We start from the raw sequence: 57,671 nt of genomic DNA on the forward strand, positions 1-57,671 counted from the left end.
GTATACAATGCCCCTTCAAATGCTACGGCTATTGGTGCAAATGCATTCGCATTGTTTACGAAGAATCAACGCCAATGGCTGTCTAAGCCGTTAGATGCTGATGCTATTATGGCGTTTAAGACGCGATGTCAGCAGTTAAATTTTGATGCGACCGCGATTTTACCGCATGATTCTTACTTGATTAATTTAGGATCACCGGATGCCGAAAAGTTACAAAAATCACGTTTGGCCTTCGTTGATGAAATGCAACGTTGTCAGCAGTTAGGGTTACATTTGTTAAATTTTCACCCAGGCAGTCATTTAAAAAAAATATCAGAAACGGCCTGTTTAGCTCTGATTGCTGAATCGATTAATTTAGCTCATCAACAAGTGGATGATGTGATCGCCGTGATTGAGAATACGGCAGGTCAAGGATCTAACTTAGGTTGGCGTTTTGAACATTTGGCTGAAATTATTGCTCAAGTTGACGATAAAGATCGAGTGGGTATTTGTATTGATACTTGCCATACCTTTGCCGCTGGATATGATTTACGGACTATGGAAGCGACTGCAGCGACGTTTGCTGAATTTGATCAAGTGGTTGGTATGCAATATTTGCGAGCAATGCATTTAAATGATTCTAAAGGGGATTTAGGTAGTCATTTGGATCGTCATCATAGTCTAGGTGAAGGGATGATTGGATGGGATTGCTTTCGATTCTTAATGCAAGATAATCGATTTAATAATATGCCGTTGATATTGGAAACTATTAATCCTGATATCTGGCATCATGAAATTACGACTTTACGTAGTTTTGAACAAGAGGGTTAACCGATGACGGCAAGCTGGCAAACATTTATCGAGCAGCAACAACAATTACCGTACTTTAATGATATTGAACAAGCAGTTGCTACGGCTCGTGCCGAGGGTAAAACTGTTTTTCCTCCCCAAGATGATGTGTTTAATGCTTTTTTCAGTACGCCATTAATGGCGACAAAAGTCGTGATTTTAGGCCAAGATCCTTATCATGGCCCTAATCAAGCTCATGGTCTTAGTTTTTCGGTATTACCCGGTGTAAAAACGCCGCCATCATTGGCTAATATGTATAAGGAATTAGCTACTGATATCAAAGGCTTTACTATTCCTGAACATGGCTATTTACAATCATGGGCACAACAAGGGGTACTATTGCTTAATACGGTATTAACAGTTGAACAAGGCAATGCCCATTCTCACGCTAAAATTGGCTGGGAAACGTTTACCGATCGCGCTATTGAATATATTAATGACAATACTGAAGGGGTGATTTTTTTATTGTGGGGCGCGCATGCACAGAAGAAATGCAAAAAAATAGATCTTGAGCGGCACCATGTATTAACATCTGCACATCCATCGCCATTATCAGCTTATCGTGGCTTTTTTGGTTGTAAGCATTTTTCAGAGACCAATGCTTTATTGACTATGATGAATAAATCATCAGTTGATTGGCAATTATAAGCCATCTTGAAAAGTATTGTTTTTAGGAATAAAACGGCCAGCATTTATGCTGGCCGTTTTAATAATATATTTAAAAATCAAAATCATCACTTTTGAAACTACCGCACATATCCATATCTTGTAGTTCTCGACGTAGTCTTTGACGGTCTTTCAACGCTTCAATTTCGCGCCACTTTCGTTTTTCTGGTTTAGCACGAGAGCGACGAGAAATTGTATCCGTTATCATCATATCATCGAATGCAAAGCTATCCATAAAGCACCTATTTCTACTTTTCGCTTGGTGTAAGCGATGTGAGTATTTATTACCATAGAATGACTAACAATAAAATTGAACTGTTTCTCACTTGTTACTGAGAGATGAATTTTTTGTGTGCTTGATATCACAGTTGTTGAGTGAAAGATTAAAAAACAAACCATTATTAGTGTTAAATAGGGCTTTTATAGTTTTAGTTATCGATATTGCGTTAATACGGTTAATTGTATAAATAAAATCAATTTTTAACGGGTGATAATCCGTAAATATATAAGGTTGTAAGTTTTGTAACACACTGTAAAAATGCTGATAATTGGATGATTATTATTTTTATAACAACTTTGTACCTTGTGACTGAGCTTATAGTTTGAATTTTATAAGATTATAAAAAATACCTGTAACGTATTATTGCCAATGTTGGCGCTATTTTTTTTTGCTAATTATCGATTTGTAAAGGTGTGAATATGGCCAGTCAAATTAACTTTATCAATGATTTGTTGTGGGGGTCGATATTGATATATTTGCTGATTGGTATTGGCATTTATTTTACTTATCGTCTTAATTTTATTCAGTTTCGTCATTTTAAACATATGTTTGCAGTGATGAAAAATAGCCGTAAGTCAGACTCGTCGGGTATTTCATCTTTTCAAGCATTGTGTACCAGTCTTGCTGCAAGAGTTGGCACTGGTAATATGGCAGGAGTCGCTGTTGCGTTAACATTAGGTGGCCCTGGTGCTATTTTTTGGATGTGGCTAATTGCGATGCTAGGTATGGCGACGGCTTTTGCCGAAAGTACATTAGCACAGTTGTATAAAACTCGAGATGGTGATGGTAATTATCGTGGCGGCCCCGCTTATTATATGGAGCGCGGCCTCGATATGCGGTGGATGGGGGTGATGTTTTCTATCTGTCTGATCATTGCTTTTGGTTTAGTCTTTAATGCCGTGCAGGCTAACTCTATTACTCAAGCAACGCATGTCGCTTTTGGATGGCAACCGCAATATGTTGGCCTTGGTTTAGTGGTATTAACGGGCATTATTATTTTTGGTGGCATGCGCACAATTGCACGAACAGCTGAAATTTTAGTACCAGCTATGGCGTTATGTTATTTGGCGTTGGCACTGTTTATTATGCTCAGTAATATTGAACAGTTACCGCATATTTTAATGCTTATTTTCCGGAGTGCGTTTGGGTTTGAAGAAGCTGCATCTGGTGCGTTGGGATATACCATTGCTCAAGGAATGATTAATGGTCTCAAACGAGGGTTGTTTTCTAATGAAGCAGGTATGGGATCGGCACCTAATGCTGCGGCATCAGCAACACCTTATCCTCCACATCCTGCGTCACAAGGTTATGTGCAGATGCTGGGGGTATTTATAGACACCATTGTTATTTGTTCTGCAACGGTTGCGATTATTTTAATGTCTGGCGAATATGAGCCACATAGCAGTATTACGGGTATTGAATTAACTCAAAAAGCCATTAGCTCACAAGTGGGTGATTGGGGTGGGATTTTTATTGCGATTGCTATCTTTTTCTTTTCTTTTACATCATTGGTTGCAAACTATTCTTATGCTGAAACTAATCTTATTTTTTTAAAGCAGCACCATAAATTGGGTTTGAATATATTCCGAATCGTAGTGTTATGCATGGTGATGTTTGGTGCATTGGCTGATTTACCTACCGTATGGGCTATGGCTGATATTTCAATGGCAATGATGGTGATGATCAACTTAGTTGCAATAGTGCTTCTTTCCGGTACGGTTGTTAAGTTGGCACAAGATTATAATAAGCAGTTAGCATTAGGTAAAACGCCGACGTTTAATAGTCAAGATTATCCTGAATTACACGCTCAACTTGAAGCGGGTATTTGGGATCAATTACCATTATTATCAACACAAGATCGAGTGCGTTAACCGTTGTTATATCTATTAATGAAATAGCCATAATCATGGCAGTTATGCGTGGTTTTTGTTATTGATGGTGTTAGTCTAAATAGGTCAGACTTTAAAGGAAAAAGCCTTATGTTAATCGTGGTATCACCAGCAAAAACGTTAGATTATACCTCCCCGTTAGCGACAACAACTTACACGTTACCTGAATTAACCGTTGATTCAGCTGAATTGATAGATGTTTGTCGAGAGCTCACACCAGTGGGTATTGCGAGCTTAATGAAGGTTAGTGATAAAATTGCAGGATTAAATGCGGCTCGTTTTGCTGAATGGCAGCCAACATTTACCGTTGATAATGCTCGCCAAGCGATTTTGGCATTTAAAGGTGATGTTTATACAGGCTTAGCAGCTGAAACCATGACCGAATCGCAGTTTGCCTATACACAGCAGCATTTGCGAATGTTATCTGGACTTTATGGCGTGTTACGGCCGCTGGATTTGATGCAGCCATACCGTTTAGAGATGGGCACCCGTTTAGCGAACTCTCGTGGCAGTAATTTGTATCAATTCTGGGGTGATATTATTACCGAGAAGCTTAATTTAGCCGTCGTTGAACAAGGCGATGATATTGTGGTTAATTTGGCATCCAATGAATACTTTAAAGCAGTTAAACCCAAAAAACTCAACGCTCAATTAATTACTCCTATTTTTAAAGATTGTAAAAATGGGACGTATAAAGTCATCAGTTTCTATGCCAAAAGAGCCCGTGGAATGATGGCACGTTATATTTTGGATAATCAATTAACGTCTATTGCTCAATTACAACAGTTTGATTGTGCGGGCTATTATTTTGTTGCTGCAGAATCAACATCGACAGAGTTAGTGTTTAAGCGTGAACAGCAATAATTAATATAAGAATGTCTATTTAAGACTAAAAAGAAGGCCAACGCATTAGCGTTGGCCTTGTTATTTGTCTGTTTTGTAAAAGAGAAAACTATGACTTAGCTTGGCTTTTTTTAGCTGCTTGTTTGATTTTCTTTTTCGCTTTCGCTTCTTTTACTTTTTTATCGACTTTTTTCTTCTTTTTAGCCGTATTTGATTTTTTCGTTTTTGGACGTAGGCCATGAATAAAGCGCTCTTGCACTTCTTCTTGCATGTAGCGACTAATACGTTCCATCATGCTTTGGTCATGTGCTTCAACCAACGCAATTGCTGTACCTTTTTTTCCAGCACGAGCGGTACGACCAATTCGGTGTAAATACACTTCAGCTGTACGCGGCATATCAAAGTTAATAACATGGCTAATATCGGGTAAATCAATACCACGTGCCGCAATATCTGTGGCAATTAATACGTTTACTACACCATCACGAAAACGGGTGATCATGTTAGTACGCGCAGCCTGTGCCATTTCACCTTGAATCCAGTTACAAGGGATGCCCATTGCGTCTAATTGACCGCGAAGGATACCTAGGCGCTCACGTGTTTTTACGAAAATGATGGTACGTTCAGCTTGCTCGGTAATGATTTTTGCAAGTAGAGCAAGTTTATGATCCATATCATCACAGCGAAGGTACATCTGTTGAATCTTTTTACGTTCGCGACGAGAAGGATCAGCATTAACTTCAAGTGGTTCATTCAGAATTGTTTCTGAGAACTCACGTACGCCTTTACCTTCTAAGGTTGCTGAGAATAATAAGCTCTGACGACGCCAGCGACATTCATGATTGATGCGCTCAACGATTTTACCAAAGCCCATATCCAACATACGGTCAGCTTCATCAAGAATAAGACATTCAATCGCACGGCAATCAAATTTCTCAGACTCAATGTATTCCATTAAACGGCCTGGTGTTGCTACGACGATATCTTGCGTTTTGCCAAGTAGCTCAGCATGCTCATCGTAAGAAATACCACCAGTAATGGTAAATACTTTTAAGTTGGTGTACTTAGAAAGTGCTTTTGCGTGCTCAGCAACTTGAATCGCTAACTCACGGGTTGGCGTTAAGATTAATACACGTGCAGGGCCCGATTTTTTGCGCGGAAAATCCTGCAAGTGCTGAATCATTGGAAGCAGAAACGCAGCTGTTTTTCCGGTCCCTGTTGGTGCAGAAGCCATGACATCTTTACCGTCAAGGGCATGAGGGATAGCCTGCGCTTGAACTACGGTTGGGCGGCTATAGCCGATCTCGTCAATCGCTCGTAATAGCTCGCTATCTAACTCTAATTCGGAAAAGTCTTTCACCAGTTATCTCTCCCAAGACAAATGCTAAATATGTTCTCGTTACTGTGTTTGTACAGTGTAACCAGAACATGGGTATTTATATTAAGGGGCGGTATTATAGCCACTCTTGGCGTAAGTAACACCGATTAAAACATAAAAACTTCAGTTAATGCTTAATCTTCGTGATTGCTTGATTATATTTTATACTGTGACAGATTACATTTTTAAATAAAAATCTTTCGTAAGTGTAATAAAATCAGGTGAGTAAGTGTTATCAGTATGAATGCAAAGCTGTTGTTGTTTAGTAATAGAACAATTTTTAGTTAATTCGATTAATGTCCGCATTACTGGTTTTTGATCGGTGGTGCGAACATCACAGCGACGTTGGCAGTATAACCCGTAAGTGTGTGCTTGAGTGATTAACTGTTGACCTTCATAGGTGGGGAGAATAATGCTAGCACTACCGTCTAAGGTTAATAAATAGCTAATAGTTGCGAGTAATTGTTGATGACTCAAGCTATCGGTATGACGAGCAGTCGCACGATGTTGCTGTTGTGCATGTTGACCTGCATTAAAGTAGGGTGGATTACAGATAATACTATCAATTGTGGCTGGTGGTATATTTTGACACCAATGAGTAATGTCATTCTTAATACATTGCAGTCGTGATGCCCATGGTGATAATGAAAAATTAGCTGTTGCCGCTGCTGCTGCGACTGAATCTAATTCAATGGCAGTGATCGTCGTGCTTTGTGTACGTTGGGCTGCCATTAATGCTAATAATCCACTACCTGTACCAATATCAACAATATGTCCTTGTTGCGGAAGATTAGCCCATGCCCCTAATAATACGCCATCGGTACTGATTGGCATGCCGCAGCCATGATCATTGATTATAAATTGTTTAAAATTAAAGCTGCGACTCATTATTGTTTTCCTTGATTTTAGGAACGGCTATTAGGCTAATAAAATATACAGAAGCATATAAAATGCATGTTATATAATCAAACGACAATTAATGATGATCATTTTATTAATATTCTGTTTTCATCTGGGGGTGTAGTGTTATGTGTTTTTTTGTAAGTATGGTGTTTTTACTTTAGATCGGTTTTTTGTTTTGTTTTGATCTTTTTATACGGTCATTAACTCTGGTTTTTTAGGTCGAAAACTAGATTATATGGTGTTTTTAGCTACTCTATTGCTAAGGTTAGTCTTTTTAGTCATTATGCTGTAAGGCACGTAATTAATAGCAACATATAACACGTGCTACTTATTATAAAAAATGCAGACACAATATATAACCCATTAATGAGTGGAAGGTGCAGTTTGAAAAAAACGCTCAAAATAACAGATATTATCGCGCTTGGTTTTATGACCTTTGCGTTTTTCCTTGGTGCTGGCAACATTATTTTTCCACCGTTAGCAGGACAGCTAGCGGGTGATAATATGTTACCTGCAATGTCAGGCTTTTTAGTTACCGCTGTAGGCTTACCTCTTATTGGTATTATTGCTGTAGCGATGGCTGGTGGTGGCTGGAAAGGGTTAACCCGTGATTTACCATCAAAAGTAGCAACCTTAATGGCAGTGTTGATTTTTATCATCATTGGCCCTGCGTTTGCTGCTCCTCGTACAGGTCTTGTTGCCTATGAGATGGCCGTTAAACCTTTTATTACAGATGCTAGCCAAACCAGCTTAACTATTTTTTCTATTATCTTTTTTGCGGTAGCGCTGTTTTTTGCTTGGTCTCGCGGTAAGTTAATCGACATGATCGGTAAATTTTTAACACCCGCTTTATTTGTAGTATTAACGGTATTAGCTATTGCGGTTTTTGTTAATCCACAAGGAACCATTGTTGCAGCTCAAGGTGATTATGTTACTCAAGCGTTTACTACTGGTTTCCTTGAAGGCTACAACACCATGGATACCTTTGCGGCATTAATGTTTGGGATGTTAATTGTTGATGTGATTCGTGGTAAAGGGATCACTGATGATAAAACTACCTGCACTTACCTTATTTATGCAGGTTTAATTGCTGCTACAGGTTTAGCTTTTGTTTACGTGTCATTATTTTACCTTGGCGCAACTAGTTCAAGTATCGCTGCTGGTGTTGGTAATGGCGGTACTATATTAACAACGTACGTCATGGCTTTATTTGGCTCAACGGGTCAAATTATTTTATCAGCGATTGTATTACTTGCATGTTTAACCACCGCGATTGGTTTAATCAGTGCATGTGCCGATTATTTTAGTACGCTAACGTCGATGTCTTATAAAAAATGGGCAGTATTATTAGCGGTAGTGTGTGCGATTGTGGCAAATGTTGGTCTGAATATGCTAATTGCATTATCAGTGCCAGTATTATTCGCGTTGTATCCTGTTGCTATTGCATTAGTGGTATTAACCTTGATTCGTAAATGGCTACCTAATCCATGTTTAGCATACCGTGTGGTGTTATTAGTCTCATTTGCTTTTAGCATGATTGATGTTGCTAAGTACCTAAAATTTGATGTGTCATTGTTTAGTTCATTACCATTATTTAATTATGGTATGGCGTGGGTTTTACCAACGCTAATTGCATTAATTATTACTCGTTTCGTTGGCGGTAATCAGCCGAATGATGATGATAAAAATAGTGTTAAAATATAATAGTTGTTTGATTTGATAAATTAAAAAAGGGATGCGCTGGCATCCCTTTTCTATAAATAGAATAATATCAATTATAATAGTTGAGCATATTCAAGCATGATTTGTTCACACCACTTCTCAATACGAGCATCACTTAATTCATATTGGCTGTCTTCATCTAACGCTAGACCAACAAAAAATGCTTTATCTGCTGTTAATGCTTTTGATGCTTGAAATTGATAGCTGTCATCGTTAGGCCAATAACCAATAAATTGGACCCCAGTTGCACTAAGCTGATCATGCAGCATACCCATCGCATCTAAAAACCATTCGGTATAACCTTCTTGATCACCTAAACCAAATAATGCCACTGTTTTTTGCTGTAATTGTAAGCCATCAAGTTGTTGCCATACTGCTTCCCAATCTTCTTGGATTTCACCAAAGTCCCAAGTTGAAATGCCTAAAATTAACATGTCATAGTGGTTCATTTCAGCTAATGGTGTATGTTTGATATTGTGTAATTCAATAATATCAGCGCCAAGACATTCACGAATTTTTTCTGCCGCCATTTCGGTATAACAGGTGGTTGAGCCATAAAACAAACCAATTTTCATGCTGTGTATCCTCTATTTTTATTTTTAATCGAAGTGTACTCGGTATTGATCGGTGAGCTCAAGGTTAGCGTGGCCTTGCAAGCCATAACATTAGGCTTAATAAATGGATAACGAGGTTACTTTTAAGGTTAAATATCCTATCATGCGCTGAATACTGTGTTTTTATCCATATATTTAAACCGTCTTATGACACAGCTTATGACGAGGTAAAAATGGTAACCGACGATGTTATTATTGAACGCTTTCTTGATGCAATGTGGATGGAGCGAGGATTATCTGATAATACTCTCGCCTCTTATCGTAATGATTTAAAAAAACTACAAAAATGGATGCAACAACAAGCGATTGTTGTCTCTGATGCTTCAGTTGATGATTTACAACGTTATCAATTATGGTTATTTGACCAAAACTATAAGCAAACATCACGCGCTCGCATGGTGTCGGCAATTCGACGTTTATTTCAATATTTGTATCGCGAAAAAGTACGGATTGATGATCCTAGTGCAATGCTAGTCACCCCGAAGCTACCTAAACGGCTGCCCAAAGATCTTAGTGAAGCGCAAGTTGATGCGTTATTAGAATCACCGAATGTGAATGATCCACTTGAACTTCGTGATAAAGCGATGTTGGAATTGTTGTATGCCACTGGGTTGCGTGTTACTGAATTAGTCACATTAACCATGGATAAAGTTAGTTTGCGCCAAGGTGTGGTGAGAGTGACGGGTAAAGGTGATAAAGAACGCTTAGTGCCAATGGGCGAAAATGCAGTTGATTGGATCGAGCAGTTTATTGAAAGTGGACGGCCGGTACTATTAGGTGAGAAAAGTTCGGATGTGTTGTTTCCAAGTCGACGTGCACGTCAAATGACGCGCCAAACATTCTGGCATCGAATTAAATATTATGCGGTATTGGCAGGCATTGATGCTGATTCATTATCACCCCATGTGATGCGTCATGCTTTCGCTACCCATTTGCTTAATTACGGAGCTGATTTACGTGTGGTACAAATGTTGCTGGGCCATAGTGATCTCTCTACGACTCAGATTTATACTCATGTCGCCACCGAAAGATTGAAACAATTGCACCAAATCCATCATCCTCGCGCATAATTATGAGACGTTGCTGGCTAAAACTAGCGATAATATTTGTATTTAGGAATACTTCATTTATGCTGCGCGGATAAAAATAATAGCGTAATTGAAACTATATCGTCGAAATCTCGGTCTGTTTTATATCGAGATTGTCATCATTTTAAAAGGGATAACAAGATGCATTTTATTCGTCGCACCGTGCTAGCCACTACTATTGCACTGACTGCTTTTTCTGCGGTAGCCAAGCCTGATGTAACGGCTATTACCAAGCAATTGTCAACCATTGGTTTAACACCAAGTTCAATTACTGCATCGCCAATGGCGGGTATAAATGAAGTGGTGACTGAACGTGGTGTTATTTATACCTCTGATGATGGCCAATATTTTTTAGCGGATCATTTGTACCAAAATACGGGTGCTGAGCCGGTGAACTTAACTGAGCAAAAAATGGCGCAGTTAAATAAAGCTAAATTAGCGGGTATGGATAAAGACATGATTGTTTATCCTGCTAAAAATGAAAAGTATGTGGTGACCGTGTTTACCGATACCAGCTGTGGTTACTGCCGTAAATTGCATAATGAAATGCAAGGCTATAACGATGCGGGCATTACAGTACGTTACTTAGCTTTCCCTCGTGGTGGTGAGCGTTCAAGTAATTTTAATCAAATGAGTGCAATTTGGGGAGCCAAAGATCGTGTTAAAGCAATGCATGATGCGAAGAGCGGCACTTTTGATGAATCAAAAATTACCCCGCGTCCTGATTTAGTGATGGAGCAATATCAGTTAGGTGTTGCGATGGGGGTTAATGGTACGCCAGCGATAGTGCTAGAAGATGGCACTATGATCCCAGGTTATCAACCGCCAGCGGCGTTACTGCAATTATTGGATAGCAAAGCGAAAAGCTAATCACGACCATTTATCAACATCGGTCATCGTGTATAAAAGCCTGATATTATTATCAGGCTTTTTTGTTGGCGGTGATTTGGTTAAGATGAAAAGATAATCATTCCACAAAAGAAGCCGTTATTATGATAGAAATTAAGCGTCGTCCTGTTGTCGATCCTCAATGCTTCTCGAATGAGATCCCTGCTATTTTACAACGTATTTATGCGAGCCGTGGTATCACTAATGATGCTGAACTTGAACGCGGCGCGAAAGGATTACTTAATTATAATCAGCTTTATGGTATGGCTGATGCGGTGGCGTTATTAGTTACGGCACTTACCAACAATACCCGTATTATTATTGTGGGCGATTTTGATGCCGATGGTGCTACCAGTTCTGCGCTATCAGTACTGGCATTGAAAATGTTGGGTTGTCGTAATGTAGATTACTTAGTGCCGAATCGATTTGATGATGGTTATGGTTTAAGCCCTGAAGTGGCACAACAAGCCATTGATCGTGGTGCAGAACTTATCATGACGGTCGATAACGGTGTCTCGTCTATTGATGGTGTTGCAGCCGCAAAAGCGCAAGGGGTGCAAGTGCTGGTGACCGATCATCACTTGCCCGGGGATTGTTTACCTGCCGCCGATGCGATGGTCAATCCTAACCTTGATCAATGTGGTTTTCCCTCTAAAGCATTATGTGGTGTAGGGGTCGCGTTTTATTTAATGCTAGCCTTACGAGCAGAATTGCGTAATAACGGTTGGTTTGAACAACAAGCATTGGCTGTGCCTAATTTAGCGGAGTTACTTGATTTAGTCGCGCTTGGTACGGTTGCGGATGTGGTGGCCTTAGACGGTAATAATCGTATTCTTGTTCATCAAGGGTTACAGCGTATTCGTGCTGGTAAGTGTCGTCCAGGCATTCAAGCTTTAATTGAAGTCGCCAATCGCGATCCTGCTCGATTAGTCGCGAGCGATCTTGGCTTTGCTTTAGGTCCTCGAATTAATGCCGCTGGGCGGTTAGATGATATGTCGTTTGGGGTGGAATTGTTGTTATGTGACAATATTCAAGCGGCGCGTCGTATGGCAACAGAGCTTGATGCACTTAACCAAACCCGCAAAGAAATAGAACAAGGGATGAAAGAAGAAGGTCTCGCTATTTGTGAGCGATTGCAGTTTAACCACCAAGATATGCCTTATGGATTAGTGCTGTTTCAGCGTGATTGGCACCAAGGGGTGATCGGTATTTTAGCCTCGCGGATCAAAGATAAATATCATCGTCCTGTGATTGCTTTTGCTGATGCAGGTAAGGGTGAAATTAAAGGATCGTGTCGTTCTATTGTGGGATTACACATGCGCGATGTGTTAGATGTGGTTGATACGCAGCACCCAGGAATGATTTTAAAATTTGGTGGCCACGCGATGGCGGCCGGACTGACAATCCCTGAATCTCAGCTTGATGCTTTTAGCACTGCGTTTGATGTCGCAGTACGTAAAGTGTTAGATGAAGATGCATTACAAGGTGTATTACTCAGTGATGGTGAATTACAACCCCATGAACTAACGCTTGAGACCGCTGAAATATTACGTGCTGGTGGGCCATGGGGACAACAATTTCCTGAGCCGACGTTTGATGGTACGTTTCGATTATTGCACCAAAAGCTGGTCGCAGGAAAACATCTTAAAATGATGGTTGAGCCTTTAGCTGGGGGAAGTGTGATTGATGCGATAGCATTTAATGTTGATCTTAAGTGTTGGCCCGATGCTTCAGTGCAGCAAATCGAATTGGTGTATCGCCTCGATATAAATGAATTTCGAGGTAATCGCAGTGTGCAATTGATGGTTGAACATTTAGCAGCAAAATAAGTTTAGTTCAGTTTGAGAAAGGGTTGTGATGATGATCTTGGCGTTGACAGCCTAGATTGTCACCATATTTGGATTAATTTTCTGATAACCTTTCTCTCCCTCTGTATATTCTATCTACAATTCGATAGAATCTTGCGGTTATATCTATTTCGGTAATGAAGCGTGGCGATGTTCGAAATTAATCCTATTAAAAACCGACTTGAGGATGTGTCAGCACGTACTGACATCCTTAGGGGGTACCTTTGACTATGATGCTAAAAAAGAGCGTCTAGAAGAGGTAAATGCAGAACTAGAGCAACCAGGTGTATGGAATGAACCTGAACGCGCTCAAGCGTTGGGTAAAGAACGTGCAGGATTGGAAGCAGTAGTCGAAACCATTGATATATTAGACCAAGGCGTTGAAGATGTCGCTGGCCTACTTGAGTTAGCGGTTGAAGAAGACGATCAAGAAACCTTTGATGAGATTGAACCTGAGTTAGCTGAGCTTGAAGCTAAGTTAGCTAAGTTAGAATTTCGTCGTATGTTTGCTGGCGATCATGATAGTTCTGATTGCTACCTTGACCTTCAATCGGGTTCTGGTGGTACTGAAGCACAAGATTGGACATCAATGATGCTCCGCATGTATTTGCGTTGGGCGGATGCCAAAGGCTTTAAGAGCGAAATCATTGAAATTTCTGCTGGCGATGTTGCGGGTCTTAAATCTGTTACAGTCCGTATTAGCGGTGAGTATGCTTATGGCTGGTTACGTACCGAAACAGGTGTTCACCGTTTAGTACGTAAATCACCGTTTGACTCAGGCGGCCGTCGTCATACTTCGTTCGGGTCAGCATTTGTGTATCCAGAAATTGATGACAATATTGTTATTGATATCAATCCTTCTGATTTACGTATTGACGTATACCGCGCATCAGGTGCGGGTGGTCAACACGTAAACACCACTGAATCTGCGGTACGTATTACACACTTACCAACAAATCTTGTTGTACAGTGCCAGAACGATCGTTCTCAGCATAAGAATAAAGATCAAGCAATGAAGCAATTAAAAGCGAAATTGTTTGAGTATGAAATGCAAAAGAAAAACGCTGAAAAGCAAGCCAGTGAAGACACTAAATCAGACATTGGTTGGGGCAGTCAAATCCGTTCTTATGTATTGGATGACTCCCGCATAAAAGATTTACGTACTGGGGTGGAGAATCGAAACACCCAAGCAGTATTGGACGGTGATTTAGACCGTTTTATTGAAGCTAGCTTGAAATCAGGTCTTTAACCGAATTTCAGTAAAATATTAAGGTATACCCCATGACTGACCAAATACAAGATGAAAATAAACTGATTGCTGAGCGTCGTGCTAAATTAGACATGATCCGCAAAAACTGCAAAGCAAATGGCCATCCAAATGATTTTCGTCGTGATAGTTTAGCGGCTGATTTGGAAGCAAAACACGGTGAAATGACCAAGGAAGAGCTTGAAGAAGCCGGTCATGTTTATGCAATCGCTGGTCGTATTATGGCTAAGCGTGGTCCTTTCCTTGCAATTCAAGATGTGTCTGGCCGTATTCAGGCTTATGCATCTAAAGATGTTCAGAAAGAGCTAAAAGAAAAATATTCTGGCCTTGATATCGGTGACATCATCGGTGTTAAAGGGACGTTACACAAATCGGGTAAAGGCGATCTTTACATCGAAATGAATAACTACGAGTTGCTAACTAAAGCACTGCGTCCATTACCAGAGAAATTCCATGGTCTTACTGACCAAGAAATGCGTTACCGTCAACGTTATGTTGATCTGATTGTAAATGAAGATTCTCGTCGTGCATTTATCATTCGTTCAAAAGTAGTTTCAGCGATCCGTAATTTCATGGTAACTAAAAACTTCATGGAAGTTGAAACACCAATGATGCACGTGATCCCTGGTGGTGCAACAGCACGTCCATTTATCACTCACCATAATGCATTAGACATCGACATGTACTTACGTGTTGCGCCTGAGCTTTACCTTAAGCGTTTAGTGGTTGGTGGTTTTGAGCGTGTGTTTGAAATTAACCGTAACTTCCGTAACGAAGGTCTATCTCCACGTCATAACCCAGAATTCACTATGATGGAATTCTACATGGCGTATGCTGATTACCATGATTTGATGGATCTTACTGAAGAAATGTTAAGCAGCGTTGCGATTGACGTTCTAGGCTCTTCAAAAATGCCTTACGGTGAGTTTGAAGTTGAATTTGCAGGTCCGTACGCACGTATCAGCATGTTAGATGCAATCAAGCAATACAACCCAGAGCACGCAGAAATCCAAGCATTAACTTACGAAGGCGTTGCTGATCGTGAGCTAATGGTTAAGATTGCAAAATCTGTACATGTTGAGGTTGAAAGCTTCTGGACATGTGGTCAGCTACTAGAAGAGATCTTTGGCGAAACGGCTGAAACTCAACTAATGCAACCTACATTTATCACTGAATACCCTGCAGATATCTCACCACTTGCTCGTCGTAACGATGAAAATCCATTCATTACTGACCGTTTTGAATTCTTCATTGGTGGCCGTGAAGTAGCAAATGGTTTCTCTGAGCTTAACGATGCTCAAGACCAAGACCAACGCTTTAAAGCACAAGTTAGTGCTAAAGATGCGGGTGATGATGAAGCTATGTACTATGACGCAGACTACATTACTGCGCTAGAGCATGGTTTACCACCAACAGCAGGTCAAGGTATTGGTATTGACCGTTTAGTAATGTTATTTACTAACACACACACCATTCGTGACGTTATTTTGTTCCCGGCAATGCGCCCACAACTAAATAATTAATCGAACGGTTATAAAATAGCCATCGCTAATGCGGTGGCTTTTTTTTGTCTCGAAAAAAAGGGTCAAAAAAGCGACAAATCTAGTTTTTTTGACAATAACATTAATAACATCAATATATTATATTAGCTAAATCATATTATACTAAACAAGTTGCATTTGTTCGTATATTATTAATAAAACAGTTGTTAAATGTCACTAAATATATAATTGCTTTATTAATGGAGGGGTGAATGACAATCGGGACGGTAAAAAAACCTAAGGTAGTTATCTCTAATAACTTAGTTGTTTTTGGTGGTAGTAATCAAAATTGGCTGCCCGCAATAGAAAGTGCAGGTTGGTTATGTCATCGTTGTTATGATTTACGGACGGCAGAAACATTATTATTAGAAATTGGCCCTTGTATCGGTGTGGTCGATCTTAGCCATGATGATTTTAGTATTCATAGTTTTTCGGTAATGGTAAATCGTAATAAACAAGTACGTTGGATTGCGATTGTACGTGATGAGCAACTTGTTAATGAAGCAATAGGTCAATTTATTGTTAACTTTTGTCTTGATTATTTTTCGGTTCCTATTCCACCCGAGCAATTACTGCAAACAATAGGCCATCAGATTGGAATGCTTAATTTAGAGCGTCAAGTGTGGCCACAACTAGGTAATTTTGGTCAACAAGGTTTGCAAGGTTCAACTGCAGTCATGAAAAAATTGCGTGATCAAGTTAAGCGAATTGCATTAAGTGATGTTTCAGTTGTTATCAGTGGTGAAATAGGCACGGGGAAAATATTAGTGGCGGATGCTATTTTTAAAGCATCAGCACGTGCTAAGCAACAGGTAATACGGGTTAATTGTGAAACCATGACAGCTGATTGGATGATTGATACCGATAATGGTACGCAAAGTATTTTTGAAGCTGCGAATAATGGTGTATTAGTACTAGAAGAATTTACATTACTAACAGATGCTTGCCAGCAATCTCTGTACCAAGTGTTAGCGGATGGGCGTTATTGTGATACTGATGGTAATACTCTTTCTGTTGATATGCGTGTTATCTCTTTAACCCATCATTCGCCTGAGCATCTGGTGACATTAACAACGTTACGACGTGAGTTATATTTCCGCTTAAATGTGATTTCTATCACCGTCCCCCCGTTGCGTGAGCGTAGTAATGATATTATTTTTTTAGCTGAATTTTTATTATTAAAATATGCCCGCCAATATAATAGCGTTGCCAAATATTTATCAGAACAAGCGCAATCGATGTTATTGCAGTATCCATGGCCTGGCAATGTGCAAGAGCTAATTTGTCAAATTAAACGGGCAGTACTTCTTGCTGAAAATAAATGTATTGAAGCGGATCAATTAGATATTCCACGTTTGATTGATGATAAATTAAGTTTGAAAAAAGTACGTGAAGAATCTGAACGTAATGCATTATTGACGGTGTTAGAGAATAATAAAGGTCAAATATCAGCGGCTGCACGTGAATTGGGTGTCTCACGGGCAACAATGTATCGGTTATTAAATAAGCATGAGTTAATTCCACCATCTCGTTGTTTTCGTCAAAGTCATGCATGATTAATTGGATGGTTTTTTTATGACTAAATAAAGTGTCGTTGCAACAATTGCGAGGTAAATTGTTTTTTTAAGTAGAAACCACGCGGTAAGGTTTTAATTGGCTGACCATTGGCACCATAAGCTTCAGTGAGTACTTTACTGTTCGCGGCTTTTGGACGTAATTGCAGCACTTCACCATGACGTGCAGTGATAGTTTCTACTTGCCCTAATACTATCATATCCATTAATTCTTCCCAGTCTTGCTGTAATTGTGCCTCTTCTTTGGCACTGGGACTCCAGAGTAACGCTGAACCAACATGGCGATCTTCAAGCGGAATATCTCGTTCTCCTTCTACGGGTACCCATAATACTCGCGCCAGTTTTTGCCTGATATGACTACTGTGCCATTGTAAGCCTTGAACTCCAATCAACGGGGCGACACAAACAAATGTTGTTTCTAGTGGTTTTCCCTGATAGCTGATCGGTATAGTTTTGAGTTCAATGCCAAGCTCAATAAAATCGGGAATGGGTTTACTACCCGCTGTCGCGCCTAGGTGCCATTCTAATAATTGACCAACCCAACCTTTATCGCGCTTAAGATCGGGAGGGGGAATGATGCCAGCTATTGCGGCTAACTCACCTAATGTCATACCTGCTAATTGGTGAGCTCGATAGAGTAATTCTGCTTCTGTTTTTGGTGTTGGTTGCGTGGTTTTTATGTTCATAATAGGTCGTAATAGTAAGTTATATCGAATATTTAACCGTAGAGAATATTATCATATTCAAATGATATCGTGTGTAAGGATCGATGTTGATCGCTATTGGTGAGCCGTGATTAAGATTGATCTTTTTTACTTTTTTGAATGAGATTACATTTGTGATGATTTAATAATCGTTAATTTATCGTTGTTATTTAAGGCTAATACTAGAATAAAAAGATATCCACAGCTTTTTTTTTGAAAATATTTTATTTTAATATTACTGGATGCATATACAGTATTTTGTTGTAAAATCAACCGTTGTGATGTTATGTTAATCTATATTGTGGTGGTAATATTACGGGGAAAGCCATTATTGATTGATATTTAATCGATCGTTTTTTAGTGATGTGAAAGTTGTCTTTATTTTAATTTATTATAGTGCGTTTTTTGTTGTATGCTTATGTTTTAAAATAAAAAAAATAAATTTATCGTGGTTGGTGTTATTGGTTTTTGATACGTTGTTTATTGCTTAAAACGGTTTTTTTTAGGTTTCTGCACAAATCTATCCACAGAAAGAGTGAATAAATGTGGGATATGTCTCATTTGATTGCCTGTAAAGTAGTCTGTGTGCAAAGTTATCCATAATACCGTTTAAATTAGGTAAAACGCATCGATATTGATGAATGTTTGTTTACCGATCACGTCTACTATGAAAAAATCACTATTAATAGATATTTATACTTGAGGTCGTCCAGTGATTGATGGCGATGGATACCGCCCTAATGTAGGGATCGTTATCTGCAATGGCCATGGGCAGGTATTTTGGGCTCGACGATATGGACAACATTCTTGGCAATTTCCGCAAGGTGGCATTGATGAAGGTGAAACCCCTGAACAAGCTATGTACCGTGAATTGTATGAAGAAGTAGGATTAACCAAAAAAGATGTCAGGATTATTGCGTCAAGCCGTCATTGGTTACGTTATAAATTACCTAAACGTCTTGTGCGGTGGGATTCAAAACCTGTCTGTATCGGTCAAAAGCAAAAATGGTTTTTGCTGAGTTTGGAATGCGATGAGTCCAAGGTCAATATGCAGCGTAGTGTAACACCTGAGTTTGATGGTTGGCGTTGGGTAAGTTATTGGTACCCAGTAAGGCAAGTAGTCTCTTTTAAGCGTGACGTATATCGTCGAGCATTGAAGGAGTTTGCCGCTGTTGCTATGCCATTTAAAGAATGGAAAGAACGTAAATTTAAGCGCATTAAAAATAAGCGCAGCTAGCAAATAGAGGTTATTGGCTCACAGGGAACAATTAAAGGCTCGTTATGCTGACAAAGCTAAGAGAAATTGTTGACAAGGTTGTCAGCGCTCACTCATTGATCGATGCATTGGATCAATTGGTATCAAATACTACTCAGGTAATGAAAACCGATTGTTGTTCGGTGTACATTGCTGATCATCAGCGTCAGATTTATACCTTAATGGCAACACAAGGGTTGAATAAATCTCGGCGACGTATCAGTTTGCGCTTTAATCAAGGGTTAGTCGGGTTAGTGGGTCAACGAGCCGAGCCATTAAATGTTGCCGATGCTCGAGTACACCCTCATTTTAAACACCTTCCAGGAATCGGAGAGGAATCTTTTCGATCCTTTTTTGGTACTCCTATTATTCATCAACGCCAAGTCCTCGGCGTTATCGTTGTCCAGCAACGCGAACAACGTGAATTTACGGAAAGTGAAGAATCTTTTTTAGTTACGCTAGCTGCTCAGTTGGCGGGCATTCTAGCGCACGCTAAAGCACAAGGAATGTGGTTTGAGAAAGGTAATCGGCTTCATTTAACTGGGTCTGCGGCATCAAGTGGGGTCGCGATTGCAAAAGCGTGGTGGGATGATACCCAACCTTTATTAGAGCATGTTGCGCCAGCATCATGTTTGAATATCAATGCAGAGCAAGAACGGTTAACAATAGCAATAGATTCAGCGGGTAAAGAATTTCGGCGATTGCGAAAACGGTTTGATAGTGACTTACAAAAAGAAACCCTCGCTATTTTTGATTTATTTAGCCATTTACTGAATGATCCGTTACTACGTACTGATCTTAAAGCACATATTGATGATGGTGATCAAGCAGAGTGGGCAGTGCGACAAGTGGTTGAAACGTATTCTAATCGCTTTGCCAACATGAAAGATCTTTACCTTAAAGAGCGTGCGCGTGATATACGGGAGTTAGGGCAACGGCTGTTGTATTTTTTATGTGATGATAAGCCTAATGAACAGCAATGGGATGAACCGATTGTCTTGTTAACTCGAGAGTTAACTGCTGCGATGATTGCCACTGTGCCCGCAGGAAAACTGGCTGCGGTGGTTGCACAAGACGGTGCGGCTAACTCTCACGCCGCTATTTTATCGCGAGCATTAGGTATTCCTACCATTATGGGCGTAGATTTTACGCCGCATACGGTGCATAACAATCTGGTTGTCGTTGATGGCTATCGTGGTGATTTATTAGTTAATCCGAATCGTCATGTATTAGCGGAATATCGACGTTTACTGCGTGAAGATGATGAGCTTGAAAAGATCGTCGAGTGTGATCAACAACACCGTGCAGTGACCAAGGATCAACAACGAATTATGGTACATATTAATGCCGGATTAAGCGCTGATTCACATTTTGCGTTAAATAAGGGCATTGATGGTGTTGGTCTTTATCGTACTGAAGTCCCCTTTTTACTCCAACGTAGTTTTCCTTCAGAAGAAGAACAAATTAACCAATACCGCACTATTTTACATACTTATCCCGATCAACCTGTAGTGATGCGAACATTAGATATTGGTGGCGATAAACCCCTACCTTATTTGTCGATCGAAGAAGATAACCCTTTTCTTGGTTGGCGAGGGATTCGGTTTACGCTTGATCATCCTGAAATATTTATGATTCAAGTACGTGCGATGCTACGTGCAAGTATTGGCTTGAATAATATGGATATTTTATTACCGATGATCTCGGGGATTAATGAGCTCGATGATGCCAAAGCCATTATTGAGCGGGCGTATACTGATGTGGCTCAAACCGCACTAGCCGCTGGGCAACAATTACATAAACCACGCCTTGGGATCATGATTGAAGTGCCGTCAATGTTATATCAACTCCATGCTTTAGTCGGACGGGTAGATTTTATCTCTGTTGGTAGTAATGATTTAATCCAATATTTATTAGCCGTTGATCGTAATAATGCGCGGGTTGCGAATGTTTATGATGCATTGCATCCGGCTGTTTTACATGCGTTAAAGCACATTGTTGATAGTGCTAAAAAATACCAATTACCCGTGTGTGTGTGTGGAGAATTAGCTGGTGATCCTGTCGGTGCTTTGTTGCTCGTTGGGATGGGGTATCGGTCGTTAAGCATGAACGCGCGTAATGTCGCTAAAATTAAATATATTTTACGTCATATTGATAGCGTGGATATGACATCATTAGCCACTCAAGCACTGCACGTCGATATTGCTGATGATGTACGTAAGTTAACGACTCGGTTTATTGAACAACATCAGCTCGGCGGTTTTATTCGTGCAGGTAATAAATAATGGTGGTTTATTGTGAAAGAAATAATGGGTAATTATCATGCATGAAAGTGTCATGTGGCTGTTTTCAATGTGCTTAATTTTAGGCTCAGTAGTGGGTTTATTAGCTGGATTACTTGGAATCGGCGGTGGTTTATTAGTTGTGCCTACTTTGGTGTGGTTGTTACCCCAAGTGGGTATTGAGCCATCAATGTTAATGCATATTGCGTTAGCGACTTCGTTAGCTAGTATCGTTATGACGGCAATGGCTTCTGCTCGTAATCATTTTAGATTGGGTAATGTTGATTTATCCGTGGTTAAAGTGCTAGCTCCCGGGATTATTATTGGTGGACTCAGTGGCAGTGTGGTGGCTGAATTAGTACCTGCGCAATATTTACCCAAAGTGTTTGCGGTAATTGTGTTGTTATTAGCATTACAAATGATGTTATCACTACGCGTTACGCATTCTCGACCATTGCCTAGTGCATTGGCATCCGCTGTTGGTGGTGGTGTGATTGGATTATTATCAAGTTTAGCGGGTATTGGCGGTGGCTCATTAACGGTACCGTATTTGAGTTATTTTGGTGTTGAAATGCGTCGAGCAATTGGTTCGGCATCGTTAGTCGGGTTTCTGATTGCTATTTCAGGCATGATTGGCTTTATTTTTGCGGGGGTGGGTAGCGCGAATTTACCTGCTTATAGTGTGGGTTATGTTTATTTACCTGCATTAGTGGGTATTGCTGCGACCTCAATGATCACCACTCGCTATGGGGCTGCATTGGTGACGCGTTTACCTACCGCGACGCTTAAAAAGCTGTTTGCGGTACTACTACTTATTATCAGTCTTAAAATGTTCTTGAGTTGATATCGACTAGATTTAAGTGGGCTATCTTCTGATAGAATTAAGAGTAACGACTTTTAGACGCCTAGCTTTTGCTGGGCGTCATTAATTTAACGGGTAGGACAAATGAAACAGTACTTGGCGTTGTGTCAGCGGATCGTTGATGACGGTGTGTGGATTGAAAATGAACGAACTGGCAAACGTTGCCTGACAGTGATTAATGCTGATTTAACCTATGATGTTGCTAATAATCAGTTTCCTTTAATTACTACCCGTAAAAGTTTTTGGAAAGCTGCGATTGCGGAATTGTTAGGTTACCTACGTGGGTACGACAATGCCGCTCAGTTTCGTGCTATTGGCTGTAATACGTGGAATGCCAATGCCAATGATAACCAAGCATGGCTTAATAATCCGTACCGTAAAGGCGAAGATGATATGGGGCGCGTTTATGGCGTTCAAGGTCGTCGCTGGCAAAAAGCCGATGGTACAGTTATCGATCAACTAAAAAAGATTGTTGATGATTTAACCAAAGGTATTGATGATCGTGGTGAAATTCTGACGTTTTATAATCCAGGCGAGTTTGATATGGGTTGTTTACGTCCATGTATGCACACTCATACGTTTTCACTATTAGGGGATACTTTGTATCTCACCAGTGCTCAACGTTCTTGTGATGTGCCATTAGGGCTTAATTTCAACCAAGTACAAGTGTTTACCTTGTTAGCGTTAATGGCGCAAATTACGGGTAACAAACCCGGTCAGGCTTACCATAAAATTATTAATGCCCATATTTACGAAGATCAATTGCCATTAATGCGTGATGAGCAATTAACGCGTACGCCATTTGCATCGCCTCAATTGATTATTAATCCTAAGATCACCTCATTAGAAGATTTAGAAACATGGGTAACCTTAGATGATTTTGAAGTGGTTGGTTATGAGCATCACGCGCCAATCCAATACCCATTCTCGGTATAACAATTACCTAGTGTGATCAGTAAATAAGAGATAACAAAAAGCCCCGCACAATTGCTTGTGTGGGGCTTTTTATTTCACTGCGCTTTTATTTAACGAAGCGTAGCGATTAAGCTGTAAACGCTAGGATTGAACCAGGGATAGCAATGAATACTAGGCCAAGGTAACCCGCAACAGCAGCTTTATTCTTCGTTGCTAAATCGCTAAGGAAGAACGCGCACTTAAGTGGAATTTCACGTAAGAACGGTACGCCGTAAATCAATACTGTCGCTAACACGTTAAAGCAGAAGTGCACCAGTGCAATCTGTAGTGCAAACACGGCATGATCACCTGATACTGCGGTTGCTGCTAGTAGTGCAGTGATACAAGTACCGATGTTTGCGCCTAATGTAAATGGATAAACCTCACGTACGGTTAATACACCTGTACCCACTAGCGGTACCATCAAACTTGTTGTTGTTGATGATGACTGTACTAGAATCGTTACTGCTGTACCTGATGCAATACCATGTAATGGACCACGACCGATAGCACTCTTTAGAATATCACGAGCACGACCAACCATTAGGCCTCGCATGAGTCGACCCATTAAAGTGATCGAGATGAAAATCAGTGCAATGCCTAATCCAATGAGTATAAAACCCCCGTTTTGTCCGAGTGTTTCTAGTGGTCCTTTTACTAATTCAATGGCTGGTTGTGTTAACGGCTTCATGAAATCCATGCCGTTCATGCTCATATTACCCGCCTTTAAGAATGGCGAGACTAACCAACCTGATAATTTATCAAGGATACCAAACATCATTTCTAATGGTAGGAAAATGGCAACAGCTAATAAGTTAAAGAAGTCATGCACTGTTGCACTTGCAAACGCACGACGGAATTCTTCTTTACAACGAGCATGACCTAAACTGACTAAAGTATTGGTCAGTGTTGTACCAATATTCGCACCCATTACCATTGGGATTGCAGTTTCTACAGGTAAACCACCTGCCACAAGACCCACGATAATTGAGGTAACGGTACTTGATGATTGAATCAGTGCCGTTGCGATAAGACCAACCATTAAGCCTGCAACAGGGTGAGATGCAAATTCAAATAATGTTTTTGCTTGCTCGCCGACAGACCATTTAAAACCGCCGCTGACCATAGATACAGCAACGAGTAACAAATATAGCATGAACGCTAGGGTGCCCCAGCGGACCCAACGCATAGAGCTGAACTTCGATGCAGCAGTAGTGGCTTGGGTTGTCATAATCATTTCTCCATGACAGGAATATGTCGTTTGGGTGTCATTTTGTTGAAATCTGCGTGAATAGTAGTTTGGTTATATTTCAGAAATATTACACTGAGTGTCATAAATGGATATTTGTTTGGGGTTTGTCAGGGAAATGAGAGGGCAACCGATTAAATTATACAATGTCAGGTTGCATTAATACGCTCTAGTAGATTGTTTCTAATTGGTTTTTAATAGTTTTGTGTGTTTTTTGTTTTTAGCGTTAAAAATTATAAAAATATGCTTATTAAAAGTAAAGTTTTGCGATTTATTTTATTTTTAGTATAAATATAATGAATGACGATAAATAAATAGTGCGGATATAGTAGCGCTATAACTATAACTCTTCGGTTTTACCGAGTATTTATATCCATACAAACGATTTTTCAGTTTGTAAGTTTGACGTTTACACTAAATTTAATTGAGACGACTAAGTATTTAGCTAACCTACAAGTTAGGGGTGCTTGGATCGCGTGAATAATATAGTTAAAGGAGTAACGGTTAATGACCGATGCTATTCGTAAATTTCTTAAATTAGAATCAGCTGGCGGTATTATTCTTATTATCGCAGCATTAATTGCAATGGTTATTGCTAACTCTCCATTGGCATCGTTATATACCGATACGCTACATAGCTATATCGGCGGATTATCAGTCTCGCATTGGATCAATGATGGCTTAATGGCAATTTTCTTTTTCTTAATTGGACTAGAAGTTAAGCGCGAACTTATTGAAGGTGCACTTAATACCAAAGAAAAAGCTATCTTCCCTGCGATTGCTGCTGTTGGCGGCATGATTGCTCCAGCGCTAATTTATACCGCCTTTAATTATGGCGATCCGATGGCCGTTAAAGGTTGGGCGATTCCAGCCGCAACAGATATTGCTTTTGCATTAGGTGTTATGGCGCTATTGGGTAACCGTGTACCAGTAAGCTTAAAAGTTTTCTTATTAGCATTGGCTATTATTGATGACTTAGGCGTGATTGTGATCATCGCTTTATTTTATAGCTCAGATTTATCAACACTTGCGTTAGCCGTGGCATTTATCTCGACAGCGACATTGGTCGTTATGAATCTGAAGAACATCACTAGTATTCCATTATACTTAATTGTTGGTGCTATTTTGTGGTTCAGCGTACTGCAATCAGGCGTTCATGCAACATTAGCGGGTGTGGTGTTAGGTTTTGCAGTGCCATTAGCGGGTAAAAATGGTCGGACAGATACTCATTCACCCCTTAAAACGATTGAACATGCATTACATCCTTATGTTGCATTCTTAATCTTGCCATTATTTGCATTTGCTAATGCGGGTATTTCATTAACTGGCGTATCACTGGCCAGTTTATCGTCAATGTTACCTGTTGGTATTGCTGCTGGATTATTTATTGGTAAGCCTGTTGGTATCTTTACAGCCTGTTTTCTTGCAGTTAAAACAGGTGTTGCAAAACTACCTGATGGGATTAACTTTAAACATATTTTTGCCGTATCGGTGTTATGTGGTATTGGTTTTACAATGTCGATTTTCATCTCATCACTGGCGTTTGTTGGTGCTGATGAAAGCTTTGCGACTTACTCTCGACTTGGAATCTTATTGGGTTCTACTGTCGCCGCGATTGTCGGTTACATCATGTTAAGTAAAACATTACCTAAATCAGAGGTGTAATATGAAAACGTTGTTAGTTGTTATCGCATGTTTATTTTCGCCGTTTAGTCTTGCCTCGGTTAATTCCCAAGCATGTATTAATGATGATAGTTCTGAAGTATGCCAAGCATATTTACAAGGTATTAACGATGCTAAAGAAACAACCGTTGATACTACGACAGTACAAGAAAGCTCATTTCGTCAACGTGCGTTAGAACAACGTGGTGGCGAACGAGTGCGAAACTTAGAACGACTGCAACGTTAATTACAGCTTAAAGACGATCTTGATTTGATTTTACTATAAATTATATCGTCAAACATTGAACAGCCCAGTGGCACAGCGTAAGCTTTGTCGTTGGGTTTTTTTATTTAAATAGCGGCAATGTCTCACTTAAATTATAACCATCTTTATTATTTTTGGATGGTCTGCAAGCAAGGCTCAGTAACGAAAGCGGCTGATGCATTATTTCTGACTCCGCAAACAGTGACGGGGCAGATTCGATCATTAGAAGATCGTCTTAAAGGTAAGTTAACTAAACGTGTTGGCCGTAATATTGAACCAACAGAGCTTGGTCAATTAGTGTTTAAATATGCGGATAAGATGTTTGATTTAAGCTATCAAATGCTCGACCGTATTAATTATACTCAGCGAGATAACCAATTATTTGAAGTTGGGGTTGCTGATGCGTTGTCAAAACGGTTAGTGAGCCAAGTGTTGTTAGAGGGTATTCCTAGCGATCAACGGATCCAATTAAGCTGTTTTGAATCGACCCATGAAATGTTGTTAGAGCAACTATCACAACATAAATTGGATATGATCTTATCTGACTGTTCAGTTAGCTCAACTCAAAATCCCGGTATATACAGTAAAAAGCTGGGTGAATCTGCAATGAGTTTTTTCTGCACTGATGATTTATCTGATGCTGATTTTCCTGCTTGTATTGAAGATTATAAGCTATTGGTACCCAGTCGACGTTCTGCAATGGGACGCAAATTGCATCAATGGTTTGATCAGCAGGGCATTACGCCAAATATATTAGGTGAATTTGATGATGCGGCGTTAATGAAGGCTTTTGCTTGTTATCATAAGTCGATGTTTATCGCGCCATCTATTTATGCGGATGAGCTCACCAGTAATAGTCGTATTTATGAAGTTAAACGAGTGACGGATATTTGTGATGAATATTTTGTTATTTTTGCTGAACGAATGATCATGCACCCTGCTGTGAAACGTATTTGTGCAGCTGATTTTAGTACATTGTTTTAATATTTATCACTTATCAACGCCTTATACATTTTCAACTGGAAAGAATAATAATAAGGCGTTAATCGTTGTTTCTATATATTACAGCTCAGTTATTTTTGTTCGTTTGTAGCGTGATCTGTTGTTTGCTTCTCTTTCTCTTTCTCTTTCTCTTTCTCTTTCTCTTCTTTATCTTTGGCTGAAACTGAAATGCCTGCGGTTAAGTTATAACGCATTGCATCTTCAAATGACCAATCAACAATGGTTAAGTCTTCACGTTTTACCAGTGTTGTAATGCCTGCTATTTGATAGCTAAGTGGAAATAGTACCGGAACCCAATCTCCGTCTGGTAATGCGTTTGATAGTGGCTCTGGAGTTTCGTTAGCCATAATAAAGCCAACGATGTAAGTATTATTAGCTTGATGCACTAGCACAGTTTGCTGATTTTTATTTTTATTGTCACTACTCATTAGTGAGGCAATATCATTAATACTGCTATAAACCGTCTTAAAAAACGGAAATCGCATCAACTGACGAATAACAAAATCATAGAGCCATGCGATAGGACTAACAGAAAAAAGTAACCCAGCAACAAACAATAAGATCAGAATGAGTAAAAAACCAGCACCTTTAAAGAGTTCGGTAATGTGAACTAAACCAAATAAAAAATTACCGACTTCATCTAATGACTCAAAAAGTGACCAGAATAACCAAATACTTAATACTAGCGGCAGGACATTGAACAAGCCGCGTAACAGCGTTTTTTTCATTTTATGCTCGAAGATGTAAAATAAAGTCAGTTATAAAATCAGCAATATTCAATATTGAAATGCTAGTTTTATAGGCAATGGGCAATGAATAGACATAAAAAAACCGACCCTAAGGTCGGTTTTTTTTAATCTAGACTCATTAATTAAAATTAAAGAGCTTTGATTTTCGCTGTTAGACGAGCTTTATGACGTGCAGCTTTGTTCTTATGGATCAGGCCTTTAGTAGCCATGCGATCTAGAACAGGTTGCATTTCAGCGTAAGCTAGTGTTGCAGCTTCTTTATTACCAGCTTCAATAGCGATAATTACTTTCTTGAAGAAAGTGCGCATCATAGAACGACGGCTAGCGTTATGCTGACGACGTTTTTCTGAAGTTAGTGCACGTTTCTTAGCAGATTTGATATTTGCCAAGGGTGTAACTCCCAAATCTTGGTATGGTGACAATTTAAGGCCGAGGACTATGCCCTTAATCTTAATCATTGTCAAATGATTCGTGCAAATAACCGCCATACCAATCTAGTTGGCACTTGCGGATTAACACGGTTAATATGGCGACAGATTTTACCAGTATTTCGATTCAGAAGTCACCTTTCTGAACATCTTTTATGAGGTTTTTTTGTGAGTAAGCGTCTTTTACGCTCTGGAATGGTAGTTAGTGCCATGACTTTAGTGTCTCGAGTGCTAGGTTTAGTGCGCGATGTGGTAGTTGCTAACCTAATGGGAGCAGGGGCTGCGGCCGATGTTTTTTTCTTTGCCAACAAAATTCCCAACTTTTTACGTCGCCTTTTTGCAGAAGGCGCTTTTTCACAAGCCTTTGTACCAGTTTTAACTGAATACCATGCTGCAGGTGATGTTGATCAAACTCGATTATTGATTGCGCGTGCCGCAGGTACGTTAGGTGGTATTGTCACCATCGTGACATTATTGGGTGTTTTAGGTTCTGGTGTCGTAACAGCATTATTTGGTTTTGGTTGGTTTTGGGATTGGATGCATAACATTTCACCCGGCGCTGAAAAATTCGAATTAGCCAGTTTGTTACTTAAAATCACTTTTCCCTATTTGTGGTTTGTCACCTTTGTGGCGTTATCTGGTGCAATTTTAAATACGCTCGGTAAGTTTGCCATTTCATCGTTTACACCAGTGTTTCTTAATGTTGCCATTATTGGGTGTGCGGTGTTTATTGCACCTCACTTGGCTAAACCTGAAATTGGTCTAGCGCTTGGGGTATTTATCGGTGGTTTAGTGCAGTTTTGTTTTCAACTGCCATTTTTATATCGAGAAGGGTATTTAGTTCGTCCACAATGGGGCTGGAATGACCCTGGCGTGACGAAGATACGTAAACTGATGCTACCGGCTCTGTTTGGTGTTTCAGTGACTCAAATTAACTTATTGCTCGATACGTTGATTGCGAGTTTCTTGATGACGGGTTCAATCAGTTGGTTATATTATTCTGATCGCTTATTAGAATTCCCATTAGGACTGTTTGGTATTGCGATTGCGACGGTGATCTTGCCTGCTTTGTCGCGTAAACATGTTGATAAATCACCTCAACAATTCGCAGATACCATGGATTGGGGTGTGCGAATGGTGTTGATCTTGGGTATTCCTGCGATGCTCGGTATGATCACCCTAGCCAAACCGATGTTGATGGTGATGTTCATGCGTGGTGAATTTGACCTGTACGATGTTAACCAAACGGCTATGTCGTTATGGGTGGTATCAGCAGGTCTGTTGAACTATATGTTGATTAAAATTTTTGCGCCGGGTTATTACGCTCGTCAAGATACTAAAACGCCGGTGAAAATTGGTATTATTGCCATGGTCAGTAATATGGTCTTCAACGGTATCTTTGCTCCTTTTTATGGCTATGTCGGTTTATCGATTGCAAGTGTATTATCAGCCTTTCTTAATGCTGCGTTGCTATACCGAGGTTTGCATAAAGAAAATATTTACCGTGTCAGTCGTCAGACATTATTGTTTGTGTTGCGATTAGTCATTGCTGGTGTGGTGATGGTGAGTGGTTTATTGTGGTTTAGTCCTACAACTGATCAATGGTTAGCTTTTCATTTGCTTGAACGTATCACGTGGCTCTTTGGTTTAATTTTAGGTGGTAGTGGTATTTACCTGTTATGTGCAATTATTTTAGGTGTTCGCCCGCGTCATCTGCGTGCAGATAGCTGATTGAAACCGCCGAGTAGTATATAATTCACCAGCTTTACGCTAAAAAGACATTTTCAGCCGTAATGGTGGTGGATGAGTTACCGCAGTTATTAATTTTTTTGGCTGTTATTAATCATCATATAAACAAGTGATCTGATTGTAGGATGAGCGAATAGCCTTATGAGTACTGACATAGTTAAATTACCTATGGAATTAATTCGAGGTATACCCAATATTCAGCCACACCATCATGGTTGCGTGCTGACAATTGGCAATTTTGATGGCGTCCATTTAGGCCATCAAACATTGCTTAAGCAGGTGATTACTAAAGCGCATTCAATGGGATTAGCCGCCACGGTAATGACGTTTGAACCGCAACCGCAAGAGCTTTTTGCAGGTAATAAAGCACCAGCTCGATTGACCCGTTTTCGCGAGAAATATGTAGAATTAAAAAAAGTCGGTATTGATCGATTATTGTGTGTTAATTTTAATCATCATTTTGCAGCCATGACTGCTGAATATTTCGTCGAATGCTTGTTGGTAAAGCAATTGGGTGTTAAATTTCTGGTTATTGGTGATGACTTTCGTTTTGGTCAAGAGCGACGTGGTAATTTTGCGATGCTGGTGGCTGCTGGTAAGAAATATGGATTTGAAGTAATAAGTACGGCAAGTTTTTGTGTTTCTGAGCAGCGAGTAAGCAGTACTGCAATTCGTCACGCCTTAGCGAATAATGAATTGGATCAAGTAGAACAAATGCTTGGTCGGCCATATAGTATTTGTGGTCGAGTCTCACACGGAAGAAAATTAGGCCGTACTATCGGTTTTCCAACCGCTAATATCCCATTAAAACGACGTATAGCACCTGTTGCAGGCGTTTATGCGGTAGAGGTATTAGGTATTACTGCTGCACCTATTGCGGGTGTTGCTAATGTTGGTCACCGACCTACAGTACAAGGTGTACGACAACAACTTGAAGTACATCTATTTGATTATCAAGCGGATCTTTATGGTCGTCAGCTTGAAGTCGTGTTGCGCCATAAATTGCGTGACGAAAAAAAATTTGAATCATTCGATGCGCTAAAATTACAAATCGAACGAGATGCTCAAACAGCACGGGTGTGGCTGTCTGAGCGTAATAATGTCCAACTTCGCCCAAGTAACGGAATCTAGAATCCATGAGTGACTATAAAGATACCCTGAACCTACCGGAAACAGGGTTTCCGATGCGAGGCAATCTAGCTCAACGTGAGCCTGCAATGCTTAAGCATTGGTATGATGAAGATCTTTACGGTGAAATTCGTAAAGCTAAGAAAGGTAAAAAATCTTTCGTATTACACGATGGCCCTCCGTACGCTAACGGTGATATTCACATCGGTCACGCGTTAAACAAGATTCTTAAAGATATTATTATTAAGTCAAAGACACTTTCTGGCTTTGATTCACCGTACATTCCTGGTTGGGACTGTCACGGTCTACCGATTGAATTAATGGTAGAAAAGAAATTTGGTAAGCCTGGCAAAAAATTAACAGCTGCTGAGTTCCGCGAAAAATGCCGTGCTTATGCTGCTGGGCAAGTTGAAGGTCAAAAAGAAAGTTTTATTCGTCTAGGCGTACTAGGTGAGTGGGACAAACCATACCGTACAATGGATTTTGGCACTGAAGCTAATATCATTCGTGCGCTAGGTAAAATTGCAGATAAAGATCACCTGCTTAAAGGTTTTAAACCTGTTCACTGGTGTACTGATTGTGGTTCTGCATTGGCTGAAGCTGAAGTTGAATACCAAGATAAAGTATCGCTATCTATCGATGTTAAATTTAAAGCGGTAGATGAAGCAGCAGTATTAGCGAAGTTTGGCTGTGTTGCTGACCAAGGCGAAGGCGATGTGTCGATTGTTATTTGGACAACGACACCATGGACAATGCCTGCTAACCGCGCTGTCGCAGTTAGTGCTGATCTTGAATACGCATTGGTACAAACACCCGTTACTGACGTTCATACTCAACCACAGCGTTTAATCATTGCCGCTGAGCTTGTAAAAGACGTGATGGCGCGTGTTGGCTTTGAAGAATCAGAAATTCTTGGTTTCTGTAAAGGTGAAGAATTAGAGCTAATGCGCTTTAATCATCCATTTTACAGCTTTGATGTGCCAGTAGTACTTGCTGATCACGTAACCACTGAATCAGGTACAGGTTGTGTACATACTGCACCTGGCCACGGTCAAGAAGACTTTGTGGTTGGTCAAAAATACAACCTTGAAATTGCTAACCCAGTGGGTAGCAATGGTGTTTACTTACCTGATACTGAGATCTTTGCGGGTCAACATGTATTTAAAGCGAACGAAGGGGTTGTGGATGTATTACGTGAACACGGTTCATTATTACATTTCTCTAAAATTACCCACAGCTACCCACACTGCTGGCGTCACAAGACACCAATCATCTTCCGTGCAACGCCACAATGGTTTATCTCAATGGATAAAGCTGGCCTGCGCGCAAAAGCACTAGCAGAAACTAAGAACGTTGAATGGATGCCTGAGTGGGGCCAAAGCCGCATTGAAGGTATGATCGAAGGTCGCCCTGAATGGTGTATCTCTCGTCAGCGTACTTGGGGTGTGCCAATTGCCTTATTTATCCATAAAGAAACCCAAGAGCTTCACCCGCAAACATCTGAGCTAATTGAAAAAGTAGCTAAACTTGTTGAGCAAAAGGGTATTCAAGCTTGGTGGGATCTAGAACTAACTGACGTAATGAGTGCAGAAGATGCCACTATTTACGAAAAAGTATTAGATACTCTTGATGTATGGTTTGACTCAGGTGTTACACACTTCTCTGTGGTTGATAGCCGTCCTGAGTTTAATGGTCACTCAGCTGATCTTTACTTAGAAGGTTCAGATCAACACCGTGGTTGGTTCCAGTCATCATTGATTACATCGGTAGCGATGAAAGACAAAGCCCCGTATAAGCAAGTGTTAACACACGGCTTCGTGGTTGACGGTCAAGGCCGTAAAATGTCGAAATCAGTGGGTAACGTTGTTGCACCGAAAGATGTAACTAATAAGCTTGGCGCTGATATTCTTCGTCTATGGGTTGCATCAACTGATTACACGGGTGAAGTTGCGGTTTCTGACGAAATTCTTAAGCGTTCAGCTGATGCTTACCGTCGTATTCGTAACACTGCACGTTTCTTCTTAGCGAACTTAAATGGCTTTAATCCTGAAACGGATTGTGTGCCTGTTGAAGAAATGGTGGCGTTAGATCGTTGGGCTGTTGGTCGTGCAATGGCGGCTCAAGAAGAGATCGTTCAAGCATACGAAGACTACAACCTACACACAGTAACCCAGCGTTTAATGCAGTTCTGTTCAGTTGAAATGGGTTCTTTCTACTTAGACGTTATTAAAGACCGTCAATACACAGCAAAACGTGGTGGTCATGCACAACGTAGCTGTCAAACGGCGCTTTTCTACATTGTAGAAGCACTTGTTCGTTGGATGGCACCTATTATGTCATTCACTGCTGATGAAATCTGGAACGAAATGCCAGGTAAACGTGATCAATTCGTGTTTACGGGTGAGTGGTTCGATGGTTTATTTGGTCTTGCTGAAGATGAAGAACTAAACAACGACTTCTGGGCTGAAATCCAACAAGTTCGTGGTGCTGTGAATAAGTTACTTGAAACAGCACGTAGCGAAAAAGTGATTGGTGGTTCATTACAAGCTGAGATCACACTCGCTGCGAATGCAGAACTTGCTGCTAAATTGAATAAGCTAGAAGACGAATTACGTTTTGTATTGCTAACATCAAAAGCACACGTTGTGGTTGCTGATAGCAAGCCTGAAGGCGCACAAGACACAGATATCGAAGGATTATTTGTGACAGTGAAAGCTTCTGAAGCGGCGAAATGTGAGCGTTGTTGGCACCATGTTGCTGATGTAGGCACTATTGCTGGACACGAAGAAGTGTGTGGCCGTTGTGTAACTAACATCGATGGCGCTGGTGAAGAGCGTAAATTTGCCTAATGACTAATTCAGCACCTCAGCAAGCGTTGACGCTTAAGCAATCAGGCATTCGTTGGTTATGGCTAGCGATTGTGGTCTTTATTATCGACAATGGCACTAAGCTATTGGTGATGGACTCGATGGGCTATGGTTGGCCAAACCGGATTGAGATCACGCCCTTCTTTAATTTACTGTATGTGCACAATACGGGTGCTGCATTTAGTTTTTTAAGTAGTGCGGGTGGCTGGCAACGATGGTTGTTTGCTGCGATTGCGTTTGGTGTTTGTGGCTTATTGACAATGTGGATGCGTCGTACAGCAGTGACCAATAAAATGGCCAATATAGCGTATGCACTGATTATTGGTGGCGCATTAGGTAATTTATTTGATCGTCTTTACCATGGTTTTGTGGTCGATTTTCTTGATTTCTATTACGGTAGTTATCATTGGCCTGCATTCAACATTGCCGATTCAGCCATTTGTTTAGGTGCTGTATTGTTAATTCTTGATGGCTTTAAAGCGGATAAAACCGTTAAAGATCACTAAGTTTTAATTCGTTATTAGAATGAAACGCTGCCTGTCTTTACAGGTGGCGTTTTTTTTGATTATTACCTCGGTTAAGTTAAAGCCCCTAGTGTTCATACGTTGATACCCGTGGCTCTTTGTTGTTAAATAGCGGTAATTAATAATAGGGAATAATATATGTCGATGATCAAGGATAACAGTGAAGTGTTAATGCACTTTGTGATTAAGTTAGCGGATGGGTCTGTGGCTGAGTCGACGTTTGCCAACGCTAAACCTGTGATTTTTCGCATGGGTGATGGTAGCCTTACCGCTAATTTTGAAAAATGTTTACTTGGGTTAGCTGCTGGAGAGAAAAAACAGTTTGAGTTAGCCCCAGAAGATGCTTTTGGCCCTTCAAATCCAAATAATATTCATCATGTCGAATTGAGTAAGTTTAGTGTTGATACTCCCGCAGAAGTTGGTCGTATTATTGCTTTTACTGGCCCTGATGGACATGATATTCCCGGTATAATTACCCAAGTCGTGGGTGATTCAGTGACGGTTGATTTTAATCATCCATTAGCTGGAAAGATCGTTACCTTTGAGGTTGAAGTTGTCTCCATTGAACGTTAAGAGTCATTAATTGATGAAAATATTACTCGCAAATCCACGGGGTTTTTGTGCTGGTGTTGATCGTGCGATTAGCATTGTTGAGCGTGCATTAGAAATGTATCAGCCCCCTATTTATGTGCGTCATGAAGTGGTACATAACCGCTTTGTTGTTGAAGGCCTTAAACAGCGCGGTGCTATTTTTATCGAAGAATTAAGTGAAGTCCCTGATGATAATATTGTTATATTTTCAGCTCATGGGGTATCACAAGCGGTTAGAAATGAAGCCAAAGCGCGCCAGTTAACGGTATTTGATGCCACCTGCCCATTAGTGACTAAAGTACATATGGAAGTGGCACGTGCTAGCCGTAAAGCAATGGAAGTGGTGTTAATTGGTCATGCGGGTCATCCTGAAGTGGAAGGCACGATGGGACAATATGCTAATCATGATGGCGGTATGTATTTGGTTGAGAAACCAGAAGATGTCGATACGTTGGTGGTAAAAGATCCATCAAACTTACATTTTGTTAGCCAAACTACGCTATCGGTTGATGAAACGGCGGATGTTATCGATCGTTTACGCCACGTGTTCCCTGACATTCAAGGTCCACGTAAAGATGATATTTGTTATGCAACGCAAAATCGTCAAGATGCGGTGCGTGAAATGGCAGCAACGGTTGATGTGATGATAGTGGTTGGCTCTAAGAACTCCTCAAACTCTAATCGATTGAGTGAGCTGGCGGTTAAATTAGGAACACCTAGTTATCTAACCGATAGCGCTGAAGATATTAATCCACAATGGCTTGAAGGTAGAAAAGTAGTGGGTGTAACCGCGGGTGCATCTGCTCCTGAAGAGTTAGTGAATCAAATTATTGCGCGAATTAAACAGCTTACTAATACTTCTGATGTTGAAGAATTATCCGGTCGTGAAGAAAATATGTTCTTTGAAGTGCCGCGTGAGTTACAAGTAAAGAATATCTAATACGGTGTTTGTTCATGATCAATGAGCCTCAGTGAAGACTGGGGCTTTTTTTATGATAGTCAACAAGCTACAGTGGAACATATTATTATGAATAGTGTAGGAGATACGCGCTAATGGTCAGAATTGCGATAGCCGGTGCAGCCGGACGAATGGGGCGTCAGTTAATTAAAGCGACAGCATTATCAAATGCGACGACATTAACCGTTGCGACTGAACGTGTAGGTTCAAGTTTAGTCGGTGCTGATGCGGGCGAGTTAGCTGGTATTGGTTTAGCGAATGTGGTGATTATTGATGATCTTAGCCAAGCAATTGATGACTTTGATGTGTTAATTGATTTTACTGCGCCCGTAGTGACGCTAGCGAATCTTGAATTATGCCTGCAACATCATAAAAAAATTGTTATTGGCACGACTGGCTTTAATGAACAGCAACGTCAATTGATTGATACTGCTGCGGAGCAGATTGCTGTTGTTATGGCACCTAATTATAGTGTTGGTATCAATCTCGTATTTAAATTACTTGAGAAAGCCGCCAAAGTGATGGGTGACTATTGTGACGTTGAGATTATTGAAGCACATCATCGTCACAAAGTTGATGCGCCATCTGGTACTGCGATTGGTATGGGTGAAGCGATTGCGGGGGCAATGGGAAATAAGTTAAGTGATGTCGCGGTTTATTCTCGTGAAGGTATTACAGGCGAACGTAGCCGAAATGAGATTGGTTTTGCAACTATTCGAGCGGGCGATATTGTGGGCGAACATACTGCAATGTTTGCTGATATTGGTGAGCGGGTTGAAATCACCCATAAAGCGACTGACAGAATGACATTTGCCAATGGTGCAGTACGTGCAGCAGCATGGCTAAGCCAGAAACCAGCGGGTTTTTATACTATGACAGATGTACTCGATCTGGATCGATTATAAAAATAAAATGCTATTATAACTATCGATAACCTGCCTAATGGCAGGTTTTTTTATGCCTGAATAAATCATAAATGGATTATTTTTATGCGCCGTTCGTGATTTTTTATGCATAAATGAGTAAGCGTTCGGTAAGATTATCGCTTGTAATGTTAACCATAATGAAAGGGTTGAAAAAGGCAATGTTTTATTGTTTTTATTCGCATTATGGATGGCTTTTGTAATTAGATTGGTATTTGTTTGGCATAACTCCACGTATTTTATCGTTTGCGTGTGATTTTAATTTAAAGTAACGTATTTGCAACCTAGGCAATCGATTACATTTTAATGAATGTTATTGTATGGTCTTAAACCTGCAATGAAAGTTGTTATTTACAGGGTTTGAGTTGAAATATGGTTGTTTGATGTGATTTTTTAAATTTAATTATGGTTAAATGTTGACAGATTGCTAACTGATCCATAGAATTTGCGCAATTTGTCAAAAATCAGTAGTTGAGGGTTTTTGGCGTTAAATGGAATGGGTAGTTGCAAGTTTATCTGTTTTAATTGCATTTTTATTTTTTGGAGGTTGTCTTGAGCAAATCTGCGCTGTTAGTCCTTGAAGATGGGACAGTGTTCCGCGGCGTGTCCATTGGGGCAGATGGTTCGGCTGTTGGTGAAGTTGTTTTTAATACCTCGATGACGGGGTATCAAGAAATTATCACTGACCCCTCTTACTCGCAACAGATCGTAACTCTTACCTATCCCCATATTGGCAATACCGGTACCAATACTGAAGACGAAGAATCAACGGCAATTCATGCTCAAGGTTTGGTAATTCGTGATCTTCCTCTTATCGCTTCCAATTTCCGCAGTGAACAATCCCTTTCTGATTATCTTAAATTGCAAAATGTCGTGGGTATCGCTGATATTGATACGCGTAAACTAACGCGAATTTTACGTGAAAAAGGTGCTCAAAACGGATGTATCGTTGCGGGTAATAACCTAGATGAAGCAGTGGCACTTGCTCAAGCTCAAGCCTTTCCTGGTCTTAAAGGGATGGATTTAGCGAAAGAAGTGACCACCAATGAAACTTACAGCTGGAAACAAGGTTCATGGACATTAACCGTTGGCTTGCCTGCGGCGAAAGATGACAGTGAACTACCGTACCATGTTGTCGCTTATGACTTTGGTGCGAAAAGAAATATTCTACGGATGTTGGTTGATCGTGGCTGCCGTCTAACGGTTGTTCCTGCACAAACAACAGCAGAAGACGTGTTGGCATTAAATCCAGATGGTATTTTCTTATCAAATGGCCCCGGTGACCCCGCGCCATGTACTTATGCGATTGAAGCAACCAAAGTTTTCCTAGATAAAAATATACCGATTTTTGGTATCTGTCTTGGACACCAGATTTTAGCCTTAGCGAGCGGTGCTAAAACCGTAAAAATGAAATTTGGTCATCATGGTGCTAACCATCCAGTAAAAGATCTTGAACGTGATGTGGTGATGATCACCAGCCAGAACCATGGTTTTGCAGCTGATGAAGCAACATTACCTGAAAATCTACGTGCAACACATAAATCCCTGTTTGATGGCTCTTTACAAGGTATCCATCGTACCGACAAGCCTGCATTTAGTTTCCAAGGCCATCCAGAAGCAAGCCCTGGTCCTCATGATGCAGCACCACTATTTGATCATTTTATCGAATTAATAAAGCTTTCTATTAATGAAGCATGCAACGCCTAAGCCGGGAGTAGTAAAAAATGCCAAAACGTACTGACATTAAAAGTGTATTAATCTTAGGTGCTGGTCCGATTGTTATCGGTCAAGCGTGTGAATTCGACTACTCTGGTGCACAAGCATGTAAAGCGCTGCGTGAAGAGGGTTACCGCGTTATTCTTGTTAACTCAAACCCTGCAACGATCATGACCGACCCTGATATGGCGGATGCTACATACATAGAGCCTATTCACTGGGAAGTAGTACGCAAGATCATCGAAAAAGAACGTCCAGATGCAGTGTTGCCAACGATGGGTGGTCAAACTGCGCTTAACTGTGCCTTAGATCTTGAAAAATATGGCGTATTAAAAGAATTTAATGTCGAAATGATTGGTGCGACAGCTGACGCAATTGATAAAGCTGAAAATCGTTCACGTTTTGATAAAGCAATGAAGTCTATCGGTCTTGAGTGTCCTCGTGCGGATACTGCAACTACCATGGAAGAAGCCTATAAAGTGCTCGATATGGTGGGCTTTCCTTGTATTATTCGTCCGTCATTTACGATGGGCGGTACCGGTGGTGGCATTGCATACAATAAAGAAGAATTTGAAGACATCTGTTCACGCGGCTTAGATTTATCACCAACAAGTGAATTGTTGATTGATGAATCACTGATTGGCTGGAAAGAATACGAGATGGAAGTGGTTCGTGATAAAAACGATAACTGCATCATCGTGTGTGCGATTGAAAACTTTGACCCAATGGGTATTCATACTGGTGACTCAATCACCGTTGCTCCGGCTCAAACACTAACGGATAAAGAATATCAATTAATGCGTAATGCATCGCTAGCGGTGTTACGTGAAATTGGTGTTGAAACGGGCGGTTCAAACGTTCAGTTTGGTATTAATCCTCAAGATGGCCGTATGGTTATTATCGAGATGAATCCTCGTGTATCACGTTCATCAGCATTAGCCTCTAAAGCGACAGGCTTCCCGATTGCTAAAATTGCGGCAAAACTGGCGATTGGTTTTACCCTTGATGAATTGATGAATGATATTACAGGTGGCGCAACGCCAGCGTCATTTGAACCAACCATTGATTATGTTGTAACTAAGATCCCGCGCTTTAACTTTGAAAAGTTTGTTGGTGCTAATGACCGTCTTACCACCCAGATGAAGTCTGTCGGTGAAGTAATGGCGATTGGTCGAAATCAACAAGAGTCATTGCATAAAGCATTACGCGGTCTAGAAGTTGGTGCGACAGGTTTTGACGAGATGGTTGATCTTGATGAACCGAATGCAATGAGTAAAATTCGTTATGAATTAAAAGCCGCGGGTGCTGAGCGTATTTGGTATATCGCAGATGCTTTCCGTGCAGGTATGTCAGTCGATGGTATTTTTAATCTAACCAATATTGACCGTTGGTTCTTGGTTCAAATTGAAGATATCGTAAAAGATGAAGCGCGTGTTAAAGCGGCGGGTTTTGCCGGTTTAAATGAACAAGCATTGCGCAGTCTAAAACGTAAAGGTTTTGCAGATGCGCGTTTAGCGAAAATATTAGGTGTCGCTGAAGCTGAAATTCGTAAGTTGCGTGACCAATTCAATATTCATCCCGTGTACAAGCGTGTTGATACTTGTGCTGCTGAATTTTCATCAGATACCGCTTACATGTACTCATCATACGATGACGAATGTGAAGCAAATCTAACCACCAAAGAAAAAATCATGATTATCGGTGGTGGTCCTAACCGTATCGGTCAAGGTATTGAATTTGACTACTGTTGTGTACATGCATCACTAGCATTACGTGAAGATGGTTATGAAACTATCATGGTTAACTGTAACCCAGAGACAGTATCAACTGATTACGATACCTCTGACCGTTTATATTTTGAACCCGTCACACTGGAAGATGTATTAGCGATTGTACGTGTTGAAAAACCAAAAGGTGTGATTGTTCAATACGGTGGTCAAACACCCCTTAAATTAGCGCGCGCACTAGAAGCTGCTGGTGTACCGATTATTGGTACTAGCCCTGATGCCATTGACCGCGCTGAAGATCGTGAACGTTTCCAGCAAGCTGTTGACCGTTTAGGTTTATTACAACCAGAAAACGCAACTGTTACGGCTATGGAACAAGCGATTGAGAAGTCAAAAATCATCGGTTTCCCATTAGTTGTGCGTCCATCATATGTACTTGGCGGTCGCGCGATGGAAATTGTGTACGATGAGCAAGATTTACGTCGTTACTTTAATGAAGCGGTGAGTGTTTCAAACGAATCACCAGTATTGCTTGACCGTTTCCTTGATGATGCAATTGAAGTTGACGTTGATGCGATTTGTGACGGTGAGCAAGTGGTGATTTGTGGCATTATGGAGCACATTGAGCAAGCGGGTGTTCACTCTGGTGACTCTGCATGTTCATTACCTGCTTATACGCTAAGTAAAGAAATTCAAGACGTAATGCGTGAGCAAGTGAAGAACTTGGCATTTGAACTTGGGGTTCGCGGTTTGATGAATACCCAGTTTGCAGTAAAAGATAACGAAGTTTATTTAATTGAAGTTAACCCTCGTGCTGCGCGTACCGTACCGTTTGTTTCAAAAGCGACAGGCGTACCAGTTGCAAAAATAGCGGCTCGTGTGATGGCGGGTCAATCTCTTGATTCACAAGGTTTTACTAAAGAAGTTATTCCACCTTATTACTCAGTAAAAGAAGTGGTATTACCGTTTAATAAATTCCCTGGTGTTGACCCATTGTTAGGCCCTGAAATGCGCTCAACGGGTGAAGTCATGGGGATTGGTAATACGTTTGCAGAAGCGTTTGCTAAAGCTGAGTTAGGTTGTGGTAAAGAGTATCCATCATCAGGCCGAGCATTGCTTTCTGTACGTGATGGGGATAAGAAACGCGTAGTTGATTTAGCGTCTAAGTTAATTAAACTAGGTTATCAACTCGATGCGACTCATGGAACCGCGGTTGTGTTGGGTGAGGCAGGAATTAACCCTCGCTTGGTAAACAAAGTTCAAGAAGGTCGCCCTCATATTCTTGACCGTATTAAGAATAATGAATACACCTATATTGTGAACACGGCTGAAGGTCGCCAAGCAATTGAAGATTCTAAAGTTCTTCGTCGTAGTGCATTGGCTGAAAAAGTGAATTACACCACGACGTTGAATGCAGGTTTTGCGACTTGTCTGGCACACACTGCCGACGATCGTAATACCGTAACCTCGATTCAAGAGTGGCATGCAATGATTAAGTAATCGTATTGCGATACGATTGTTAATGGTAATAAAAAGCCGATCATGAAAATGATCGGCTTTTTTTATTGGTGTATTAAACGACTACCACGTTAATTTCAATCAGTAATTATTATATAGCGACGTATAGTATTGTTTTTCAAATTGATTGATTGGCGGTAACGGGCTGGCTTTTAATTCAGCCTCTGTTGGGTAATAGTTAGTTACCAGCTGTACAAACAATAATGATTGGCCTGATTTGGTTTTAATAATACCGGCAAGGTTATAAGTACCAAATAACGATCCTGTTTTAGCAATAATATGATCTTTTAACGGTGCATTACGGACACTTTTACGATATTGAAGGGTGCCACTTTTACCTGCAACGGGTAAATCAGTGATTAATCCTAGTTTAGGATGATGATAAATGTAAGTAAGCACTTCCATTAAATCATGGGTATTTAAACGGTTATTGCGTGATAAACCTGAACCATCAACCATGATAGTGTTAGATAAATCAATATTGGCTTTTTGTTTTAGAATTGCCTTAATAGCCGCAACACCATTGGTATAACTACCTGCTTGATTAAAGTATTTAGCGCCCATGGTTTTCGCAAGGTTATCGGCAAATAAATTATCTGAGCGTTTCAGCATAATATACAGCAGGGTGGTTAACGGTGCTGATTGATGGGTGGCAACAATCTTACCTGTAATGATGTCATTACGTAAAATTTTGCCATCTAAACGTATACCAGCACGTTTCAATTGTTGTTTGATGATTGCTGTAGAATATAGGGTGGTATTTTGAACCGCAAACCGAAGTGGTAGTGGATCTTTCTTTGGTTGAGTGCAACCTGTTATGTGGTAGCTATTATTATCATTCGCTTGTAATGATAATTCACAAAATTGTTCTTTTTGTTGCGCTTTAGTAACTACAAGTGCGTCACTAATAGCGGTTATAGGCTGGTGGCTAGGTACATGAAGTCGTGTTTTTGCGCCAAAAGCCATATTTGAATATAAAGCACCTTCAAAACAGTTATGTTCTAAAGTAATACTACTTGATGGCGCACTATAGCACTGTGTCAGCATATCCCACGGTGAACCAACGGCATGTTCAAAGCCAGTAAAGTGGCCGCCATTAAGATAAAGATTACCTTTAATGGTGTTAACGCCTTGTTGTTTGAGTTGACGTAACAGATTGGTAATATCACTACTTTTTAATGTTGGATCACCATTAAAATCTAAAATAACATTATTACCTTGGGTTTCAAGGTTAGTGCTAAAACGGAAGTCATTACCTAAATACAATTTAGCCGCAAGTGCGGTTAATAATTTTTGCGTGCTAGCCGGGGCTTGAAGATGACTTGCTTGGTGCTGGTAGATAACCTTGTTAGTCGTAGGGTTAACAACTAATAGTGAGGCGTCATTACCTGTTGGTAATTGCTTGAGGGCTTGCTGAGGCGCAAACGCAGCAAATGAAGGCATGCTTGTTAGTAGCAAGGCGGAACAAATAAGTCGTTTAAGCATATCAAGGCATATTTTTATAAATAAAATGAGTCGTAATGATAGCTTTTTTAGTGTGCTGAGTAAAAATGTACCGCTGAGTGTTCAGTTACGGTTAAATAAAAAAGCGCCGACCGAGGTCAACGCTTTTTTGGTATGCTTTTAATTATTAAAATTAGAAGTCGTAACGAGCACCTAAGATGAATTGATCATCGTATTGAATTGCTGTTGGTACCGCACTAATTTTCGTTGCGTCAGTTTTGTTTAGTAGATTAATAGTGTAACCAGCATAAGTGCGGAAGTTTGATGTTAGGAAGTATGTCGCATCAAAGTCTAGCGCATTAGCCATCTTGATTTTTGAATCAGTATTTTCCATAAAGTTATATGTAGAACGTAGAACAACTTTATTGATTGTGTAGCTAGATGCTAGAGAGAAGCCTTGGTAAGTATTGTCTTGGTTTGATGCATCGTTATGTGAGTATTGGTAGCCTACATTTTTTGCGTATTGGTATAGACCTGCAACGTATAGGTTGCCAAGCGTGTATGACGTAGATGCGAATGCTTGTTTTGCAGTTAGATTATTTACATCTTGGTTTTTCTGTTGGCCGTAACCAATACCAGCAGCAAGACCATTATTGAAGTCATATTTAGTTGCAACAGAAAAACCTGTTGTGTTGTTTTGACTGTCGTCTGTTTTACCATTAGCAACGTAGTTTGTTTTAACTGTTAAGCCACCAAATACACCGGTGTAAGCTAGGTTGTTTGTTGTACGGTCAGCGGCAGCAATTTTGTTACTTGCTTCAGCCCCGAAATTTTCCATGATATCGGTAAAGTCAGTGATCATACCTAGAGAGCCGTCAGCTTTACCATAAACTAATTGACCGTAAGTATTGCTCTTAACGCCTACATATAGGTAACGGTTGTAATCAGTTTCACCATCCGCAGAGTTACTGTCGTTATGTTCGCCATCAGTTGCTGATTGGTCTGTTTTGAACTCATGTTCAAAAAAACCAATGGCAGTTAGATCATCATTAATTTTGGTTTGACCATCAATATTAATACGAGCGCGAGAGATGTCTTGAATATTACCATTTAAACCTAGAGCGCGAGCTTCTATACGGCCGCCGATAGCTAGGCTAGAAGTGTCGTCTGAATAAACTGTTGCCGCTGATGCTGCGCCAGAGAAAGTCGCTGCTGCTACTGCTAGAGCAATTAGGTTCTTGTTCATTACCGAATCCTTTATATGTGGTTTTTTTATAAGTTACATTTTTTTATTAAATGTTATGGTGTTCTTTTTACTTGGGTCACTGATGATTTGTTAGTAAAAAAAGCTAAAAAATAGTTTAAATGGGTTGTTTTTAGTCTTTTAATGATATTTATAATTTATTTAATCAATGTGTTAGCTAAATAAGTAAAAGTTCTCATTATTTTTTATATTTTAGTTATATTTAGAAAGATATCTTTTTTTTATCTTTGAAATAGTTATTTTTATTTGTAAAAGTGTGATTAAACACGCTTTAAAAAATATTCCGCAAAGGATTTCTTTATACTGTTATCGATTAAAAATACAGTAGTGAGTAAGTACTAACAAAAAATAGTGGGTGTTATTATTGGTTTCAATATTCACTAGGGCTATTTTTATCGTTGCTGTAACTAATAATTAGTCGATAAATAACAGTTAAATGCGGATTATCATTTATCTATGATGATCTCTTGGTCATCTTTGTTTAAAATAACCCAAATCATTTTTATTTTGTCAGGCTAGCTATTAAAGTTAGATTGACGCTATTTACCTGAAATTGGCGAGCGCTATCAGGTTACAGAGGCTATTTATTTATGGAAAAAGTACCAATGACTGTTCGTGGCGAACAAAAGCTGCTTAAAGAACTTGAGGTATTATTGAAGCGTCGTCCGTTGATTTCTCAAGCAATTGCTGAAGCACGTGAACTTGGTGACTTAAAGGAAAACGCTGAGTACCATGCTGCACGTGAAGAGCAGGGTATTTGTGAAGCGCAAATTCGAGATATTGAATATAAGTTATCAGTGGCACAGGTTATTGATATAACTACATTAGCGAATACAGGTAAGATTATTTTTGGTACGACTATCAAATTGTTAGATTTAGATAGTGATAAAGAAATGACATATTGTATCGTGGGTGATGATGAAGCTGATATTAAGCAAAACTTAATTTCAATTAACTCTCCGATTGCACGTGGCTTAATTGGTAAGTTAACGGGGGATGAAGTACAAATTACTACACCTGGCGGCTTAAAAGAATTTGAAATAATGGATGTACAATACATTTAATGTTTAGTTGTCATTTGTAGTAAATAAAGATATAGACTATGTTTGACAAATAAACGTTAACTTATTAATAACGGTAAAGTTTGTCGTTAGCAAATAGATATTCTTGCCAACGACAGCTATAAAAAAGGCCGCTAGGCGGCCTTTTTTATTTGCGAGGAAGCTCGATTTTACGTGCTTCAGTCTGGCGGTATAGCACTAATGTTTTACCGATGACTTGTACTTTATCAGCTTTAGTTTCGCGAACAATAGCGTCAACGATTAAAAGCTTAGTTTCACGTTCTTCAGAAGCCACTTTCACTTTAATAAGTTCATGGTGGTTTAACGCTAGGTCGATTTCGGCTAATACTGCTTCAGTAAGACCGTTTGAGCCCATAAGAACAACAGGTTTTAAATTGTGAGCGAGACCTTTTAGGAATTGCTTTTGTTTTGTGCTTAGATTCATTATGACTCTATTTTTTTAGTTACAAGGGTTGAAAACGCGACATTCTACCGCCATCTAGACTAGAAGACTAATTTGTTTAATCAATGAAGGCCTGAAATTTACAGTGATTATGGTTTACTGCACATTTTTAGGATGATATTTAATGAATTAGATGCGATAAAATCTTTAGTCGACGTATACTTACTAAGAATGGCAACACACTAGGTTTAGCATGAGTAAAAAAAAACGATCCGCTAGCTCAGGCCGGTGGTTAAAAGAACATTTTGATGATAAATATGTACTAGAAGCACAAAAACGAGGTTATCGTTCGCGGGCTTTCTTTAAAATTGAAGAAATTCAAAATAAAGATAAATTGTTAAAACCAGGCATGACAGTGGTTGACCTAGGTGCTGCACCAGGCGGTTGGTCACAGTATGCGGCAGAAATAGTAGGTGATGAAGGACAGGTCATCGCTTGTGATATTTTGCCAATGGATTCACTGCCAGGGGTTAATTTCCTTCAAGGTGATTTTCGTGAAGAAGCAGTATTAGAGGCTTTATTAACACGCATTAAACCAGAAATGGTCGATGTGGTAATGTCTGATATGGCACCTAATATAAGTGGTAATCTTGCATCCGATCAACCTCGAGCGATGTACCTTGTTGAACTTGCATTAGATATGTGTCGACAAGTACTTGCACCGAATGGCAGTTTTACGGTAAAAGTTTTTCAAGGTGAAGGCTTTGATCAATACCTAGCTGATATTCGTAGTATGTTTAAGGTGGTCAAAATTCGTAAACCAGATTCCTCACGAGATCGTTCGCGTGAAGTCTATATTGTGGCTACAGGTTACAAACTGTAGTAACCTACATTCATCTTTTAGTTATCGCGAGGTTAACCCCTTGAGTGACATGGCAAAAAACTTGATTTTATGGCTGGTCATTGCAGTTGTTCTTATGTCTGTATTTCAGAGTTTCGGAACTAACAGTAATAGTACTAAGGGCCTAGTCGATTATACGACATTTGTCCGTCAAATTGGTCAGGATCAAATAAAGGAAGTACAATTCAATGATCGTAAAATCACAGTAACCAAACGTGATAATGCGAACTATGTAACATACTTACCTGTTGCAAATGATCCTAAGCTGTTAGACGATCTTATTAACGCAAACGTACAAGTACAAGGTACACCACCGGAAGAGCCAAGCCTTTTAGCTTCAATCTTCATTTCGTGGTTCCCAATGTTATTGCTTATTGGTGTTTGGATTTTCTTCATGCGTCAAATGCAGGGCGGCGGTGGCAAAGGTGCAATGTCGTTCGGTAAATCGAAAGCTCGAATGATGGGCGAAGATCAAATCAAAACAACATTTGCTGATGTAGCGGGTTGTGATGAAGCTAAAGAAGACGTTAAAGAACTGGTTGATTACTTACGTGATCCGAGCCGTTTCCAGAAACTAGGTGGTAGAATTCCAACTGGTGTATTAATGGTTGGTCCTCCTGGTACGGGTAAAACTTTATTGGCAAAAGCGATTGCTGGTGAAGCTAAAGTACCGTTCTTTACTATTTCTGGTTCTGACTTTGTTGAAATGTTCGTTGGTGTGGGTGCATCTCGTGTCCGTGACATGTTTGAACAAGCGAAAAAAGCAGCGCCTTGTATTATCTTTATTGATGAAATAGATGCTGTAGGTCGTCAACGTGGTGCTGGTGTTGGTGGTGGTAATGATGAACGTGAACAAACACTAAACCAAATGCTCGTTGAAATGGATGGCTTTGAAGGTAATGAAGGTATTATCGTTATTGCTGCAACTAACCGTCCAGATGTACTAGACCCAGCCTTACTTCGTCCTGGTCGTTTTGACCGTCAAGTAGTTGTTGGTCTTCCCGATGTACGTGGTCGTGAGCAGATTCTTAAAGTTCACATGCGTAAAGTACCGTTAGATGGTGATGTTAATCCATCATTAATCGCTCGTGGTACACCCGGATTCTCTGGTGCCGATCTTGCTAACCTTGTTAACGAAGCTGCATTATTTGCTGCTCGTGGTGACAAGAATGTTGTTGCAATGATTGAATTTGAACTAGCAAAAGACAAAATTATGATGGGCGCTGAGCGCAAATCAATGGTGATGTCTGAAGATCAGAAGGCTTCAACGGCATACCACGAAGCGGGTCACGCGATTATTGGTCGTTTAGTGCCGGATCACGATCCAGTATATAAAGTATCAATTATTCCGCGTGGTCGTGCATTGGGTGTGACGATGTATTTGCCTGAGAAAGATCGTGTAAGTCATTCTCGTGAATTCTTAGAATCTATGATTTCAAGTCTTTACGGTGGTCGTCTGGCTGAAGAGCTTATCTATGGTCGTGAGAAAGTATCAACAGGTGCATCGAACGATATTGAACGTGCAACTGATATTGCACGTAAGATGGTGACTCAGTGGGGCTTCTCTGACAAATTAGGTCCATTATTATACGCAGAAGACGAAGGTGAAGTATTCCTTGGTCGTTCAGTAACACAAAGTAAGCATATGTCTGATGACACAGCGAAGCTGATTGATACTGAAGTTCGTATTCTAATCGATCGTAATTATCAACGCGCTCGTCAAATTTTGGCTGATAATATAGATATCATGCATTCAATGAAAGATGCATTGATGAAATATGAAACTATTGACGCGGGTCAGATTGATGACTTAATGGAACGTAAAGCTGTAATTCGTTCGCCAAAAGGTTGGATTGATGATGGTGATACGTTGCGTAATGCCCCTGAAACTGAAATTGCTCCTGATGAGCCAATCGGTGATGGTATTGATGCACTATCTGAGAAAGATGATACAGATAGTAAGCCTCAAGCATAATTGCTAAGTAAATAGAAAACCCTGACTTAGGTCGGGGTTTTTTTTTGTTAAAATTTGTGGAGTCATAGCATGATGTTAATCAGTAAAAATAAAACACTCGATCTTACGACGCCCAAAGTGATGGGAATTGTTAATATTACGCCTGACTCTTTTTCTGATGGTGGTAAATATCATCAATTAGAGAATGCATTACGTCATGTGGAATCTATGGTTAAAGCGGGTACAGCAATCATTGATATTGGTGGTGAGTCGACACGACCTGGTGCCGCTGATGTGAATGTTGAGACTGAACTTGCACGAGTGATTCCTGTAATAGAAGCTATTCGTCAACGGTTTGATTGCTGGATTTCCATTGATACTAGTAAAGCGCAAGTAATGACGGAGGCCGTTAATGCGGGCGCTGATTTAATTAATGATGTGCGTGCATTACAAGATATTGGTGCATTAGAAGCGGCCGCAAAGGCCAATGTGCCAATCTGCTTGATGCATATGCAAGGTCAACCACGTACAATGCAATCTGAACCTAATTATGTCGATCTGATTACAGATGTGAATCAATTTTTACTTGAACGTATTCATGCATGTGAACAACATGGTATTGCACGCCAACAGTTAGTGTTAGATCCAGGTTTTGGCTTTGGTAAAACAATGGCGCATAATTATCAATTATTAGCACAACTTGAACAATTTCATCAGTTTGGTTTGCCATTGTTAGTTGGAATGTCTCGTAAATCAATGCTATCGAAATTATTGAATAAACCGCCGGTTGAGTGTATTGCCGGAAGTTTAGCCTGTGCAACTATTGCTGCGATGAAGGGGGCTCAAATAATTCGCGTTCATGACGTACAAGAGACAATTGATATTGTTCAGGTCTGTAATATGGTCGCAAAGTATTCTAAATAACGTAGATATAATCTTATTACGGTGAATGATTGTAAATAATAGCAATAAGCTAATTACAATCGAGACACTTATTAAAATAAAGCTAGGAGCGCAAAATGGCTGAACGTAAGTTTTTTGGTACTGATGGTATTCGTGGTTTGGTTGGTGAAGGTCCAATTACGCCTGAGTTTGTAATGAAATTAGGTTGGGCTGCTGGTCGAGTATTATCGAAAACAGGGACTAAAAAAGTCTTAATTGGTAAAGATACTCGAATTTCAGGTTATATGCTGGAATCTGCATTAGAAGCAGGTCTTGCAGCTGCAGGTCTAAAAGCCGCATTTACCGGTCCAATGCCAACGCCAGCTGTTGCTTATTTAACCCGTACATTCCGTGCTGAAGCAGGGATTGTTATTTCTGCATCACACAACCCTTATCACGATAATGGTATTAAATTCTTTTCGGCTCAAGGTACAAAATTGCCGGATGATGTTGAATTAGCTATCGAAGCTGAAATGGAAAAGCCATTAACATGTGTTGAGTCTGCATTGTTAGGTAAAGCTTACCGTATTGATGATGCGGCAGGGCGTTATATTGAATTCTGTAAAGGCACATTCCCTAATCATTTAAGCCTTGAAGGGTTTAAGATTGTGGTCGATTGTGCACATGGTGCAACTTACCATATTGCACCAAAAGTTTTTACAGAACTAGGTGCTGAAATTATTACTATTGGTTGCGAGCCAAACGGTATCAATATTAATGATAAAGTGGGCGCGACAGATGTTGCAGCATTACAAGCTAAAGTATTAGAAGAAAAAGCTGACTTTGGTATTGCTCTTGATGGTGATGGCGATCGTGTGATCATGGTTGATGAGTTAGGCAATAAAGTTGATGGTGATCAGATTGCTTATATCATTGCTCGTGATGCATTACGTTGTGGTGAACTAAAAGGTGGCGTGGTTGGTACATTAATGACCAATATGGGCATGGAAGTTGCACTTAAAAATCTAGGCATTCCTTTTGTTCGTGCAAAAGTGGGTGACCGCTATGTAATGGAAGAGCTTCTTAGAAATAATTGGTTAATTGGTGCTGAAAACTCAGGCCACGTTATTCTACTTGATAAAGTAACGACGGGTGACGGTATTGTTGCTGGTCTGCAGGTCATGGCTTCTATTGTTGCAAGCAAGATGAGTTTGAAAGAGCTTAGCGATGGTATGACTATGTTCCCGCAAGTATTGGAAAACATTCGCTTTAAAGGCGAGAATGATCCTCTACAATCTGAAGCTGTTATTGCAGCAACACAGGCGGTTGAACAAAAATTAGGTGATAATGGTCGCGTATTATTACGTAAGTCAGGCACTGAACCATTGATTCGTGTTATGGTTGAAGGTCAGAATGCGGCTGATGTTAAGCAATTTGCATTAGATATTGCAAAAGCAGTACAAGAAAACTGCTAAGTGCAATTATTGATAACTACTTAATTTATTAAGTATTATTCAATAAAATGATGGCTGACTAATAAAATAGAGTCAGCCTTTTTATTTTTATAATTTTGTTTTTGGCTAAATGTTGTGCAAGTGGTTCGGAATATTCACTTTTTACGTAAATATTACTTGTCACTGTCACGGGGTTTCGCTAGTATTCATTCGCTCTCTATATAAGAGGAATGCGCTGGCACTGCTAAAGCAAAGTCGGTATAGCTATTTTACCATAGGTGGAACCCATGTACGAAATTCTACTTGTGATTTATCTTGTCGCTGCGCTTGGTGTTATTGGCCTAGTAATGATTCAACAAGGTAAAGGCGCAGATATGGGAGCTTCATTCGGGGCTGGTGCATCAGGAACTTTGTTCGGCTCTAGCGGCTCAGGAAATTTTCTAACTCGAATGACAACACTTTGTGCAATTATTTTCTTTGCAATCAGCCTTGTTCTTGGCAACATAAGTGCTAAGAAATCAGCAGAGACAAGTGGTTGGGATGATCTTTCAGCTCCTGCTACAACACAAACTGTTGAACAACCAAAGACTGTGATCTCTACTGATAAAGTAGTTGCAGCAGAAAAAACGACTGAGAACACTGCTGAAACAACACCAGCAACAAGTGAAAAATCTCAGTAAGTAAAGATTTAGCCGAGATGGTGAAATTGGTAGACACGCTAGCATGAGGTGCTAGTGCCGCAAGGTATAGGGGTTCAAGTCCCCTTCTCGGCACCATTATATTGGTTACTTGTAATAGTAACATCTGAACGGTATACTCAGTTCAGAATCGGACGCGGGGTGGAGCAGTTTGGTAGCTCGTCGGGCTCATAACCCGAAGGTCGTTGGTTCAAATCCAGCCCCCGCAACCACTTTCCTGAAAATAGACTATTCTTAATTTTGAGTGTTTGTTTTCTTACTAAGATACTTGCTTGCATGTTCTTAGTAATCAGGGTCCAGTAATAAAAAACCCCGTATTCGGGGTTTTTTATTATCTGAAACATGACCATTCAGGTATTTACTGGGCTTTATGCCCTTTTTTTGTTTCCGGGGGGTTGTCTTGACAGCTTTAGAGACACAATTAACCGACTTACTTGAGCCTTCAGTTCAAGCTATTGGCTTTGAACTGGTAGGTTTAGAGTTTATCCGTGCTGGTGAGCACTCCACACTTCGCGTATTTATTGACCATGAAAATGGTATTAATGTAGACGGTTGTGCAGAGGTTAGCCGCCAAATCAGTGCTGTAATGGATGTTGAAGATCCAATTACTGTTGCTTACCACTTAGAAGTGTCTTCCCCTGGATTGGAAAGACCACTATTCAAAGCTGCACATTACCAACAATTTATTGGTCATGAAGTTAGCTTAGTATTGAAAATGGCGATGGGAAACCATCGTAAGTGGAAAGGTGACATTGTCGCTGTTGAAGGCGAACTGATCACACTTAACGTAGATGGCAATGACGAGTCCTTTGCACTGAGCAATATCTCCAAGGCCAACCTAGTTCCAAAATTCTAACCGCTAAATTGGGGCATTAGAAATGAACAAAGAAATCTTGGCTGTCGTAGAAGCGGTATCCAACGAAAAAGCTGTTCCTCGCGAGCGTATTTTTGAAGCGCTTGAAATTGCATTAGCAACAGCTACTAAAAAGAAACACGAAGCAGAAATTGAAGTTCGTGTTGTTATCGATCGTAAAACAGGTCAATTCGAAACTTTCCGTCGTTGGAAAGCTGTCGATGAGGTAACTCAACCAACACTTGAAATTACGTTAGAAGCAGCACAATATGAAGATCCAACTGTCGTCCTTGGCGATTATGTTGAAGACGATATTCAATCTGTTACATTCGACCGTATTACAACGCAAACTGCGAAGCAAGTTATCGTACAAAAAGTACGTGAAGCTGAGCGTGAGCAAATTGTTGCACAATTTATTAACAATGAAGGTGAGTTAATCACTGGTATTGTTAAAAAAGTAAATCGTGACGCAGTAATCATTGATTTAGGTAGTAACGCAGAAGCGGTTATCCAACGTGATGATCAACTTCCTCGTGAAAACTTCCGTCCAGGCGATCGCGTTCGTGGTCTACTGTACAAAGTTGCACCTGAAGCTCGTGGTTTCCAGTTATTCATGACGCGTTCTAAGCCAGAGATGCTATCTGAGCTATTCCGTATTGAAGTGCCAGAAATGGGCGAAGAACTTATTGAACTAATGGGCGCAGCACGCGATCCTGGTTCTCGTGCAAAAATCGCAGTAAAAACTAACGATAAGCGTATCGACCCAGTGGGTGCGTGTGTTGGTATGCGTGGCGCACGTGTTCAAGCTGTTTCTAGTGAGCTTGGTGGCGAACGTATCGATATCGTATTGTGGGATGAAAATGCCGCACAATATGTTATTAATGCAATGGCACCTGCGGAAGTTGATTCAATCATCGTTGATGAAGACAACCACACAATGGATATTGCTGTACAGAAAGATAATCTGGCACAAGCAATTGGTCGTAACGGTCAAAACGTACGTCTAGCATCACAGCTTACTGGCTGGGAACTAAACGTAATGACAGTTGAAGACTTACAGAAAAAACACCAAGCAGAAGCACAAGCATCAATTGAAGTGTTTACTAAGCACCTTGACATTGATGAAGACTTTGCAACTGTATTGGTAGAAGAAGGCTTTACTACACTAGAAGAAATTGCTTACGTTCCATTAAGTGAATTAATGAATGTTGACGGTCTTGATGAAGAGACTATCGAGCAATTACGTGGTCGTGCAAAAGCTGCATTGACGACATTAGCGCTTGCTAAAGAAGAAACGCTTGATGGTGTAGAACCTGCAGAAGATTTATTAAGTCTGGAAGGTCTTGAGCGCGAGTTAGCGTTTAAGTTTGCAGCTAAAGGTATTTGTACGCTTGAAGATCTTGCTGATCAAGGAACTGATGACTTGACCGACATTGAAGGCGTAGACGATGCAAAAGCGGGTGAGCTAATTATGGCTGCGCGTAATATTTGCTGGTTCAGCGACGAAGCGTAATCAAAAAAAATAAAGCAAGGGAGGAGCATTATGTCAGAGGTTACAGTCAAAACATTGGCGGAAGAAATTGGTACGCCAATTGACCGTTTAATTCAACAGCTTTCAGATGCTGGGATCGCTAAGAACGTTGATGGAAATGTAAGCCAAACCGAAAAACAGGCGTTACTTAATCATCTCAAAAAAGAGCATGGTAGTGACGGCAACACTGACGGCGCTCCAACTCGTCTGACTCTGCAGCGCAAGACACATAGTACATTAAGTGTCTCTGGTAACGGTGGTAAGAGCAAAAATGTTCAAGTAGAAGTGCGCAAAAAGCGCACCTACGTGAAACGTTCAGCACTTGAGGATGAACAACGTGCAGCAGAAGATGCTGTTAAGCGCGAAGCAGAAGCTGATGCGCAACGTGAAGCTGATATAATTACTCACCAAGCCGCAGAAGAAGCAGCAAAGCGTAGCGCACAGGAAGCTGCCACACGTCAAGCTGAAGAGCAACGTAAAGCAGATGAAACTGCTAAGCGTGAAGCAGAACAGAAATTGAAGCGTGCCGCTGAGGATCAAGCGAATCGTACCGAACAGGATAAGCGTAAGGCTGAAGAAAAAGCCAAGCGCACCGTCGCTGACAAACAGGCTAAGTTAGATGCTGAAGTACTACAGCATCGTCTGGAAGAGGAAGCCAAGCGAAAAGCCGAAAAAGAAAGTCAGCGTCAGCTAGAAGAGGCTCGCAAAATGGCAGAACAGAACGAGAAAACCGGGGTAAAACCTGAGCAAGCAGTAAGTATGGAAAAATCTGATTACCATATAACGACATCTACATATGCTCGTGCTGCAGAAGATGAACAAGACCGTAAAGAAGAAACATCTCGCCGTCGTAAAAAGAAAAAACCAGCGGCTAAGCAAGACGGCCGTGGCGGTCGTAACCAACGTGGTCGCGGTAAGCCACAAATGAACAAACCAATATCTATGCAACATGGCTTTGATAAAACAGCGCTAGTTGCTAAGCAAGATGTTGTGATCGGTGAAACGATTATTGTTTCTGAACTGGCTAATAAAATGTCTGTTAAAGGCGTTGAAGTTATCAAGGTAATGATGAAGATGGGCGCTATGGCGACTATCAACCAAGTTATCGACCAAGAAACAGCATCACTTGTTGCTGAAGAAATGGGCCACAAAGTTATTCTACGTAAAGAAAATGAGCTTGAAGAAGCTGTGCTTTCTGATCGTAATGCGGCAGACTTATTACAAGTTTCTCGTGCACCAGTTGTTACTATCATGGGTCACGTTGACCACGGTAAAACATCAACACTTGATTTCATTCGTAAAGCACACGTTGCTTCAGGCGAAGCTGGTGGTATTACACAGCACATCGGTGCTTACCATGTTGAAACTGACAACGGTATGATCACTTTCCTTGATACTCCTGGACACGCAGCGTTTACCGCTATGCGTGCTCGTGGTGCTCAAGCGACAGATATCGTTGTACTTGTAGTTGCAGCAGACGATGGCGTAATGCCACAAACAATTGAAGCTATTCAGCACGCGAAAGCGGCTGGTGTACCTTTGATCGTTGCGGTAAACAAGATCGATAAAGAAGATGCAAATCCAGACGGCGTGAAGAATGAGCTAGCTCAATACGGTGTTATGCCTGAAGAGTGGGGCGGTGAGAACATGTTTGTTCACATCTCTGCGAAACAGGGTACTAACATCGATGGCCTACTAGAAGCTATCTTACTTCAGTCAGAAATTCTTGAACTTACAGCAGTTGAAGAAGGTATGGCATCTGGTGTTGTTATCGAATCACGTCTTGATAAAGGTCGTGGTCCTGTAGCAACTGTACTTGTTCAAGAAGGTACATTGCGTAGAGGCGATATCGTTCTTTGTGGTTTAATGCATGGTCGTATTCGTGCAATGCGCAACGAACAAGGTCAAGAAATTGAATCTGCAGGTCCTTCTATTCCTGTTGAGATCCTTGGTCTTTCTGGTGTTCCTGCATCAGGTGATGAAGCAACAGTAGTACGTGATGAGCGTAAAGCTCGTGAAGTTGCGCTTTACCGTCAAGGTAAATTCCGTGATATTAAACTAGCACGTCAACAAAAATCTAAGCTAGAAAACATGTTTGCGAACATGGAAGCTGGCGAAGTTGCTGAACTGAATGTCGTTCTAAAAGCTGACGTTCAAGGTTCTGTTGAAGCAATTGCTGACTCACTACGTAAACTTTCAACTGATGAAGTTAAAGTGAACATTGTAGGTTCAGGTGTTGGTGCTATCACTGAAACTGATGCAACACTTGCTGCAGCATCTAACGCTATTCTACTTGGCTTCAACGTTCGTGCTGACACCTCTGCGCGTCAAACAATCGACAATGAAAGCCTAGATTTACGTTATTACTCAATCATCTACCAACTAATCGACGAAGTTAAAGCAGCGATGGGCGGTATGTTGTCTCCTGAGTTTAGACAAGAAATCATTGGTCTTGCTGAAGTTCGTGAAGTATTTAAGTCTCCTAAGATTGGCGCAATCGCTGGTTGTATGGTTACTGAAGGTACTATCAAGCGTAATAATCCTATTCGTGTTCTACGTGAAAACATTGTTATTTACGAAGGTGAGCTTGAGTCACTACGTCGCTTTAAAGATGACGTGCCTGAAGTTAAGAATGGTTATGAGTGTGGTATCGGCGTTAAGAACTACAACGACGTTCGCGTTGGTGACCAGATCGAAGTATTCGAAATTATTGAAATCCAACGTACACTTGACTAATAATCAGTGTAGATAGTTGTTTTTCAACATGATAATGATAATGGGGAGCT

Annotated in this window: 47 protein-coding genes and 2 tRNA genes (1 of these 49 only partly in view); 38 read left to right on the top strand and 11 right to left on the bottom strand. The window is 40.4% G+C overall.

Annotated elements, in window-relative coordinates:
- Together nfo and ung are read left to right on the top strand one after the other, a co-directional pair.
- Positions 1 to 810: the 3' portion of a deoxyribonuclease IV gene (nfo, locus tag GLP24_RS08790; RefSeq protein ID WP_232615881.1), read on the top strand. The gene continues 39 nt to the left of window position 1, outside the view; only the last 810 of its 849 coding nucleotides appear in the window; its start codon lies off the left edge, out of view; its stop codon occupies positions 808 to 810.
- A 3-nt stretch (positions 811 to 813) separates the two neighbouring features.
- Positions 814 to 1,476 carry a uracil-DNA glycosylase gene (gene ung, locus GLP24_RS08795; RefSeq protein WP_152653714.1) on the top strand — a complete coding sequence of 221 codons (663 nt, stop codon included), beginning with the start codon at positions 814 to 816 and terminating at the stop codon, positions 1,474 to 1,476.
- Between the two features lie 70 nt (positions 1,477 to 1,546).
- Here ung and GLP24_RS08800 read toward each other — a convergent pair whose 3' ends face one another.
- Positions 1,547 to 1,729: a DUF3545 family protein gene (locus GLP24_RS08800; protein WP_101768285.1), complete on the bottom strand. Its 183-nt coding sequence runs from the start codon at positions 1,727 to 1,729 to the stop codon at positions 1,547 to 1,549.
- Between the two features lie 464 nt (positions 1,730 to 2,193).
- On the opposite strand from GLP24_RS08800, the gene GLP24_RS08805 reads away from it, so the two are divergent.
- Both GLP24_RS08805 and yaaA read left to right on the top strand, forming a co-directional pair.
- The gene (locus tag GLP24_RS08805) at positions 2,194 to 3,645 is read left to right on the top strand and encodes an alanine/glycine:cation symporter family protein (RefSeq protein WP_232575969.1); all 1,452 of its coding nucleotides are present in this window, start codon (positions 2,194 to 2,196) and stop codon (positions 3,643 to 3,645) included.
- A gap of 108 nt (positions 3,646 to 3,753) precedes the next feature.
- Positions 3,754 to 4,527, top strand: coding sequence for a peroxide stress protein YaaA (yaaA, locus tag GLP24_RS08810; RefSeq protein ID WP_152653716.1), 774 nt, complete (start codon positions 3,754 to 3,756; stop codon positions 4,525 to 4,527).
- A gap of 88 nt (positions 4,528 to 4,615) precedes the next feature.
- Here yaaA and srmB read toward each other — a convergent pair whose 3' ends face one another.
- Complete coding sequence (gene srmB, locus GLP24_RS08815) at positions 4,616 to 5,866, bottom strand: ATP-dependent RNA helicase SrmB (protein WP_221943530.1); 1,251 nt, start codon at positions 5,864 to 5,866, stop codon at positions 4,616 to 4,618.
- Between the two features lie 195 nt (positions 5,867 to 6,061).
- Positions 6,062 to 6,772, bottom strand: a complete 711-nt coding sequence (locus tag GLP24_RS08820; RefSeq protein ID WP_232579099.1) for a tRNA1(Val) (adenine(37)-N6)-methyltransferase — start codon at positions 6,770 to 6,772, stop codon at positions 6,062 to 6,064.
- A 399-nt stretch (positions 6,773 to 7,171) separates the two neighbouring features.
- Here GLP24_RS08820 and brnQ point away from each other — a divergent pair, with 399 nt between their 5' ends.
- On the top strand, positions 7,172 to 8,491 hold the full coding sequence (gene brnQ / locus GLP24_RS08825) for a branched-chain amino acid transport system II carrier protein (protein WP_232615882.1): 1,320 nt from the start codon (positions 7,172 to 7,174) through the stop codon (positions 8,489 to 8,491).
- A gap of 71 nt (positions 8,492 to 8,562) precedes the next feature.
- Here brnQ and fldB read toward each other — a convergent pair whose 3' ends face one another.
- Positions 8,563 to 9,084: a flavodoxin FldB gene (fldB, locus tag GLP24_RS08830; RefSeq protein WP_101768279.1), complete on the bottom strand. Its 522-nt coding sequence runs from the start codon at positions 9,082 to 9,084 to the stop codon at positions 8,563 to 8,565.
- Positions 9,085 to 9,296: 212 nt separating this feature from the next.
- On the opposite strand from fldB, the gene xerD reads away from it, so the two are divergent.
- The 6 genes from xerD to GLP24_RS08860 all read left to right on the top strand — a co-directional run bounded on the left by xerD (position 9,297) and on the right by GLP24_RS08860 (position 17,310).
- Positions 9,297 to 10,193 (top strand): site-specific tyrosine recombinase XerD, encoded by an 897-nt coding sequence (xerD, locus tag GLP24_RS08835; RefSeq protein WP_232615883.1) that lies wholly within the window; start codon positions 9,297 to 9,299, stop codon positions 10,191 to 10,193.
- Between the two features lie 159 nt (positions 10,194 to 10,352).
- Positions 10,353 to 11,081, top strand: coding sequence for a bifunctional protein-disulfide isomerase/oxidoreductase DsbC (dsbC, locus tag GLP24_RS08840; protein WP_232615884.1), 729 nt, complete (start codon positions 10,353 to 10,355; stop codon positions 11,079 to 11,081).
- A 122-nt stretch (positions 11,082 to 11,203) separates the two neighbouring features.
- Positions 11,204 to 12,928: a single-stranded-DNA-specific exonuclease RecJ gene (gene recJ / locus GLP24_RS08845; RefSeq protein WP_232579100.1), complete on the top strand. Its 1,725-nt coding sequence runs from the start codon at positions 11,204 to 11,206 to the stop codon at positions 12,926 to 12,928.
- Positions 12,929 to 13,096: 168 nt separating this feature from the next.
- A protein-coding gene (gene prfB / locus GLP24_RS08850) for a peptide chain release factor 2 (protein WP_101768275.1) occupies positions 13,097 to 14,195 on the top strand; the annotation gives its coding sequence in 2 pieces (ribosomal slippage) (positions 13,097 to 13,171 and positions 13,173 to 14,195; 1,098 coding nt in all).
- Positions 14,196 to 14,227: 32 nt separating this feature from the next.
- Positions 14,228 to 15,736, top strand: a complete 1,509-nt coding sequence (gene lysS / locus GLP24_RS08855; RefSeq protein WP_101768274.1) for a lysine--tRNA ligase — start codon at positions 14,228 to 14,230, stop codon at positions 15,734 to 15,736.
- Between the two features lie 230 nt (positions 15,737 to 15,966).
- Positions 15,967 to 17,310, top strand: a complete 1,344-nt coding sequence (locus tag GLP24_RS08860) for a sigma-54-dependent transcriptional regulator (RefSeq protein WP_232577315.1) — start codon at positions 15,967 to 15,969, stop codon at positions 17,308 to 17,310.
- Positions 17,311 to 17,333: 23 nt separating this feature from the next.
- On the opposite strand, the gene mutH is transcribed toward GLP24_RS08860, so the two are convergent.
- Positions 17,334 to 18,014, bottom strand: coding sequence for a DNA mismatch repair endonuclease MutH (gene mutH, locus GLP24_RS08865; RefSeq protein ID WP_152653724.1), 681 nt, complete (start codon positions 18,012 to 18,014; stop codon positions 17,334 to 17,336).
- A gap of 730 nt (positions 18,015 to 18,744) precedes the next feature.
- Here mutH and rppH point away from each other — a divergent pair.
- The 4 genes from rppH (at position 18,745) to GLP24_RS08885 (ending at position 23,367) form a co-directional block, all read left to right on the top strand.
- The gene (rppH, locus tag GLP24_RS08870) at positions 18,745 to 19,269 is read left to right on the top strand and encodes an RNA pyrophosphohydrolase (RefSeq protein WP_101768271.1); all 525 of its coding nucleotides are present in this window, start codon (positions 18,745 to 18,747) and stop codon (positions 19,267 to 19,269) included.
- 44 nt (positions 19,270 to 19,313) lie between these two features.
- The gene (gene ptsP / locus GLP24_RS08875; protein WP_232615885.1) at positions 19,314 to 21,572 is read left to right on the top strand and encodes a phosphoenolpyruvate--protein phosphotransferase; all 2,259 of its coding nucleotides are present in this window, start codon (positions 19,314 to 19,316) and stop codon (positions 21,570 to 21,572) included.
- 37 nt (positions 21,573 to 21,609) lie between these two features.
- A complete protein-coding gene (locus tag GLP24_RS08880) occupies positions 21,610 to 22,413 on the top strand; it encodes a sulfite exporter TauE/SafE family protein (RefSeq protein ID WP_101768269.1) in 804 nt (267 codons plus the stop codon).
- A gap of 102 nt (positions 22,414 to 22,515) precedes the next feature.
- Positions 22,516 to 23,367, top strand: coding sequence for a thymidylate synthase (locus GLP24_RS08885; protein ID WP_101768268.1), 852 nt, complete (start codon positions 22,516 to 22,518; stop codon positions 23,365 to 23,367).
- 106 nt (positions 23,368 to 23,473) lie between these two features.
- Here GLP24_RS08885 and GLP24_RS08890 read toward each other — a convergent pair whose 3' ends face one another.
- Positions 23,474 to 24,616: a Na/Pi symporter gene (locus GLP24_RS08890; RefSeq protein ID WP_101768267.1), complete on the bottom strand. Its 1,143-nt coding sequence runs from the start codon at positions 24,614 to 24,616 to the stop codon at positions 23,474 to 23,476.
- Positions 24,617 to 25,141: 525 nt separating this feature from the next.
- On the opposite strand from GLP24_RS08890, the gene nhaA reads away from it, so the two are divergent.
- The 3 genes from nhaA to nhaR all read left to right on the top strand — a co-directional run bounded on the left by nhaA (position 25,142) and on the right by nhaR (position 27,545).
- Complete coding sequence (gene nhaA, locus GLP24_RS08895) at positions 25,142 to 26,299, top strand: Na+/H+ antiporter NhaA (protein WP_232575976.1); 1,158 nt, start codon at positions 25,142 to 25,144, stop codon at positions 26,297 to 26,299.
- Position 26,300: 1 nt separating this feature from the next.
- A complete protein-coding gene (locus tag GLP24_RS08900) occupies positions 26,301 to 26,543 on the top strand; it encodes a hypothetical protein (protein WP_232575977.1) in 243 nt (80 codons plus the stop codon).
- Positions 26,544 to 26,660: 117 nt separating this feature from the next.
- A complete protein-coding gene (nhaR, locus tag GLP24_RS08905) occupies positions 26,661 to 27,545 on the top strand; it encodes a transcriptional activator NhaR (protein WP_101768264.1) in 885 nt (294 codons plus the stop codon).
- 89 nt (positions 27,546 to 27,634) lie between these two features.
- On the opposite strand, the gene GLP24_RS08910 is transcribed toward nhaR, so the two are convergent.
- Together GLP24_RS08910 and rpsT are read right to left on the bottom strand one after the other, a co-directional pair.
- Entirely contained in the window at positions 27,635 to 28,291 is a 657-nt protein-coding gene (locus GLP24_RS08910; protein ID WP_232583811.1) for a DUF502 domain-containing protein, read from the bottom strand.
- A 149-nt stretch (positions 28,292 to 28,440) separates the two neighbouring features.
- On the bottom strand, positions 28,441 to 28,701 hold the full coding sequence (gene rpsT / locus GLP24_RS08915) for a 30S ribosomal protein S20 (RefSeq protein WP_045036056.1): 261 nt from the start codon (positions 28,699 to 28,701) through the stop codon (positions 28,441 to 28,443).
- Positions 28,702 to 28,908: 207 nt separating this feature from the next.
- Between rpsT and murJ the strand changes: the two genes are divergently transcribed.
- The 9 genes from murJ to carB all read left to right on the top strand — a co-directional run bounded on the left by murJ (position 28,909) and on the right by carB (position 42,423).
- Positions 28,909 to 30,471, top strand: coding sequence for a murein biosynthesis integral membrane protein MurJ (gene murJ, locus GLP24_RS08920; protein ID WP_232577313.1), 1,563 nt, complete (start codon positions 28,909 to 28,911; stop codon positions 30,469 to 30,471).
- Positions 30,472 to 30,657: 186 nt separating this feature from the next.
- Positions 30,658 to 31,620, top strand: coding sequence for a bifunctional riboflavin kinase/FAD synthetase (gene ribF / locus GLP24_RS08925; RefSeq protein ID WP_101768327.1), 963 nt, complete (start codon positions 30,658 to 30,660; stop codon positions 31,618 to 31,620).
- A gap of 5 nt (positions 31,621 to 31,625) precedes the next feature.
- The gene (gene ileS / locus GLP24_RS08930) at positions 31,626 to 34,466 is read left to right on the top strand and encodes an isoleucine--tRNA ligase (protein WP_152653729.1); all 2,841 of its coding nucleotides are present in this window, start codon (positions 31,626 to 31,628) and stop codon (positions 34,464 to 34,466) included.
- Positions 34,466 to 34,990: a signal peptidase II gene (gene lspA / locus GLP24_RS08935; RefSeq protein WP_232615886.1), complete on the top strand. Its 525-nt coding sequence runs from the start codon at positions 34,466 to 34,468 to the stop codon at positions 34,988 to 34,990. Before ileS ends, lspA begins: the two co-directional genes overlap by 1 nt.
- 156 nt (positions 34,991 to 35,146) lie before the next feature.
- Positions 35,147 to 35,581, top strand: a complete 435-nt coding sequence (gene fkpB, locus GLP24_RS08940; protein WP_232615887.1) for an FKBP-type peptidyl-prolyl cis-trans isomerase — start codon at positions 35,147 to 35,149, stop codon at positions 35,579 to 35,581.
- 13 nt (positions 35,582 to 35,594) lie between these two features.
- Entirely contained in the window at positions 35,595 to 36,539 is a 945-nt protein-coding gene (gene ispH, locus GLP24_RS08945; protein ID WP_101768260.1) for a 4-hydroxy-3-methylbut-2-enyl diphosphate reductase, read from the top strand.
- 113 nt (positions 36,540 to 36,652) lie between these two features.
- Entirely contained in the window at positions 36,653 to 37,462 is an 810-nt protein-coding gene (dapB, locus tag GLP24_RS08950; protein WP_232577310.1) for a 4-hydroxy-tetrahydrodipicolinate reductase, read from the top strand.
- Between the two features lie 570 nt (positions 37,463 to 38,032).
- Positions 38,033 to 39,187: a glutamine-hydrolyzing carbamoyl-phosphate synthase small subunit gene (gene carA / locus GLP24_RS08955; protein WP_232615888.1), complete on the top strand. Its 1,155-nt coding sequence runs from the start codon at positions 38,033 to 38,035 to the stop codon at positions 39,185 to 39,187.
- A gap of 17 nt (positions 39,188 to 39,204) precedes the next feature.
- Positions 39,205 to 42,423, top strand: a complete 3,219-nt coding sequence (gene carB / locus GLP24_RS08960; RefSeq protein ID WP_232615889.1) for a carbamoyl-phosphate synthase large subunit — start codon at positions 39,205 to 39,207, stop codon at positions 42,421 to 42,423.
- Positions 42,424 to 42,522: 99 nt separating this feature from the next.
- Here carB and dacB read toward each other — a convergent pair whose 3' ends face one another.
- Positions 42,523 to 43,926 (bottom strand): serine-type D-Ala-D-Ala carboxypeptidase, encoded by a 1,404-nt coding sequence (gene dacB, locus GLP24_RS08965; protein ID WP_232615890.1) that lies wholly within the window; start codon positions 43,924 to 43,926, stop codon positions 42,523 to 42,525.
- A 151-nt stretch (positions 43,927 to 44,077) separates the two neighbouring features.
- Complete coding sequence (locus tag GLP24_RS08970; RefSeq protein WP_232577308.1) at positions 44,078 to 45,130, bottom strand: porin; 1,053 nt, start codon at positions 45,128 to 45,130, stop codon at positions 44,078 to 44,080.
- Positions 45,131 to 45,738: 608 nt separating this feature from the next.
- Here GLP24_RS08970 and greA point away from each other — a divergent pair.
- Entirely contained in the window at positions 45,739 to 46,212 is a 474-nt protein-coding gene (gene greA, locus GLP24_RS08975; RefSeq protein ID WP_101768254.1) for a transcription elongation factor GreA, read from the top strand.
- A 145-nt stretch (positions 46,213 to 46,357) separates the two neighbouring features.
- Here the strand turns inward: greA and yhbY are convergent, their stop codons facing one another.
- On the bottom strand, positions 46,358 to 46,654 hold the full coding sequence (gene yhbY / locus GLP24_RS08980) for a ribosome assembly RNA-binding protein YhbY (protein WP_101768253.1): 297 nt from the start codon (positions 46,652 to 46,654) through the stop codon (positions 46,358 to 46,360).
- Positions 46,655 to 46,865: 211 nt separating this feature from the next.
- On the opposite strand from yhbY, the gene rlmE reads away from it, so the two are divergent.
- The 10 genes from rlmE to infB all read left to right on the top strand — a co-directional run bounded on the left by rlmE (position 46,866) and on the right by infB (position 57,621).
- Positions 46,866 to 47,495 carry a 23S rRNA (uridine(2552)-2'-O)-methyltransferase RlmE gene (gene rlmE, locus GLP24_RS08985; RefSeq protein ID WP_101768252.1) on the top strand — a complete coding sequence of 210 codons (630 nt, stop codon included), beginning with the start codon at positions 46,866 to 46,868 and terminating at the stop codon, positions 47,493 to 47,495.
- Between the two features lie 49 nt (positions 47,496 to 47,544).
- Positions 47,545 to 49,488 carry an ATP-dependent zinc metalloprotease FtsH gene (gene ftsH, locus GLP24_RS08990; protein WP_101768251.1) on the top strand — a complete coding sequence of 648 codons (1,944 nt, stop codon included), beginning with the start codon at positions 47,545 to 47,547 and terminating at the stop codon, positions 49,486 to 49,488.
- Positions 49,489 to 49,557: 69 nt separating this feature from the next.
- Entirely contained in the window at positions 49,558 to 50,391 is an 834-nt protein-coding gene (gene folP / locus GLP24_RS08995; protein WP_232615891.1) for a dihydropteroate synthase, read from the top strand.
- A 95-nt stretch (positions 50,392 to 50,486) separates the two neighbouring features.
- The gene (glmM, locus tag GLP24_RS09000; RefSeq protein ID WP_101768249.1) at positions 50,487 to 51,824 is read left to right on the top strand and encodes a phosphoglucosamine mutase; all 1,338 of its coding nucleotides are present in this window, start codon (positions 50,487 to 50,489) and stop codon (positions 51,822 to 51,824) included.
- Between the two features lie 266 nt (positions 51,825 to 52,090).
- On the top strand, positions 52,091 to 52,483 hold the full coding sequence (gene secG, locus GLP24_RS09005) for a preprotein translocase subunit SecG (protein ID WP_101768248.1): 393 nt from the start codon (positions 52,091 to 52,093) through the stop codon (positions 52,481 to 52,483).
- A gap of 11 nt (positions 52,484 to 52,494) precedes the next feature.
- Positions 52,495 to 52,579 (top strand) — tRNA-Leu (locus GLP24_RS09010).
- A gap of 57 nt (positions 52,580 to 52,636) precedes the next feature.
- Positions 52,637 to 52,713 (top strand) — tRNA-Met (locus tag GLP24_RS09015).
- A gap of 188 nt (positions 52,714 to 52,901) precedes the next feature.
- Positions 52,902 to 53,357 (top strand): ribosome maturation factor RimP, encoded by a 456-nt coding sequence (rimP, locus tag GLP24_RS09020; protein ID WP_101768247.1) that lies wholly within the window; start codon positions 52,902 to 52,904, stop codon positions 53,355 to 53,357.
- A 22-nt stretch (positions 53,358 to 53,379) separates the two neighbouring features.
- Positions 53,380 to 54,867, top strand: coding sequence for a transcription termination factor NusA (nusA, locus tag GLP24_RS09025; protein WP_101768246.1), 1,488 nt, complete (start codon positions 53,380 to 53,382; stop codon positions 54,865 to 54,867).
- Between the two features lie 30 nt (positions 54,868 to 54,897).
- Positions 54,898 to 57,621 carry a translation initiation factor IF-2 gene (infB, locus tag GLP24_RS09030; protein WP_101768245.1) on the top strand — a complete coding sequence of 908 codons (2,724 nt, stop codon included), beginning with the start codon at positions 54,898 to 54,900 and terminating at the stop codon, positions 57,619 to 57,621.
- Positions 57,622 to 57,671: the final 50 nt, after the last annotated feature.

Origin of the sequence: Photobacterium carnosum (genome assembly GCF_021236965.1) — a bacterium.
In the GTDB taxonomy this organism is placed as follows: domain Bacteria; phylum Pseudomonadota; class Gammaproteobacteria; order Enterobacterales; family Vibrionaceae; genus Photobacterium; species Photobacterium carnosum.

What these genes read in the sequence shown, in the direction of transcription:
- ung (WP_152653714.1), top strand. Translation starts at nt 814, where the DNA reads ATGACGGCAAGCTGGCAAACATTTATCGAGCAGCAACAACAATTACCG.
- GLP24_RS08800 (WP_101768285.1), bottom strand. Translation starts at nt 1,729, where the DNA reads ATGGATAGCTTTGCATTCGATGATATGATGATAACGGATACAATTTCT.
- GLP24_RS08805 (WP_232575969.1), top strand. Translation starts at nt 2,194, where the DNA reads ATGGCCAGTCAAATTAACTTTATCAATGATTTGTTGTGGGGGTCGATA.
- yaaA (WP_152653716.1), top strand. Translation starts at nt 3,754, where the DNA reads ATGTTAATCGTGGTATCACCAGCAAAAACGTTAGATTATACCTCCCCG.
- GLP24_RS08820 (WP_232579099.1), bottom strand. Translation starts at nt 6,772, where the DNA reads ATGAGTCGCAGCTTTAATTTTAAACAATTTATAATCAATGATCATGGC.
- fldB (WP_101768279.1), bottom strand. Translation starts at nt 9,084, where the DNA reads ATGAAAATTGGTTTGTTTTATGGCTCAACCACCTGTTATACCGAAATG.
- xerD (WP_232615883.1), top strand. Translation starts at nt 9,297, where the DNA reads ATGGTAACCGACGATGTTATTATTGAACGCTTTCTTGATGCAATGTGG.
- dsbC (WP_232615884.1), top strand. Translation starts at nt 10,353, where the DNA reads ATGCATTTTATTCGTCGCACCGTGCTAGCCACTACTATTGCACTGACT.
- recJ (WP_232579100.1), top strand. Translation starts at nt 11,204, where the DNA reads ATGATAGAAATTAAGCGTCGTCCTGTTGTCGATCCTCAATGCTTCTCG.
- lysS (WP_101768274.1), top strand. Translation starts at nt 14,228, where the DNA reads ATGACTGACCAAATACAAGATGAAAATAAACTGATTGCTGAGCGTCGT.
- GLP24_RS08860 (WP_232577315.1), top strand. Translation starts at nt 15,967, where the DNA reads ATGACAATCGGGACGGTAAAAAAACCTAAGGTAGTTATCTCTAATAAC.
- mutH (WP_152653724.1), bottom strand. Translation starts at nt 18,014, where the DNA reads ATGAACATAAAAACCACGCAACCAACACCAAAAACAGAAGCAGAATTA.
- ptsP (WP_232615885.1), top strand. Translation starts at nt 19,314, where the DNA reads ATGCTGACAAAGCTAAGAGAAATTGTTGACAAGGTTGTCAGCGCTCAC.
- GLP24_RS08880 (WP_101768269.1), top strand. Translation starts at nt 21,610, where the DNA reads ATGCATGAAAGTGTCATGTGGCTGTTTTCAATGTGCTTAATTTTAGGC.
- GLP24_RS08885 (WP_101768268.1), top strand. Translation starts at nt 22,516, where the DNA reads ATGAAACAGTACTTGGCGTTGTGTCAGCGGATCGTTGATGACGGTGTG.
- GLP24_RS08890 (WP_101768267.1), bottom strand. Translation starts at nt 24,616, where the DNA reads ATGACAACCCAAGCCACTACTGCTGCATCGAAGTTCAGCTCTATGCGT.
- nhaA (WP_232575976.1), top strand. Translation starts at nt 25,142, where the DNA reads ATGACCGATGCTATTCGTAAATTTCTTAAATTAGAATCAGCTGGCGGT.
- GLP24_RS08900 (WP_232575977.1), top strand. Translation starts at nt 26,301, where the DNA reads ATGAAAACGTTGTTAGTTGTTATCGCATGTTTATTTTCGCCGTTTAGT.
- nhaR (WP_101768264.1), top strand. Translation starts at nt 26,661, where the DNA reads ATGTCTCACTTAAATTATAACCATCTTTATTATTTTTGGATGGTCTGC.
- GLP24_RS08910 (WP_232583811.1), bottom strand. Translation starts at nt 28,291, where the DNA reads ATGAAAAAAACGCTGTTACGCGGCTTGTTCAATGTCCTGCCGCTAGTA.
- ribF (WP_101768327.1), top strand. Translation starts at nt 30,658, where the DNA reads ATGGAATTAATTCGAGGTATACCCAATATTCAGCCACACCATCATGGT.
- ileS (WP_152653729.1), top strand. Translation starts at nt 31,626, where the DNA reads ATGAGTGACTATAAAGATACCCTGAACCTACCGGAAACAGGGTTTCCG.
- lspA (WP_232615886.1), top strand. Translation starts at nt 34,466, where the DNA reads ATGACTAATTCAGCACCTCAGCAAGCGTTGACGCTTAAGCAATCAGGC.
- fkpB (WP_232615887.1), top strand. Translation starts at nt 35,147, where the DNA reads ATGTCGATGATCAAGGATAACAGTGAAGTGTTAATGCACTTTGTGATT.
- ispH (WP_101768260.1), top strand. Translation starts at nt 35,595, where the DNA reads ATGAAAATATTACTCGCAAATCCACGGGGTTTTTGTGCTGGTGTTGAT.
- dapB (WP_232577310.1), top strand. Translation starts at nt 36,653, where the DNA reads ATGGTCAGAATTGCGATAGCCGGTGCAGCCGGACGAATGGGGCGTCAG.
- carB (WP_232615889.1), top strand. Translation starts at nt 39,205, where the DNA reads ATGCCAAAACGTACTGACATTAAAAGTGTATTAATCTTAGGTGCTGGT.
- dacB (WP_232615890.1), bottom strand. Translation starts at nt 43,926, where the DNA reads ATGCTTAAACGACTTATTTGTTCCGCCTTGCTACTAACAAGCATGCCT.
- GLP24_RS08970 (WP_232577308.1), bottom strand. Translation starts at nt 45,130, where the DNA reads ATGAACAAGAACCTAATTGCTCTAGCAGTAGCAGCAGCGACTTTCTCT.
- greA (WP_101768254.1), top strand. Translation starts at nt 45,739, where the DNA reads ATGGAAAAAGTACCAATGACTGTTCGTGGCGAACAAAAGCTGCTTAAA.
- yhbY (WP_101768253.1), bottom strand. Translation starts at nt 46,654, where the DNA reads ATGAATCTAAGCACAAAACAAAAGCAATTCCTAAAAGGTCTCGCTCAC.
- rlmE (WP_101768252.1), top strand. Translation starts at nt 46,866, where the DNA reads ATGAGTAAAAAAAAACGATCCGCTAGCTCAGGCCGGTGGTTAAAAGAA.
- ftsH (WP_101768251.1), top strand. Translation starts at nt 47,545, where the DNA reads ATGGCAAAAAACTTGATTTTATGGCTGGTCATTGCAGTTGTTCTTATG.
- folP (WP_232615891.1), top strand. Translation starts at nt 49,558, where the DNA reads ATGATGTTAATCAGTAAAAATAAAACACTCGATCTTACGACGCCCAAA.
- glmM (WP_101768249.1), top strand. Translation starts at nt 50,487, where the DNA reads ATGGCTGAACGTAAGTTTTTTGGTACTGATGGTATTCGTGGTTTGGTT.
- secG (WP_101768248.1), top strand. Translation starts at nt 52,091, where the DNA reads ATGTACGAAATTCTACTTGTGATTTATCTTGTCGCTGCGCTTGGTGTT.
- nusA (WP_101768246.1), top strand. Translation starts at nt 53,380, where the DNA reads ATGAACAAAGAAATCTTGGCTGTCGTAGAAGCGGTATCCAACGAAAAA.
- infB (WP_101768245.1), top strand. Translation starts at nt 54,898, where the DNA reads ATGTCAGAGGTTACAGTCAAAACATTGGCGGAAGAAATTGGTACGCCA.